Genomic DNA, 56,839 nt, shown 5'->3' on the forward strand with positions numbered 1-56,839 from the left:
CGATAGCGGTGGATCAGTCAGTAATTTTTTTGACTGATCCACCGCTATCGCGAGCAAGCCCGCTCCCACATAAGCCTGTGTTCACATTGGCTTCAAGGTGTTTTGGTCAATGCTATTCGCCGCGGATGTACTGTTCCAATTGCTGGATCAGTGCCGCCTGCTCGGCGATGGCTTCCTTGACCAGGTCACCGATGGACAGCAGGCCCAGCAGTTCTCCTTCTTCCACCACTGGCAGGTGGCGCAGGTGGCCGTCAGTCATGATGCCCATGCAATCTTCGACGCTTTTGTGGGTATCCACGGTGATTGCCGGGGAACTCATCACTTGGTGGACCTGGGTGGTCGTCGAGGACAGTCCATGGAGAATCAGTTTGCGCGCGTAGTCGCGCTCACTGATGATGCCGACGACCTTGCCGTCCTTGACTACCGGCAAGGCGCCGACGTTCTTCGCTGCCATCACCACCAACGCTTCAAACACGGTGTGATTCCACTGGATGGTATGGACTTCCTGATTCTTCTGGTCCTTGGACTTGAGCAACTGTGCGACGGTCTTCATGGTGGCCACCCCGGTTTTGTTATTCGGCAGTGCCTACAGAATCCTAGACCGCTGGCGCCAGGGCAAGACCCAAAGCGGCGTATATCCGCTTGAAAAGCGTCACTACCCGACTTTTTTTGCTATTTCAGCCCTTGTTTGCCGGTTTTGCCGCCCGTTTCGGGCTGGCGCCGGCCTTTCGCTTCGCCGGCTTGCGCTTGTTTTTCCAGGGGGTGGCACCACGGCCTGCCGGGCTGGCCGGGCCGCTGATGGTCATTTGCATGCCGTTGCAGCGCGCCACTTGCCTGCTCATCCAGGCTGCCTGTTTGGCCACGAACTCCTCTAGGCTCATCTCGCCGCTTTGCACCATGTCCAGCGCCTGCTCCCAGATGGCGGTGGTGCCGGGGTCGGCAATCGCCCTGGGCACCGCGTCGATCAGGCTGAAGGCCGCCGGTGTGGCAGACAGTGCCTTGCCGTTTTTGACCAGGTAACCACGGTCCAGCAGGCCCTGGATGATTCCGGCCCGCGTCGCCTCGGTGCCGATGCCGGTGGTGTCCTTGAGCTTTTGCTTGAGCAACGGGTCCTCCACCAGTTTGGCGACGTTCTTCATCGCCTTGATCAGGTCGCCTTCGGTGAAAGGCTTGGGCGGTTGGGTCCACAGGTCCTTGAGGTTGACCTTCGCCACTGCGTAATCCTGGCCCTGCACCAACGCTGGCAAAGGCTGTGGCGCTGGTGCCTCGCGGCCCTTGCTGGGCGCCAGGGCTTCGGGCAAGGCGCGCTTCCAGCCCGGCTCCACCACCACTTTGCCTATGGCGCGCAACGCTTGGCCGGCACAGTCGAAGTCTGCCTGGGTGCGGTCATATTCGTGGTTGGGCAGGAACTGCGCCAGGTAACGGGCGCGGACCAGGGTGTAGACGGCGCGGTGCTTGCCGGCCAGTTGCGCGAGGTCCTTGCCGGCGCCGGTGGGGATGATGCCGTGGTGGGCGCTGACCTTGGCGTCGTTCCAGGCACGGGAGCGGCGTTGTGCATCGAGGTGCGGCATCAGCGCGCTCACGGCTGGGTCGGCACGCCCGAGTGCCGCAAGAATGGTCGCCGCGTCGCCGTGCTGGCTCACGGGCAGGTAGCCGCAGTCGCTGCGCGGGTAGGTGATGACCTTGTGGGTTTCGTAGAGAGACTGGGCGATATCCAGGGTTTCCTGGGCGCCGAGGCCGAGTTTCTTCGAGCAGATCTCCTGCAGCGTGCCCAGGTCAAAGGGCAGGGGTGCCACTTCGCGCATGCGTTCGGTGCGCAACTTCACCAACTGCGCGCTGGCCGCGTTGCTCATTGCCGTCGCCGCCTGGCGTGCCCGCTCTGGGTTGAGGCAGCGACCCTGGTCGTCACACAGGTCGTCGGCAGCGCGCCATTGCGCGATAAAGCTCATCTGCTGGTGCAGCAACTCGACATCAATGGCCCAGTAAGCCACCGGGACAAAGTCGGCAATGCTGCGGTCGCGGTCCACCACCAGGCGCAGGGTCGGGGTTTGCACCCGGCCCACCGGCAACACGCCCTGATAGCCGGACTGGCGGCCGAGCAGGGTAAACAGGCGGCTCATGTTCATGCCGATCAGCCAGTCGGCGCGGGAGCGGCCCAGGGCCGAATGGTAGAGGCTGAAGGTGTCTGCGCCCGGCTTCAACGAGGCCAGGGCCTTGCGGATCGAGGCATCGTCGAGCGCCGACAACCACAGGCGCTGGATCGGCCCGCGATAGCGGCAATGCTCCACCAGCTCCCGGGCGATCATCTCGCCCTCGCGGTCGGCATCGGTGGCAATCACCAGCTCCCGGGCTTCCCCCAGCAGGCGCTTGACCGCCTTGTACTGGCTGGCGGTCTTGGGCTTGACCGTCATCTTCCATTTTTCCGGGACAATGGGCAGGTCGGCCAGCACCCAGCGCTTGTACTTGGCATCGTAGGCGTCGGGCGGGGCGGTTTCCAGCAAGTGGCCGATGCACCAGGTGACGGTGACATCGGTGCCCAGCCAGCACCCCTCGCCCCGGCGCCGGGCGCCAAGCACGGCCGCGATATCCTTGGCCTGGGAGGGTTTTTCACAGAGGAACAGCCGCATGTTCAGCCCATTGGTTACACCGTTGAATAGGCGAAGGATGGGCAAAAGAAGGGAATTGAGCAACCTTTATCTGGATGGATATACAGCAATTTGTGTGGGCAGCGGGAAACCAATCTGGGAGCGGGCAAGCTCGCTCCCACAAGGGATTTGCAGTGCTTGGGGGATATTAGTTCTTATCCAGATCCACGTTCTTGGTTTCCTTCAGGCATAGCAGCCCCACGATCAGGCTCACCCCGGTAATCACCACCGGGTACCACAGCCCGTAGAAAATATCGCCGGTGTACACCACCAGGGCAAACGACACGGTTGGCAGGAACCCGCCAAACCAGCCGTTACCGATATGGTAGGGCAGGGACATGGAGGTGTAGCGGATGCGCGTCGGGAACAGTTCCACCATCAGCGCGGCCAGCGGGCCATAGCACATTGCGGCGATCAGGATCAGGGCGACGATCAGCACCACCACCATGGTTTTGTTGACCTGGGCCACGTCCGCCGATTTCGGGTAGCCGGCCAGGGTCACGGCGCCGCGCAGGGCGTCTTCGTCGTAGCCGTCGATGCGCACATCGCCGATGCTCACTTGCACGGCGCTGCCGGCCGGTGCGGCTTCGCTGCTGTAGGGCAGGCCCTGTTTGACCAGGAAGGTCTTGACCTTGTCGCATGGGCTGTCAAAGCGCGCCTTGCCCACCGGGTCGAACTGGAAGGTGCAGGTGGCTGGGTCCGCCAGTACGGTGATCGGGGCCTGGCGGCTGGCCTGGTCCATGGCCGGGTTGGTGTAGTGGGCCAGGCCCTTGAAGATCGGGAAGTACAGCGCGGTGGCCAGCAGCAGGCCGACCATCAGCACCGGCTTGCGCCCCCATTTGTCCGACAGCCAGCCGAAGAAGATAAAGAACGGCGCGCCAATCACCACGCTGATGATCAGCAGCATATTGGCCAGGGCCGGGTCCATCTTCAGAAACTGGGTCAGGAAGAACAGCACGTAGAACTGCGCCGCGTAGAAGGTCACGGCCTGGCCGGCGTTGATGCTGAACAGCGCAATCAGCACCACCTTGAGGTTTTCCCAGTTGCCGAACGACTCGCGGATCGGCGCCTTGCTGGCCTTGCCTTCCTCTTTCATTTTCAGGAACGCGGGGGATTCGTGCAGGCTCATGCGGATCCAGGTGGAAATCCCCAGCAGCACGATCGACAGCAGGAACGGCAGGCGCCAGCCCCAGACTTCAAATTGATCGCCGGTGAAGTAACGGCAACCCAGCACCACCAGCAACGACAGCAGCAGGCCAAGGGTGGCGGTGGATTGAATCCAGCTGGTGTGGAACCCGCGCTTGCCGGCCGGGGCGTGCTCGGCGACATAGGTCGCGGCGCCGCCGTATTCGCCGCCCAAGGCCAGGCCCTGGAGCATGCGCAGCACCACGAGGATGATCGGCGCGGCGATGCCGATGCTGGCGTAGGTGGGCAACAGGCCCACACAGAAAGTCGCCACGCCCATCAGGACGATGGTGGCGAGGAAGGTGTACTTGCGTCCGATCATGTCCCCCAGGCGGCCGAACACCAGCGCGCCGAACGGCCGCACCACAAAGCCGGCGGCAAAGGCCATCAGGGCGAAGATAAAGGCCGTGGTGTCGTTGACCCCGGCAAAAAATTGCTTGCTGATCACCGCCGCGAGGGCGCCATAGAGGAAAAAGTCATACCACTCGAACACCGTCCCCAGGGACGAGGCGAAGATGACCTTTTGCGACTCCTTGCTGGTGACAGTGGCGCCCGGCAGGGCGTCCAGGGGTTGAGCACGTTCTGACATGGGGTAGTCCTCACAGTGATTATTTATTGTTGTCCCACTGTCGGCGCCAACTTCAGCGCCGCTCTTGCCCGGCCGGCGCGAGCAAACTCGCGCCGACAGGTCATGCCGGTGTTGTCAGTTCTGGTTCGGGGCTGAAGTTCCTTGTGGGAGGGGACAGGATCAGTTGCGCGGCTTTTTCCGCGATCATCAACGTGGGTGAGCAGGTATTGCCGGAGGTGATGCGCGGCATGATCGAGGCATCGGCGATGCGCAGGCCGGGTACGCCATGCACGCGCAGTTGGGCATCGACCACGGCGTCTTGACCATGGCCCATGCGGCAGGTGCCGACCGGATGAAAGATCGTGGTGCCGATCCGCGCCGCGGCTTCCTGCAATTGCTCGTCGCTTTGCAACGCCTCACCGGGCAGGTATTCCACCGGGTTGAACGGGCGCAGGGCCTGGGCGCCGACAATGCGCCGGGTCAGGCGGATGGCCGCGGCGGCCACGCGTAAATCTTCTGGATGGCTCAGGTAGTTGGGCTGGATCAGCGGCGTGGCCGCCGGATCGGCCGAGCGGATATCGATGCGTCCGCGACTCTGTGGGCGCAAGTCACAGACCGACGCGGTAAACGCCGGGAATGTGTGCAGCGGCTCGCCAAAGCGTTCCAGCGACAGTGGCTGCACGTGGTATTCGAGGTTGGCCGAAGTCTGCTCCGGCCCCGAGCGGGCGAAGGCGCCGAGTTGGCTGGGGGCCATGGACAGCGGGCCGCTGCGGTCATACAGGTATTGCAGGCCCATGCCCATCTTGCCCCACACGGAGCCGGCGATCTGGTTCAGGGTGCGGGCGTTTTCCAGCTTGTAGATCAGCCGCAGTTGCAAGTGATCCTGCAGGTTGCCACCGACCCCTGGCAGTTCGTGCCGCACCTCGATGCCCAAGGGCTTGAGCACGCTGGCAGGACCGATACCGGAGCGCTGCAGGATGCCGGGCGAACCCACCGCCCCGGCGCACAGGATGATTTCCTTGTGGGCTTGCCACGTCACCACTTGCCCTAGCTGGCGGCCCACCACGGCACTGGCGCGCCCGTGTTCCAGGAGCACGCGGTCGACTTCTACGCCCGTGAGTACCGTGAGGTTGGCGCGCTGGCGGATGGGCTTGAGAAACGCCTTGGCCGCATTCCAGCGCACGCCGCTTTTCTGGTTGACCTGGAAGTAGCCACACCCCTCGTTATCGCCCTGGTTGAAGTCGTCGATGCTGGCGATACCGCTTTGCTTGGCGGCTTCGCGGAAGGCGTCGAGGATCGGCCAGTGCAGGCGCTGTTGTTCCACGCGCCATTCGCCGTTGTCGCCGTGCAGGGGCGAGGCGCCGGCAAAGTGGTTTTCGCTGTGTTTGAACAGCGGCAATACATCGTCCCAGGCCCAGCCGGGGTTGCCTTCGGCGGCCCAGCCGTCGTAGTCGCGGGCCTGGCCGCGCATGTAGATCATGCCGTTGATCGACGAGCAACCGCCCAATACCTTGCCCCGTGGATAGCTCAGGGCACGGCCTTGCAGGCCTGGCTGGGCCTCGGTCTTGAAGCACCAGTCGGTGCGCGGGTTGCCGATGCAGAACAGGTAGCCGACGGGGATATGGATCCAGGGATAGTTGTCGCGCCCGCCCGCTTCAAGCAGCAACACGCGATGGGCAGGGTTGGCGGACAGTCGATTGGCCAGCAGGCAGCCCGCAGGGCCGGCGCCTACCACCACGTAATCGTATTGCGCAGGTGCAATAGTCATCTGGGGTCTCGCTTGTTTTTCTTATTGGCTTCATCCTAGTTGTTAGTTTTCGTCTTAAAAATGTTAGTTTTTACCCAGCTGCTGTGCGTTTTTAAACAGCGCTGCGCCCATGGCCGAGAAGGGAGGTGGCATGTTCGACTGGAATGACCTGCGGTACTTCCTGGAGTTGCAGCGCAGCGGGCGCCTGCTTACCGCCGCCCAGCGCCTGAAAACCACGCATGCCACCGTGGCCCGGCATATCGAGGCCATCGAGAAAAGCCTCGGCACGGCGCTGTTTGTGCAGCACGCCCAGGGTTATGAACTGACGCCGTCGGGCGAAGCGCTGCTCAAGCATGCCGAAGCCATGGAGAACGTTGCGCTGTTGGCCGAAGAGGAACTGACCCATTCCGCCGCGCCCCTGGGCAAGATTCGCCTGGGGGTGGCCGAAGGCTTGGGGGTGATGTTCCTCGCCAGCCGTATGGGCGGCCTGTTCGAGCGTTATCCAGGGCTGGAAGTGGAATTGGTGGCGGTGCCGCGGTTTGTCAGCATCCTCAACCGCGAGGCCGAGATCAGCATCCACCTGGAGCGCCCCAGTGTCGATCAACTGGTCACGCGCAAACTCACCGATTACCGCCTGGCCCTCTACGCCAGCCGCAGTTACCTGGCGCGCACGCCGGCCATCGAGAAACGCGAAGACCTGGCCGCCCATGCCTGGATCGATTACGTCGACGACCTGTTGTTCAGCCAGGAGTTGAAGTTTCTCAGCAGCTTTTGCCGCAACCCCCGGGTGGTATTCCACAGCACCAGCGTGATTGCCCAGCACCAGGCCGCGCGCTCGGGGTTGGGGGTTGCCGTGTTGCCGTGCTTCATGGCCGCCGGCGACCCGGACCTGGTGCCGTTGTTGCCGCAGGAAAGCATCCAGCGCAGCTACTGGATCAGCTCCCGGCGCGAATTGCACAAGTCGGTGCGGTTGCGGGTGTTGTGGGATTACGTGGTGGAGTTGTGCGCCCAGGAACAGGGGCTGTTGTTGGGCGAGTAGCGAAGGGCAAGGGGGCTTTACAGAGATCAAATGTGGGAGCTGGCTTGCCAGCGATGGCGGTGTATCAGTAGCAGATAAGTTCACTGACCCACCGTCATCGCAGCCTCGCAGGGCGAGACAGCTCCCACATGGGTGTGGGCTTAGAGTTTTACCGTCTGATGCACCTGTTCACCACACGCCCGGGCATCGTTGATCATCTTTTCAAACGGTGCACTGACGATTTCATCATGGCTCAACCAGCGCACTTTCTGGGTCAACCGGTAGTGGTAGCGCAAGCCATCCTTGAGCCGTTCGCCATCGAGTTCCAGGTCATACCAGGGCGAGTTGACCTTGCAGCCCTGGACCGGCTTGTCCATCTGCCCGCCGGTCAAGGTAACGGTGTAGTCGAGGGTGTCTGGATTGCCCAGGTACAGGTCGCCCTGTTGCCCGTTGCGGCGGTAGTTGAGCAGTTCGTCCCACTTCTCCTTCAGGGACTGGTCGGTGTAGACATAGCCTTCGTCGAGTTTTTCCAGGGCGCCCAGGTCGGTCATGCTGGCCTTGACTGTATAGGTGTCGGGTTGCACGAACCCGGTGGGCTGGCGGGAGACCTGGCAATCGCTGATCTCGCGGCCGAAGTTGTCGCAGATGTTCTGGTCGGTGGCGGTAGCCCCTTGTTCGCGGTCCGCGATGCTCAACTGCATCAGCGTCAGGCGGCTGAAGGTGATGCTGGCGCGGGTCGTGCCGTTGCCCTGTTTGTCATAGTGCACCTGCTTGTCCAGGCGGATGCTGGTGTCAGGGCGCGCCAGGGGGATGTGTTCCTCGCGCACCCGGCCCTGGGCATCGTTGACCAGCACCCAGCGGTCCTGGATATCGGGCAGGGTCTGGCCCGGGGCGAACACCGGGTTGGTCGGGTCCAGCCACCACACTTGGCCGGCCACTTCGGCACGCACGATGGCATGGTTGGGCGCGCCAGTGCCCGGCACCAGCAGCGCCTCCACCACATCCCCACGGCTGACCCAGGCAGTTTCGGCCTTGATCCCGCTGGCCTTGAGCATGGCCGCCAGGAGGATCGCCAGGTCTTTGCAGTCGCCATAACCGTGCTGTTCGATCTCCGCCAGGTTAAACGGCACATAGCCGCGATCGGTGGCCCGCCAGTCACCCAGGTAGCGGTAGTGGTCGTTGATGTGCTGCATCAGGCCGGCCACTTGCTGCGCCGGGTCCAAGCCCTTCACCGCGGCAACGGCGGCGGCACTGCCAGCCGGCAGTTTGGCGGCGAGGATCTGGTTGTAGCGCTGGGCAAAGCCGCCGAAGTGCTTTTGCACATCCAGGCTGCTGCCCACTTCGATACGTGGGATCAGGCGGATATAGGCGTGGCCCGATTCGTTGATGTAGTTGAGATAGGTCGGCGCCTTTTGCTCGATATCCAGGGTCTTGCGATTGACCGAGGGGGTAATGGTGAAGCCGTCCATCAACTCGGCGCGCCACTCGATGGGCCGTTCCGCGGTGAAACGCGCCTTGAGCCGGTCGCGCCGGGCATTGCTGGGGCCGAACTGCAGGGCGTAGTGGAACTCGGTCATCAGCGGCTTGGCCGGGTGATGTTCGCGCACGGTATAGCGGACCTGCGTGCCGACCCGCAGGTTGGGAAAAGCCAATGACGTTTGCTTGAGCCTTGAAAACCCCTGGTCGGGGTTGGGCGCGGTGCGCGTATCGATCTGCGACGCGTCCAGCGCCTGGGGCTTGCCGCCGGGTTGGGTGGACTCGGCGTGCAGCACTTCAAAACCATCGCCTTCGGCATAGTTGAAGTCGATTCGCGACAAGATCTCCCGGCCGCTGGGCTGGAGGATGGTGTAGCGGTAGGTGGTGGTGCAATCGGTGCTGGCATCGCGGTTGAAGTGGCAATGCAGCTCGGATTCATTGGCAAGTGCCGCTTCGGCCATGGGTTGCAACGCCGCATGAGCGGTGTGCGAAACAAGCCCCAGACTGGCGCAAATCAAAGGGCGGTAAAACGAGAAACGGTGCATGGGCGCCTCGGGTGGAACGTTGACACGGATACCCTGGCAGGTATCAAGAGGTTTCAGATGATAATGGATCGCAACACCAAAGGCCAGTATTGTAGGACAATAAATATCGCTGAAAGGCCCGTGATAGAGCCTTTAGCTTCGTAGGAAGGGTCAGCCGAGCAGCTCGAATCCGCTGCTGGCCAGGCGTTCGCCGTTCACCAGCACATGCACGGTGTGCTGGCCAGGGTAGTGCTTGCGCGTGCTCATGTCGCGGATGTGCTGGCCACGCAGCACGGTATGCCGTTCACCCGCGCCGAGGGTAAAGGCCTTGAGCTTGAACACCTTGGCGGCGCTATGGCCGGCGCTTTTTACATAGTCAATGGCGTAGTCCACCACCAGTTTTTGCGGGGCGCTGGCCATGGATTCCAGGGTAAACGACAGGTTGATGCGCTCACCCAGGCGAATCACCGCCGGCTCGACCTTGAACTGGTGGATCTGCACCTCGGCCCGCGCGCCTGCGCCCATGATCGTCAACGCGCGGGTATTGCCCTGCTTGATCAGGCTGCGCAGGGCGTGGCGGGCGATCCAGGCGGTGTGGGGGTTGTCCAGGGACCAGTGCTCGATCATCTCCAGCACCCAGTCGGGGTGGTCCTTGGTGATGTCGTTGAGGTGGTTGGCCACGGACTTGCGCACATACAGGCTCGTGTCAGCCTTGAGGTTATCCAGGATCGACGCGCACAGGCGCGGGTCGGCCTGTACCCGGGCCAGGCGAAACGACCACGGCAACCTCGGGCGCGAACCCTCGCTGGCGAGGCGGCGTACATGTTCATTGTCATCCAGCGACCACTGCTGCATCACCGCCAGGGTGCGCTCGAAATCCTTGAGCAGAAATGCCCGCACGGCAAACTCGGCAGAGCCAAAGGTGGTGAAGTACTTGAGCGCCGCCATCGAGCGCTGGAAGTCATCCAGGCCATAGCTGGCCACATAGTGCCCGAGGAACAGGCTGACAAAACCACTGTTCAGGCGCGGGGCCAGGGCATACAGATGCGGGAGGGTGCGCGCGTAGTCCAGGGGCATCACCGCATGCAGGCTTTCACTGACCCGGGCCATGCGCTGCATCACCGACAAACCGGCGAGGTCGCGGCTGGCGTGCTTGAGAAACCCCCTGGCATCGAATGGCGGGTACACCGCGCTCATCTCATCGGCGATGTGCTGCAGGCGTTCGAGGTTGAAGATTTCCTTGAGGGCAGGGGCGCTTTGGTCGGTCATGGGCAGTCCGCAGGAGAGGGCGATGGTCGGGCTTTTTCAAAATAACACCTTACTCAAGGCCACGAAGCTCAAAATGTGGGAGCAGGCCAGCTCCCACAAGGGCTGTGCAGGGTGCTCGGTATCTACAGATACCAGCGATATTCCCGCGCATTGATCTCCTGCTGGAAGGCCAGGTGATCCTGGCGTTTGTTTTCGCAATAGACGTCGACAAACTCCGCGCCCAAGCCTTCGCGCAGGGCCGGTTGCTGCTGCATGGCGCGCACGGCCTCAAGCATTTCCAGGGGGAAAGCCTGGCCGCTGGCGCGGTCTTCGTTCAGCGGTGCGATAGGTTCGCGCGCCGCCTCCAGGCCGTGTTCAAGCCCGACCAGGATCGCCGCCAGCACCAGGTACGGGTTGGCGTCGGCACTGGCCAGCCGATGTTCGATCCGCAGGTTGCGCGGGTCGGACTCGGGAATGCGCACGCAGGCATCCCGGTCCTCATAGCCCCAACTGGCCTGGGTGGCCGCATTGACCGTACCGCCCAGGCGGCGGAAGGCGTTGTGGTTGGGCGAGAAAATCGGCATGCAGTGCGGCAGCAGTTCCAGGCAGCCCGCCACCGCGTGGCGCAAGGGCTGTTGCTGGTGCGCCGCCAGCAGGTTGTTACCGGCGGCGTCGTACAGGCTGACATGCACATGCATGCCACTGCCCGGATGTTGCAGGTAGGGCTTGGCCATGAAGCTGGCGCGATAGCCGTGCTTGAGCGCCACGCCACGGGTGCTGCGGCAGAACAGGGCGGCCCAGTCGGCGGCGCGCAGGCCGTCGTCGAGGTGGCCGAAATTGATCTCGAACTGGCCGGGGCCCAGCTCGGCGGTGATCACCGTAATGTCGATCCCTTGGGCCTGGGCGGTCTGCACCATGTCATCGAGCACCGGGGCGAAACGCGACAGCCGCTCGATATGCAGGGTCGGTTGGTCATCGGGGTCGTCGCTCAACGGGTCGCGGGCAAATTGCGGCAGGCCGTCGGCGAGTTTGCGGTCGAACAGGTAGAACTCCAGCTCGAACGCCACCACCGGGTGAATGCCCTTGCCGTGCAAGCGCTCCAGGACCTTGGCCAACACTTCGCGGGGTTCAAATTCGATGGGGGCTTCGGTGCCGTCGGAGGTGATCAGCATCTGCCCCAGGGGTTGCGCTTCCCAGCTCACCGGCTTGAGCGTGCCGGGCACCAGGCGGCGGTTGGCGTCGGGGTCGCCGTCGTGGAAGCAATAGTCGCCGATCTTGAACAAACCGCCCTGGGCGCCCAGCAGCACCGCGTTCTGTGGCAGCTTCAGGGGGCTGCCGGCGGCGACTTTTTCCAACATTTCAACCGGGTAGCGCTTGCCGTAGAAACGCCCGGGGATGTCCAGGGCAATCAGGTCGACGTAACGTACCTCGGGATGGTTCTGGCGAAAGGTCCGCACTTCGGCCAGTAACGTGGCGCAATGGCTTTTCACGGGTGACGCTCCTTGGTGTGCCTCAGTTATAGACCCACAGCACGCGGGCCGGCAGGTCGGTCAGGTTGCCGTAGCGGCAGTGGGCGAAACTGGCCAGGTGAAAGCTGTCGCCGGGGCCGAGGGTGACCGCGTCGGCCTCGCCTTCGACCCACAGCGTCAGGTGGCCTTCAAGCACAAAGCCGGCCTGTTCGGCGCGGTCGCTCATGGTTTGCTCGCCACTGTTGGCGCCGGGTTCGAGCAGGCTGTCGAGGATCGAAAACGCCCCCTGCATGCTGGGCGAGACGAGGATGTCGGTGATGCCATTGGCGTAATACACCGTGCGCCGCTCGTTGGGGCGGGTGACCCAAGCCACCGTCTTGGGCTTGGACAGGCTGTAGAAGTAGGTGGTGGGCACGTCCAGCGCATGGCTGATGGCCGTCAGGTCCGCCACGGTCGGGCGCGACAACCCGCGCTCGACCTGGGACAGGAACCCCACGGAGCGCTCGATCTTTTGCGCCAACTGGGCCAGGGTCAGTTTTTTGTATTTACGCAGGTCGTGGATCAGGATCGCCAGGGCGTCCAGTTCTTCTTGTTTGTCCATGGGGCTTCGTGAAATTCTTTTCTAAAAATTTCATGAAAAATTACAGGATTAATTTCACGGGCGCAAGAGCCCCCCCTTGTAGGAGCGAGCTTGCTCGCGAAAAACCCACAGGCTCCCTGATAGCGCTGGGTTATCGCTGGCAAGCTGTATCAACTCACTCGCGCTCGAAGCTATCGGTCTGGTTGCCATCGGCATCGAATACATTGATTCGGTTCGGCACCTGCGTATCCCAGATGCTATAGGTCGCCTCGTTGCTGTTGGACGGGAAGCTGTAGCTGGTATACGAACCCAGTTTTTTCACCACGCGGTTGTTTTTGTCGATCAATACCAGGCCTTCAAACCCGTCCATTTGCGCTGAGGCCAGGTTTTTCTGGAAGGGGTTGAGTGTGCTGTAGGTCACCGGCACGCGCAGTTTGCCGTGCACATCGATGGCGCCATAGCGGCTGCCCTTTTGCACCACCGCCATGCCGTTGGAGAACGGGTTGACGTCATCGAAGGGCAGGCTAAAAGGCAGCGCCTTGCCCTGTTCGTTGATAAAGCTGTATTTGCGGCTGCCACGGTCCTGGATCAGCAAGGGCTGGCCCTGGATAAACTGGCCGAAGACCGTCGCGCTGGCCGGGTTGAGTTTTTTCATGCCCAGGTCGTAGACGTCGGTTTGCTGCTTGTCGGCAGAGGTGGCGTAGATAAACGCGCCTTCTGCGTTAACGCTGGAATAGCGCGGCGCCAGCAGTTCCTGGCCACTCAGGCTCCAGGCGCCGTACAGCGAGTCGGAACCATAGGTTTTCTGGCCCGGACGGGCGATGAACACATTGCCGATGACATTGGGGTTGATGTACTTCATCGGCACCACGAGCTGCAATTTCTTGACGTCGTAGATGCCATAGGGGCCGTTGGTTTCGCGCTGGACCACCACCAGCCGGTCGTTTATCTGCTTCTCGATGCTCTCGAACGGCAGTTCATTGAGGGTGTGGGTCCCCGGCACAAAGGCAAAGTACTTGAACAACAGCTGGCTCCAGCCCTCGCCCGAGGATTTTTCGCCGACCATCATCTGGTAGACATCGGGCATCTCGGTGTACTCGATACGCTCGAAGCGTGGCTTGACCACCCATTTTCCCTGGTTATCGATAAAGCCCTTTTTTTCGCTGGCACTGTCGAAGGCAATGTAGCGTTCACGGGGGGGCAGGCTGTTGCTCAGTTCCAGATCGATCGTCTGCGGTTGCGCCGGCTCCAGCAGGTAGATGACCACACTGGCAGGTGTGTCTTCAAACTGGTAAGTCACCTGGACATTGCTCAGCTCGCTGTCTGAGCTGGGCAGGCTGCTGGCGAATTTTTCCAGATGATCCTGCACGGCCGCGGCACTTTTGAAGTCGGCGAAGTTATCTGCCATGCGCAGCAGTTCGTTGTAGTACGCCTGCAGGTTGGCCTTTTGTTCGGCCGTGGGCGAGGTGTTGGTGCTGCTGCCGCCGCTGTACAGGGTCTTGCCGTCGGCGGTCAGGCCCTGGATCACATAGGACTTGTGCTTTGGCGTGGCCAGTTGCAGGGCGGCGCGTGAATCGCCCAGGGCTGTCAGCTGGTAAGCCTCGCCGTTTTCACCGGTGGCTTTCGGGTTGGCCGGGTCCAGCAGGATTTTCCTGAAGCCTGGGTAAGCCTGGTAGTGCAGGGCAACCTGGAGGCGTTCAACCGGCTTGTTGACCTTCAGCTCGGTGCTGGTGTGGTTTGGCTCTGCTTCACGATTGGCGTCCTCAAGGACCACATCGGCGAACGGCTGTTGGGTGCCATCGCGAAAATGCACGGTCTGGATCTGGTAGCTACCTTGGCTTTCCTGATCCGGCAGCGCGCCAAGCTTGAGGGTGTCGCGGATCGCTTCGACATCCAGGTTGAGCCCGGAGCCATTGTCGAAAAACACCTGTTGGAAGTGCAGCGGTGTTTGCTTGAGGGTGGTCAACGCCGCCTTCAGTTGTTGATCGGGGAAGGGCGCGAAGGGCTTTTCGTAGCTCAGTTCTTTCTGGGCCTGGGGCTCGTTGGACGCGGGGGTGGCCGGGCCGATTTCCAGGCGCATGCTTTCGATCATCGTGATGCGATTGAGGCTGTCGCGCATATCGAGGATCAGGTAATTCAGGCGTTTTTTCGCTTGCGCCAAGGGCAGGTCCCGAATGCCATCCACACCGCCCTCATCGAGCTGTGCCTCGCTGTACTCGGCGCCTTCAAGCAGGTCGGTGTCAGCATTGCGGCCCAGCAGGTAATACGTTGCGCCGCCGATCACCGCGATCACAATCAAGGCGCTGGCCAATAGTTTGGTGCGCGGCAGAGCTGTTTTCATTGTTCTTGGACTCGTCAGTAGGCTGGCGCAAAGAGAGTAGTACCGTATACACGTTATTCAGGATTGTGGATTTAAATTTTGCATAAATGCATAAAACAGCCTTTTCTGCCGCTCATCCTGCGTTAAGGTAGCGGCTTATTCCCCGCGCAACGCATGCCGCGAGGCAAAGAGAGCAGGATGCTTAAAACCATAAGAAACTACCCCCGCAGCGTAAACCTGCTGCTGTCAGCCACGCTGATTCTGACCCTGGCCAAGGCGATCACCTTTCCGTACATGGTGATCTACTTGTCCAGCCACTTTGCCCTGGGCATCAGCGAAGTGGGCCTGGTGATCGGCAGTTCGCTGATCGTCGGTTCCCTGCTGAGTGTGTATGGCGGTTTCCTCGTGGACCGGGTCAACAGCTACCGGCTGTTGCTGGGCCTGAGCCTGCTGTTCGTGCTGGGGTTTGTCGGCACGCTGCTGGCCCGCGAGCTGTGGCTTTTCTACAGTTGCCTGATCCTGATCAACCTGGCGTATGCGGTGATCGATGTCGCGGTCAAGGCCGGGTTTGCCAGCCTGTTGCCCGTCGATGCGCGCAGTGAAGTGTTTTCCATCAAGTACACCCTGACCAATATCGGCTATGCGGTAGGGCCGTTTTTGGGGGCGATGGTGGCCAAGGTCGATATGAGCCTGCCGTTTGTCTTGTCGGTGCTGCTGGGGATCGGTTTCTTCCTGCTCTACTGGCGCTGGGGCGACCGCAGCCTGGCGACGGTGGACACCGCGCAAAAGCCGGTGCCCTTCCTCGCGGTGGGCCGGGTGCTGCTGCGCGATCATCGCCTGGTGTGCTTCACCCTGGGCGGATTGCTGAGCGCGGTGGTGTTCGGGCAGTTCACTGCCTACCTGTCGCAGTACCTGGTGACCACTTCGGACGCCGAATACACCTACAGCGTAATCAGCGCCATCCTGACCACCAACGCCCTGCTGGTGATCGCTCTGCAATACGTGATTGGCCGGCAGATCAGCCACCGTCACCTGAGCCGCTGGCTGCTCCTGGGGCTGGGCATGTTCATGCTGGGGGTGATGGGCTTTGCGCTGTCCACCAGCGTGTGGTGGTGGGTGGTGTCGATGGCGATCTTTACCGTGGGGGAAATCATCGTGTTCCCCGCCGAATACATGTTTATCGACCGCATCGCCCCGGACCACCTGCGCGGCATGTACTACGGCGCGCAAAACCTCTCCAACCTTGGCGCCGCGCTGGGGCCGGTGTTATGCGGGCTGGTACTGGCCAGCCTGCCGGCGCACTACATGTTCTACATGCTGGCGGGGTTTATCGTGGCCGGGGGGTTGTTCTACTTTATCGGTGCATCGTTGAAGCCACGCTCTTTGTAGGCGTGGCAAGACTCACGCGCGGAGCTGTATCCCCTATCCCACAGGGGATAAGTGCCTACAAAGGGGTGGGGTCAGATGGAGATCGCCCCGCCCACGGTGTTGCTGTGCAACTCATAGCGCAGTTCCTCGACCATCGTCGCGACGTCCTGCGGGGTCTTGAGCTTGTTCACGCTGATCCCGGTGACGACCAGGTCCACGCGGCCGCTTTCGGCATCAAATACCTTCAGCGTCAGTGATGAGTCGCGGCACAGGGTGAATTCGCAGGTCAGCGGCAACAGGGCTTCTTCGATGCAGTTTCGCAGTTGGGCCAGGGTAAACATGCCAGCCCCCATTAACGACGACGCAACAACAGGCCCAGCAGCAGACCCACGCCAGCCACGATTGCCACGGTGGCCAGGGGCTTGCGTTGGGCAAAGTCGCCAACATTGTCCAGCACATCGCCATAGGTCTGTTGCAGTTGGCCGGCTGCCTGGCGGGCTACGCCCCGGGCCTGGAGTTGTTCGTCATCGGTCATCTCGCCGAGGAAATCCTGAGCCTTGCCCACGGCTTTTTCAACGCGGCCTTTGACCTGTTCACTTTTCATGATGCCTCCTTCAAGGGCAAAAAATCACCATGACCCAGGGCTTCACACCCTGTGCCTACCCTTCAAGGTTAAGCAGCGTATCGGCGTGCAATAAGGCGAATTTGCACTGGTAGCCCTAGTGCATTTGCACCTTATTTTGCGGTTTTTACCCGTCGCTCCCCGGCAAACAGCCCGCGTTCCCGGGCCCAGACGATGGCGGCACTGCGGCTGTGCACATTGAGCTTGGAATACACCGTGGCCACATGATTGCGCACGGTATTGGGCGCCAGCTTCAGGCGCGAGGCGATTTCCTTGTCGGCCAGGCCTTCGCAGATCAACCCCAGCACATCCCGTTCGCGGGCGGTCAGGTCGGTGAAGGCGATGTTTGGCAGGTTGGGGCTGTTGACGCTCTTGGCGTTGGCCAGTTTTTCGATCAGGGTCTGGCTGAACCAGGATGCGTCCTTCATCACTTCCTCGATGGCCGACACCAACTCCAGCTCCGAGCGTTTGCGCTCGGTGATATTCATCATCACCAGCAGGTAACAGGCGGTGTCCTGGATGCACACGGTGTCAGCCGACACCACGCAATCAATCACCTCATGGCCTTTCTTGCGGATCTTCAGGTCATGGCCGTCGAGGTTGCCGGCTTTTTCCAGGGTGGCGAACAACTGCGTGCAGGCGTCGCGGTTGTCGATAAAGTTGATCTCGCTGATGGATTTGCCGATCAGTTCTTCACTGGTATAGCCGGTGATGCTCATGAACGCATCGTTGACGTCCACCACCTGCAAGTTGTCTGCATCGCACACCAGGGTTGGCACCGGTGTCAGGCGGAAGGACTTGGCAAAGCGCTCCTCGCTCTGGCGCAGGGCGGTCTCGGCCTTGCGCCGGGGCTCAAGGTCGGTGAAGGAGAACAGCATGCATTCCTCATCGTTCATATCCAGCGGCTGGCCGGCGACAATCACCAGCTTGCTGCCGCCTTCGGGCAGCTTCAGCTCGGCTTGCATCTGCGGGATGGTTGCCCCTTCGCTCAGGCGCTGGATGGCCAGCTCCTTGCGCTCGGCCTGTTCCAGCACGTCCAGTTCGTACACCGAGCGGCCGATCACCTGGTCGCGGTTGTGGCCGGTCATTTCCAGGAAACCCTGGTTGACCTTGATATAGCGCAAATCACTCAAGCGGCAGATCACCGCCGGCGCCGGGTTGGCGTTGAAGGTCTTTTCAAAGCGCTGTTCGGCGCTGGCCCATTCGGTGGCGTCGCTCAAGATCAGCACCAGCAACTCCGGCTTGCCGGCGCTGTCGGTGAGCGCCAGGCTGCGCAGGCGATGGACCCAGGTGCGGTCGGTGTCGGCGGTGGGCGTGACTTCGACCACCACGTCACTGAATTCTTCACCGTTGGCCACCCGGCTCAGCGGATAGGCCTCCAGGGCCAGCGGGTGATTGTTGCGATAGCGCAGGCCAAAGCGCTCGGCGTATTCGGCGGTGTTGGCCCCCAGCCCGGCAATCTCGTCCAGGCCGTGCATGGTCAGCGCCGCCTCGTTGGCCCAAAGGATTGTCTGATCGATCTCGGCAAGAATCACCCCGTCGGACAGGCCGGAAATGATCTGCTGCAATTGGCGGCGATTGGTTTCTTGGGCGAGGACGGCCTGGCTCATGGTTTCTCCAAAATGGCGACATAACGACAATGGCACCTCCTGCTTCCTGTAGGAGGGCATGTCTGGCTGGTGTGGAGTACGACAACTGGCCTTGAGCATAGTGCAGACCGATTCGGCTTGGCGGGGTGCGAATGCACCAGCCCGCCTAGTGCAATTGTGCCGAGACCGTAGGCGTCGGCCTGGACACACTGACGGCCTACTCATTTGTCCAAGGAAAGATCATGACCCCTTTATATGAAACCAGCCGCTCGCCCTTTCGTGTGTCCTGGGGCTCGGTACTGGCCGGTAGTGCAATTGCCCTGGTGACCTACCTGGTGCTCAGCGTACTGGGCACCGCCATCGGCGCCAGTGCGGTCGACCCCATGGCGGCTGGCAACCCGTTGAGCGGTTTTGGCACCGGTGCTGGCATCTGGCTGTTTGTCTCCACACTGTTGGCGATTGGCGTGGGTGCTTTCGTCGCCGGCCGCACCGCCCCGGATCGCGGCGGCCTGCATGGCGTCCTGAGCTGGACCATCACCACCTTGCTCACCACCTGGCTGCTGGCGGCATTGGCCACCAGCGTGGTCGGCGCCGCAGGCAATGTGGTGGGCAAAGGCCTGTCGGCGGCCGGTAGCGGCATTGCCGCCGTGGCCCCCGGCATCAGCGACAGCGTCAAGCAGCAGATGGACGAAAAGGGCATCCGCCTGGATTGGGAGAGCCTGCAGGGCGAACTCGACACCTTGCTCAAGCAAAGCGGCAAGGCTGAACTGGATCCGGCTAACGTCGAGCAAAAAGCTAACCAGGCGGCCGCAGATGGCGAGCAAGCGGCCACTGAGGCCGCCACCAACCCGGCCCAGGCCGCGACCGAGCTCAAGCAATGGTTCGAGCGCGTCAAGGCTTCCGGTGAACCGGCGTTGAATGCCGCCGACAAAGAGGCGCTGGTCAACATCGTCGCCGCCCGCACCGGCAAGAGCCAGGCCGAGGCCAGCCAGATCGTCGAGAACTATGCCCAGGCTTATCAGCAGGCCGTGCAGAAAGTCGAAGAGCTCAAGGCCCAGGCCGAACAAAAGGCTCGCGAAGCGGGTGAAGTCGCAGCCAAGCAACTGTCCCGCGCAGCGTGGAGCACCTTGTTGATGTTGGTATTGGGGGCCGCCTTGAGCTTTGGCATCGGCCGCCTGGCCATTTCGACCCGCAAAGTACCCGTGGCTTGATCAAGGCCCGTTGATGTCTTGACCCCAACACCTGGCGTGAGCGCGTAAACTGTCGGCTTTTTACGCGCTCACGCCAAGGTATGCTTTTGACCCCGCTAAAAACCACAACCCTGTTGTTGCTCACCAGCCTGCTGGCGGCGTGCGGCACCTCACCGCCACGCACCCCTGACGACATCTGCGGCATCTTCCGCGAAAAAGACGACTGGTACGACGCAGCCAAAGTCACCCAGAAGCGCTGGGGCGTGCCGATCCAGGTGCCGTTCGCCATCATGTATCAGGAGTCGGGCTTCCGGCAAAACGCCAAGACCCCGCGCAAATACCTGCTCTGGATCATCCCCTGGGGCCGCGTCAGCACCGCCGCCGGCTACGCCCAGGCCAAGGATGAAGTGTGGGGCGACTACCAGAAAAGCACCGGCCGCAACTGGGCCAGCCGCCAGGACTTCGACGATGCCATCGACTTTGTCGGCTGGTACATGGACAAGACCGCCAGCATCAACGGCGTGTACAAATACGACGCCTATGGCCAGTACCTCAACTACCACGAAGGCTGGGGCGGCTACCGTAACCGCACCTACGCCAGCAAGGCGTGGCTGTTGCCGGTTGCCGGCAAGGTCAAGGCCCGCTCCGATCTGTATGCGCGCCAGTATGCAGGGTGCAAGGCGGATCTGGAGCGGGGGTTCTGGGGGCGGTTTTGGCGGTGGTTGTGAGGCCGGAAGCGGGTAAGGCACATGAGCCTTACCCGCTTGTTTACGCGACCAGTCTTCCCACCAGAGGCACAATCAACAAGGTGCTCAACGCCATCGAGATCACGTTGCCGATATACGGATGAAAGTGGGGGGGCAGTCGCCCTGCAATGGCACAGGCCAGAGGCGGCGCCAGCAGTGCGCCAAGCAACGCACTGGAGCCGATCACCATCCAACTCCCGCCATGGGTCAGCACCGCTGCCGGTACGACCGACACCAGCGGCACATAGGTGGGATACCAACCGCGCTTGATCCACTGGCTGCGCCAGAGTACGACGCCCAATGCCGATGTCAGTGCCTGGGCGCCTATCAGTTGCAGCACCAGCCCCGAGCCATAGGCGGCGCTCATGGGGTTCAAGGCATAGGCCAGCAGGACACCCGCCAGCAGGCCAAGGCTGGCCCATTCATTGCCAAAAAACGGCGCTTCGGTAAAGTCCGCCAGGACCCGGCGCAGGCTCCAGGCCACGCCATAAGACTGTGGCTTGACCGGCACCGGCCTGGTCGGGGCGATATAGCCGGAGCGCACCAGCGCCGGGACGCGCCGACAGACTACAAAGGCAACCACACTGCCTAGCGCCATGCCCAGTACGTTGCCAATCACCACGGGCAAACCCAGGGGGACGCACACAAAATTGACGATCAGCAAGCACAGGGGCGTGACCAGTAGGGCGCCCAGCAGCGCACCGTTGAGGGTGACCTTCCAGCCACCCCCAAACATCAGCACCATCGCCGCCGGCAGGGAAACAAACGCGGCGAAGGTGGGTTGCCAGGTGTCAGCAGTGACCGTCCACCCCCACAACAGGTTGCTCAACAGCAGGCCCAGCAGGGAGCTGCTCACCAGCCACGGCCACAGCCCACTGCCGTAGCAAATCGCAAAGCCTTGCCAGCGCTTGCCGGTGCGGCTGGCCCACCAGGCCAGGTAGGCCCCCGCCAGCAACCCGAGGGAGGCCAGTTCATGCTTGTAGAAGGCTACCTCGCTGATATCCCCCAGTACCCAGCGTAGCCAGGCGATTGGCTCGGGAAAACCCGCCACCATCTCGCCGTAGCTGGGCCAGGAGCCTTGATGGGTGAGGGTCGTCCAGAGGATCAGCAGGGCGCTGACGAGCCCCAAGGCGATGATTGCCTTATCGGCCTGAGATCGCTTGGTCCCGGGTTTCGTGAATAGATTTTCCATGGCCCACCCTCCCTTCAGCGTGGCAGGGCGGGGTGTTGGCAATACCCGAGCATCTGATCGTAGAGATCATTGCGCCGGTCACGTTGCAGGTCGTTGAGGCTGTTCCAGATCGGCGCACTGCGGGCGCTGGTCAGGTCGATATCGGCGAACAGGATTTCCTGGCGGTTGGCCGACGCTACATTGCCGATAGGCCAGCCATTGGTCCCGGCAATCAACGAACAGCCCAGGTAGCGTGCATCGCGCTCCTCACCGATCCGGCTGGCGGCGGCGATAAACACATTATTGACGTGGGCGGCGGTCATGGTCAGGTACGACGCCATGCATTTACCGGCCTCGTCGAACAGTGGCGGCGGTGTCCACACCCAGTTGTTGAGGCTGCAAATAATATCGGCGCCTTGCTGGCTGAGGATCCGTGGCACTTCCGGGAACCAGATGTCCCAGCAGATCAACAGGCCAATCCGTCCAATAGGCGTTTCAAACACTGGAAAGCCCAGGTTGCCGGGAGTGAACCAGAGTTTTTCCAGGTTCCACAAATGGGCCTTGCGGTACTTGCCGATCAACCCATCCGGGCCCAGCAACAGTGCAGTGTTGAACAACTGCCGGCCATCGATCTCATTCAGGCCCGCCACCAGATACACCTGGTGCGTGGCCGCAAACGCCATCCAGGCCTGCACACTGGCCCCGCCAGGAACAACCTCGGCATGCTCGAATGCATCCTGGCGGCTGTTGAAGAAGTAGCCGCAGTTCGATAACTCGGGCAGCACGATCAGGTTAGCTCCACCATTGACCGCCTCCGCGGCCAAGGCCAGGCTGCGATGAAGGTTGCTTTCGCGGTTACCCAGGCCGACCTGGGGGTCGAACTGCACGACAGCGACGCGGACAGGGCTTGTTGGTTGGCTCATTGGGGTGTGACCTCTTATTGTTGTGCAACCGGGGTGGTTGGTTTTTTATAAGAGGGGAAAAAATGGACGGGGTTAAGTCAGGCGCTTCTGGCTGAGGCGTAGCCTGGATCCTTTAGAGGGCGCTTGCCAAAGGCGCTTGGTTCTGGGAAAAAGCCAGCCAGTGTGAACCCTACGAGATCCTCCATGAACAACGAAGAACTGCAAATCACCGACATCCGCCCAGGCGACGGCAAGACCGTGGTCAAGGGGGCGCTGATCACCACTCAATACACCGGCACCCTGGAAGACGGTACGGTGTTTGATTCGTCCTGGGCGCGAGGCAAGCCGTTTCAGTGTGTGATCGGTAGCGGTCGGGTTATTAAAGGCTGGGACCAGGGCCTGATGGGGATGAAGGTCGGTGGGGTGCGCAAGCTGTTTGTGCCGGCGCATCTGGCGTATGGCGAGCGGGCGATGGGGGCGCATATCCAGCCCAACAGCAATCTGTGTTTCGAGATCGAGTTGCTGGAAGTGTTGACCCGTGATGATTGAAGGCCGCAAGCCCAGCTGCGCGTAGTGGCCGGCGATGCAGGACCTTTGCCGGATCGGGATCTGTGCGCCTCTCTAACTCGTATAGACCTGTCAGTTATGACAGTAGAGCCCACGGGGTATTTTTTATAGGCTGATGCTTGTCCATGGGAATCAGGCACAGGAGTCTCCTTATGAACAAGGCAGAGCTTATTGGTTACTTGAAAGAGCAAGTGCATACCAGCGCATTACGTATTTCACCCAAAGTCACCAAGTCAGACCGGATCGACGCGGCACGGATTACGCTCCTGATTTCACTCCTTAACGTGCTTTGCGGGTCAGCAAGCCCTGAGGACCTTGGGCATGTTGGCGCGATCAATGATGTTTTGCAGGCGTTGGGGGTCGTCGGTGAATCGGAAACCCTGTTAAGTGGTCTTACGCCGTAATGTCGACGTTCGGCTGTTCCCCGTAGGTTTTCAGCCTCGGGGGAATACTCGACCGTTCACCGGCCACCTCTTGAATGCGGGGCGATCCTTCTGATACTGTACAAAAATACAGTATATGGTGGCTCCCCCCATGCAGTTGATCGAAAAACTCAGCATCCTCGCGGATGCGGCCAAGTACGACGCGTCCTGCGCCAGCAGCGGGGCGCCCAGGCGCAGCTCCGAGGGCAAGGCCGGGCTGGGGTCGAGCGATGGCATGGGCATCTGCCACAGCTATACCCCCGATGGGCGCTGTGTGTCGCTGCTCAAGGTGCTGCTGACCAATTTCTGCCTCTACGACTGCCAATACTGCGTCAACCGCCGTTCCAGCGATGTGCCCCGTGCCCGGTTCAACCCGGAGGAGGTGGTGAGCCTGACCCTGGACTTCTACCGGCGCAATTGCGTCAGCGGGCTGTTTCTCAGTTCGGGGATCATCCGCTCGGCGGACTACACCATGGAGCAACTGGTGCGGGTCGCCAAGTTGTTGCGCGAGGTGCATGACTTTCGCGGTTATATCCACCTCAAGACCATTCCCGAAGCCGATCCTGCGTTGATTGCCGAGGCCGGGCGGTATGCCGATCGCTTGAGCGTGAACATTGAATTGCCCACCGATAAAAGCCTGCAGCTCCTCGCGCCCGAGAAGCAGATCGGTTCGATCAAGCAGGCGATGCAGACGATTTTTACCGGCGAGCAAACCGTGCTCAACGAGCCCCGGGCACCGCGTTTCGCCCCGGCCGGGCAAAGTACGCAGATGATTGTCGGCGCCGATGACACGGACGACAGCACTATCCTGCACGGGGCCGAGGCGCTGTATGGCAACTTCAAGTTGCGCCGGGTGTATTACTCGGCCTTCAGTCCGATTCCCAATAGCCCGAAAAGCGTACCCCTGGCGGCGCCGCCATTGATGCGCGAGCACCGGTTGTACCAGGCGGATTTCCTGCTGCGCAGTTATGGTTTCCGTGCCAATGAACTGTTCGCCGGGCCGGGGGATCTGGCGCTGGATATCGACCCCAAGCTGGCCTGGGCCCTGGAGCATCGCGAGGTGTTCCCGCTGGACCTGAACCGTGCCGAGGCGACGTTGATCGCACGTATCCCGGGGATTGGCCTGCGCACCACCGAACGCCTGGTGGCGCTGCGCCTGCAACGCAAGATCCGTTTTGAAGACCTGGCGCGCATGCGCTGCGTGCTGAGCAAGGCCAAGCCGTTTTTCATCACCAGCGACTACCACCCCCAGCAAGCGGAAAGCACCAGTGTGTTGCTGCGCGAGCAACTGCGCGACCGCCCGCTACCGCAACAGATGGGGTTGTGGGGATGATCAGCCTGGAATGCGACAACCTGTTCAGCACCTGGCGCGAGCAGGCGCGCTGGCTGCTCAGCCATCAGGTCGACCCCAGCCATGTCAGTTGGGGCGAAGCGGAAGTGGCGGACCTGTTCGCCACCGACGAGCACTACCCGGCGCACAACGGCCCGTTCCAGGCGCGCATTCCCAAGGCCCTGCTGGAGCTGTTGGAAAGTGCAGCCTGCTACCACGGCGAGCAGCGCTGGAGCCTGTTGTATGAAGTGCTGTGGCGCGTCAGCCATGGCGACCGCACGGCGATGATGGCGGGGGATCAACTGGGCAGCGAGTTGCAGCGGCGGATCAAGCAGGTGCGGCGCGAGGCCCATCACCTGCATGCGTTTGTGCGTTTTATCGCCCTGCCGGCGGCGGGCCCGGAGCTGCCGGAGTACGTGGCCTGGCACGAGCCGGCCCACGATATTTTGCACAGCGCCAGCCAGCACTTTGTCGGGCGCATGGGCCGTCATCGCTGGATGATCGCCACGCCCCTGGACGGGGTGTATTACGACGGTGAGCAGCTGATCCACCAACGCCAGTGCCCGGAGCAATGGCAGCAGTTGGCACAGAATGTCGAGGACCCACACAGTGCCATGTGGCTGACCTATTACAGCCATATCTTCAACCCGGCGCGGTTGAATCCCAAGGTCATGGAAGGGCACTTGCCGAGTCGATTCTGGAAGAATCTGCCGGAGGGTAAGTTGATACCGGGGTTGATCAGTGAGGCGCGGACGGGGAAGCAGCGGGATGGGCAGGCGAAGCTGATTGGTGAGCGCCCAGGCAAGCGGATTTCAAGCGGGCATGGTTAAAACATGTGGGGAAATATATGGGGGCTGGCTTGTGTGGGAGCTGGCTTGCCTGCGATGCAGACGCCTCGGTCTATCAGTTGTACTGAGGTGATGCTATCGCAGGCAAGCCAGCTCCCACACAAGCCAGCTTCCACATTGGATCTTCATCGCGACAGGGAATGGGGGTCAGGCCAACTCAGTCGCCGTATTTTTCACCACGGCCAACTCCGGGTGGGCCACCAGTTTATCGATGTGCAGCTCATCATTGTTCAACCAGGTTTCCGTCAGGACGCGGTAGTGCTCCATGTCCCGGCAGCGCATGCGCAGGCTGTAGTCGAAGGGGCCGCTGATCAGTTGGCACTCGAATACCTGCGGGCAGGCTTTGACGCAGGCTTCAAAAGCTTTTTGTGCCGAGCGCCCGCTCTGGTTAGACAAGGCCACCAGCACCAGCAAGGACAACCCCGGCGAGACCATCTGCACATCGATGATTGCGCCATAACCGCGGATCACCCCGCGCCGCTCCAGCTTGCGCACCCGCTCCAGGCAGGGCCTGGGCGTCAGGTGCACCAGCGAAGACAGCTTCTCGTAGGTGATGCGCCCCTGATGGCGCAGCACATCGATGATGGCTTCATCAATGCGATCCAGCGCAGGGGAGGAATGGGGTCCGTTGGCCTTGGTATCCATGGTCGGTTCTGTGTTCACTTCAAGCGGTTGGAGAGAAATTGCTGCAAGCGTTCGCTGGTGGGGTGGTCGAGGATCTCGGCGCTGCCTTGTTCTTCGACGCGGCCCTGGTGCAGGAACAGCACCTGGCTGGACACTTGCCGGGCAAAGCCCATTTCGTGGGTGACCATGAGCATGGTACGACCTTCCTCGGCCAACGTCTGTATGACTTTTAGGACTTCCCCTACAAGCTCTGGATCCAGCGCCGAGGTCGGTTCATCGAACAGGATAATCTCCGGCTCCATGGCCAGGGCCCGGGCGATGGCCACGCGCTGTTGCTGGCCACCGGAGAGAAACGCCGGGTATTGATCGGCGACCCGGCCCGGCAGGCCGACTTTATCCAGGTACATGCGCGCGCGTTTTTCTGCCTCGGCGCCACTCACACCCAGCACCCGGCGCGGCGCCATGCAGATGTTCTCCAGCACGGTCATGTGGCTCCACAGGTTGAAGTGTTGAAACACCATGGCCAGGCGCGTGCGCAGGTTCTGCAGTTGCGCCTGGTGTGGCGCTTGCACGCCTGCGCGACCCTGGCGCATTTCAATGCTGATGCCGTCCAGGGTGATCACCCCGGCGTCGGGTTGTTCGAGGAAGTTGATGCAGCGCAGCATGGTGCTCTTGCCGGAGCCGCTGGCGCCGATCAGGCTGATTACATCGCCCTTGCTGGCGTTGAGCGAAACACCCTTGAGCACTTCATGGTCGCCGTAGCTTTTATGCAGGTCTTCGACCTTGAGTTTGACGTTGGCGCCGGCCGCCACCACGCTCGGGCGGGGCGCGGCAATGTGGGTGGGATGGGCGGCCAGGGCCTGTGCGGACTGATTCATGGGTTAGCCTCGGGTCGGGACAAGAAAGCGCATCCAGCGTCGTTCGGCCAGTCGGAACAGGCCCACCAATGCAAAGGACAGCAGCATGTACAGCAGTGCGGCAATGCCGAAGGCCTGGAACGTGAGGAACGTTTCGGCGTTGGCGTCGCGGGCCACCTTGAGGATGTCGGCGATGGTGGCGGTAAATGCCAGGGATGTGGCGTGCAGCATCAGGATCATTTCGTTGCTGTAGGCCGGCAACGCGCGGCGCAGCGCGGCGGGGATCACCACGAACAGGTTCATCCGCCAGCCGTGCAAGCCATAGGCCCGTGCTGCTTCAATCTCGCCGTGGGGAATGTTGCGAATGGCCCCGGCGAAGATTTCCACGGTGTAGGCACAGGTGTTGAGCACAAAGGCCAGCAGGGTGCAGTTCAACGCATTGCGGAAAAACTGATTGAGCAGGGCATTGTCCTGCACCACTTCCAGGCTGTAGAGGCCGGTGTAGCAAATCAGCAACTGGATATACAGCGGCGTACCGCGAAACAGGTAGGTGTACACCTCCACCGGCCAGCGTAGCCAGAAGTGCTCGCTGACGCGGGCAATTGCCAACGGGATCGACAGGAAAAACCCGAGGATCACCGACACGATAAACAGCCACAAGGTCATGGCCACCCCGGAAAAGCCCGAACCATCGGTCCACAGATACGCCAGGCCATATTGCTGGATCAGTTCAATCATCGCGCCACCCCTTTGATGCCGACGTTGTAGCGCCGTTCCAGGCGTTTGAAGATGCGGTTGGAGAGGGTGGTGATCACCAGGTACACCAGGCCCGCCAGGATCAGGAAGTACAGCGGATCATTGGTGGTCTTGCCGGCGTTCTGCGCGGCCTTGACCAAGTCGGCCAGGCCAATGATCGACACCAGCGCGGTGGACTTGAGCAGCACCAGCCAGTTATTGCCCAGCCCCGGCAAGGCAAAGCGCATCAACTGCGGGAACATCACCAGCCGAAAGCGCTGCCAGCGGCTCAAGCCGTAGGCAGTTGCCGCTTCCAGTTGGCCCACCGGCACACTGAGCATCGCGCCGCGAAAGTTTTCGGTGAAATACGCACCGTAGATAAAACCCAGGGTGACGACCCCGGCGGTGAAGGGATCAATTTCAAAGTAATTCCAGCCGAGCATCTCGGTCAGGTCGTTGAGCCACAGTTGCAGGCTGTAGAAGATCAGCAGGATCAGCACCAGGTCCGGCACGCTGCGGATCAAGGTGGTGTAGAGAGTGGCGGGGATGCGCAACAGTTTATGGCTGGACAGCTTGGCACCGGCGGCGATCAGGCCCAGGCTCAGGCTCAGAACCAGCGCGAGGAACGCCAGCTTGATGGTCATCCAGGCACCCTGGGCCAACAGCGGGCCGAAGCCTTGCAGGTTGAGGAGTTCATTCACGGGAAAGTCTCGATAGAACCGGTAGGAACCTGCCGCAAATGGCGGTGTTTATCGCACCGCCAGCGCTGGCAAGCCGGCTCCTACAGGGGATAGGGCGGGGGATTACTCGTGATAGATATCTTCGTCACCGAAGTATTTCTTCTGGATCAGCGCGTAAGTGCCATCGGCCTGGATGGCCGCGATGCCCTTGTTGATCAGCGCCAGCAGTTCCTGGTCGTTCTTGCGCAGGCCCATGGCAATGTCCAGCGGCAAGGTCGGGTCCTTGAAGGCCGGGCCGGACTGGTAGTCGGCGCCTTCAGGCTTGGACAGGAAGTTGAGCTGGGCTTCGAGCTTGTCGGTCAGCGTTGCGTCGAGGCGGCCGTTTTGCAGGTCGGCGTAGTTCTGGTCCTGGGACTGGTACGCCTTGACCTGGGCACCGAGCTTGGCCAGGTGGGCGCGGGCGTAGGCTTCTTGCAGCGAGCCCTGGAGCACGCCGACCTGTTTGCCCTTGAGGGATTCCGGGGTGTCGCCGAAACCGGCGCCCTTGCGGGTGATTACCGAGGTGGGGCTGAGGAACAGGCGATCGCTGAAATCGATCTGTTTTTGCCGGGCCGGGGTCACGGCCATGGAGGACATGATGGCGTCGAACTTGCGCGCACGCAGCGCCGGGATCATGCCGTCGAATTCGTTGTGGACCCAGGTGCACTTGACTTCAAGCTTGGCGCAGATGGCGTTGCCCAGCTCAATGTCGAAACCTTGCAGGCTGCCGTCGGCGGCCACGGATTCAAAGGGTGGGTACTCGGGGAACACGCCGAAACGGATTTCTTTCCATTCCTGGGCCTGGACGGCGGTGGCGCACAAAGGCAGGAGCAGCGCGGCGACGAGTGATCGGAGCGGAGTCATGGTGTTTTCCCTATATTTTGTAATTGATGTCAGGGCAGTAGAAAGGGTGCGGCATACATTCATGTGCTGACTCTTTGGTCGCGCTCAGAATGCTTCATGGTGGTGCGTTTTTTGTGTCGTTTACCTAGGCCTTGGCACGCGGAATACGCTGTTAAAACGCAGGTGGCAGCGGAATCGGCTGCAACACCCTGTATATCGGCTTTTCAAACCAACGTTTACGGCCCGCCGCTTGCGCAAAGCGGCAGGCCAGAGCGGTTTCAGGCGCGCTTTTTATGCTGTGCGACCGGCTGCTGCGCCAAGCGCGCGAACAGGTCCTTGGGGTCGGCCAGGTCTGGCACCAGTTCCAGTTCGCTACCCACGTCCAGGGCCTTGGCCACATCCAGCACATAACGCAGGGCCGAGTAGTCTTCGAGGGCAAAACCCACCGAGTCGAACAGGGTGACCTGGCGTGCGTTTTCCCGGCCCGGCTTCTGGCCGTTGATCACTTGCCACAGCTCGGTGACCGGCGAATCCTCGGGCATATGCTGGATTTCGCCTTCGATACGGCTTTGTGGTTCGTACTCGACGATCACCCGTGCGCGCTCGACAATGCGCCGGTCCAGCTCGGTCTTGCCGGGGCAGTCGCCGCCCACGGCATTGAGGTGCATGCCGGGCTCGATCATGTCGTCGGTAAGAATGGTGGCGTAGGCCTTGTCGGCGGTCACGGTGGTGACGATATCGGCGCCTTTCACCGCCTCGGCAACGCTTGCGGCCAGGGCCACTTTGATCGCCGGGAAGGCCTTGAGGTTGTTCGCCAGCTTGTGCATGGCCTTGGAATCGATATCGAACAGGCGGATCTCATTGATGCCCAGCAAGGCATGGAACGCCAGGGCCTGGAACTCACTTTGCGAACCGTTGCCGATCAGCGCCATGCTGTGGCTGTTGTCCCGCGCCAGGTAGCGTGCGACCAGGGCCGAGGTGGCGGCGGTGCGGATCGCGGTGGTCAGGGTCATTTCGCTGAGCAGCACCGGCTTGCCGGTGTCCACATCCCCCAGGGCGCCGAACGCCATGACCGTGAGCATGCCGCTCTGGGTATTTTTCGGGTGGCCGTTGACGTATTTGAAGGCATACAACGAGGCATCCGAGACCGGCATCAGCTCGATCACGCCCTCGGGCGAGTGGTTGGCCAGGCGCGCGCATTTCTCGAAGTCATTCCAGCGCAGGTAGTCGGCGCGGATGTACTCGGCCATCTCGGTGATGCAGGTTTGCAGGCCTTTTTGCGAGACCAGGTAGCTGAGGTCGTTGACGTCGATATAACGGGTCATGGAATAACTCCTTATTGGAATGAGGCGCGGGCCGGAAGATGCACTTCGGCCAACATGCAGCGGGCACTGCCGCCGCCGATGCGTTCGATGTTGTCGATATTCACCACCACTGGGTGGGTGTGGCGTTCCACATGCTGGCGCTGCGCCGGCTTGAGCGAGTGCCAGGCGCTGGCGGACATCACCAGCAACGGCTGGCCATCGCGGTCGTGAAGTTCGAGCATGTTGCCGGCGAAGGCTTCCAACTGGTCGAAGTCCAGGGCCAGGATGTCTTTGCCGGTGTCGCGCAGGGAGCGTTCCAGGCCCTGGCGCTCGTGGGCGTGGGGCAGCGCGTCGAGGCACACCACCGACAGGTCGCGGCCGACGCTCATCATCACGTTGCTGTGGTAGATCGGTGCGTGATGGCGGTCGACGGCGTGGAAGGCGCAGACCTGATAGTCCAGGCGTTCGGCGAACTGGCGCAGGGCATCGTGGTGGGTGCGCCCGGAGTGGCAGGCGTAGCTGATGCGGTGCTGGCGGTCGAGGACCATGCTGCCGGTGCCTTCGAGGAACATGTTCTGTTGTTCCAGGTGGCTGAAGTCGATGGTGTCTTTGATTGCGAAGCGTTGCTCCAGCACTTGCAGCACACCTTTGTTGCGCTCCAGGCGGCGGTTCTGGCCTTCCATCGGGTACAGCACCAGGCTGCCGTCGGCATGGCTGCTCCACCAGTTGTTGGGGAAGATCGAATCCGGGGTATGGGGCGCGGGCGTGTCCTGCACCACCAACACTTCCACGCCATGCTGGCGCAGGGTGTCGACGTAACCGTCGAACTCTTGCAGCGCTTTATGCTGTGCGGCCACCGGGTCCACGGGGGCGCGCTGGAAGCGGTTGTTGATCGCGGTGTCCGGGTTAAAGGCAAAGTGCGCCGGGCGGATCATCAGGACGGTATTGGTGGTTTGCATGGGGGCACGGGTCCATGGGGTTGGGCATTGCGGCTATTTTGTGCGCTCTGGCCGCAGAATCCCGGCTGAAACAGGGGGGCGGCCCAGCCGGGAAAGCTGAAAAGAGGGGTATGACAGCTGAATCGGCTGTCAGGGGGGGCTAAAACCTGTAGGAGCCGGCTTGTGTGGGAGCTGGCTTGCCTGCGATGGCATCACCGCGGTGTGGCGGACACACCGAGGTGCCTGCATCGCGGGCAAGCCCGGCTCCCACACAAGCCCACACATGGGTATTGTGGTGGCTGTCGTAACGTCGTCCGTCAGGAGGAGTCATGTTTACCGCCGTCCGCCTCGCCCAACCCACCGATGCCGAAGGCATCAGCCAAGTCATCCTGGCGGCCCTGCACAGCAGCAACGCCGGCGACTACCCGGCGGACGTGATTGCCCGGGTGGCGAGCAACTTCACGCCGCAGGCGGTGCTGCACTTGCTCACCCGGCGCACGGTGTTGGTGGCAATCCGCGAGCAACTGATCGTCGCCACGGCGGCCTTGGACGCCAATGTCGTGCGTTCGGTGTTCGTCAACCCGGCGCTGCAAGGGCAGGGTATCGGCCGCCAACTGATGGTCGATATCGAACAGCGGGCCCGTGAGGCTGGGGTCACGGTATTGAGCGTACCGTCGTCCCTCACCGCCGAGCCGTTTTATACCAAGCTGGGGTTCCACACCGTGCGCGACGTGTACCACGGCAACGAGCGCACCCTGGTGATGGAGAAGGTATTGTCGTCTCGCCACCCCATCTGAGTGTGTCGTTGGTGCGCCATGGGGAACAGGTGTTGATTGGCCTGGGCTGTGTGAAGATCAACCTGCAGATCAGTTCGGGCAATGAGGCGGTCGTGGGGTTCTATGAGGCGCTGGGATATGGGGTGGAGCCGAGGATCAGCATGGGCAAGAGGATTGCACAGAACCTGCCAAAATCCTGAGGCCACCGCAAAACAAATGTGGGAGCTGGCTTGCCTGCGATAGCGGACGGTCAGTCAACGCATTGGTGACTGACATATCGCTATCGCAGGCAAGCCAGCTCCCACACAAGCCAGCGCCTACAATCAGGGTCGGCTTAGACCTTGACGATCCAGCCCGCCGGCGCTTCAACGTCGCCGGACTGCACACCGGTCAGCTCTTTGTAGAGCTTCTGGGTCACCGGGCCGACGTCTTTTTCGCTGTAGAACACATGCAGCTTGTCTTTGTACTCAATCCCGCCGATCGGCGTGATCACTGCCGCCGTCCCGCAGGCGCCGGCTTCCTTGAAGTCTGCCAGTTTGTCGATCAGCACGTCGCCTTCGACCACTTCCAGGCCCAGGCGGGTCTTGGCCAGTTCGATCAGCGACAGGCGGGTGATGCCTGGCAGCACCGACGGCGAGTTCGGGGTGACGAACTTGTTGTCGTGGGTGATCCCGAAGAAGTTGGCCGAACCGACTTCTTCGATTTTCGAGTGGGTGGCCGGGTCCAGGTAGATGCAGTCGGCGAAGTTGGCTTTTTTCGCCAGGGAGCCGGGCATCAGGCTGGCGGCGTAGTTGCCACCGACCTTGGCCGCGCCGGTGCCGTTCGGCGCGGCGCGGTCGTAACCAGAGATCAGGAAGTTGTGCGGGGTCAGGCCGCCCTTGAAGTAGGCGCCGACCGGGATGCAGAAGATCGAGAAGATGAACTCGGGCGCGGTACGCACGCCGATGTTGTCACCGGTGCCGATCACGAACGGGCGCAGGTACAGCGCGCCGCCGGTGCCGTACGGCGGGATGAAACGCTCGTTGGCGCGGACCACGGCCTTACAGGCTTCGATAAACGCTTCGGTCGGCACTTGTGGCATCAGCAAGCGGCCGCAACTGCGCTGCATGCGGGCGGCGTTCTGGTCCGGGCGGAACAGGTTGATCGAACCGTCCTTGCAGCGATAGGCCTTCAGGCCCTCAAAGCACTGCTGGCCATAGTGCAGGGCGGTGGAGCCCTCGCTGATGTGCAGCACGTTGTCTTCGGTCAGGGTGCCTTCTTGCCAGGCGCCGTCTTTCCAGGTCTGGAGGAAACGCTTGTCGGTCTTGATGTAGTCAAAACCCAATTTGTCCCAATTGATGCTTTCGTTACCCATGACACCCTCTATCTCTTCACAACCGCCTGGTCGAAGGCAGGCTTTCGGTTTATTTCTGGATGGGCGCAACAATACTTCATTCTTGGCCTGTGTGGGAGCATTGACTCAGAGGTGCAGGGCATGCCCCAACGCCCGCAGCGCCGCTTCCTGCACCGCTTCACCGAGGGTCGGGTGGGCATGAATGGTGCCCGCCACATCCTCCAGCCGCGCGCCCATTTCCAGGCTCAGGCCAAAGGCGGTGGACAGCTCGGACACGCCAACCCCCACCGCCTGCCAGCCGACAATCAGGTGATTGTCGCGGCGTGCCACCACCCGTACGAAGCCGGTCTTGGACTCCAGGGTCATGGCCCGACCATTGGCGGCAAACGGGAAGCTTGAAACGATGCAGTCCAGGCCCGCGGCCTTGGCTTCGTCCGGGGTCTTGCCGACCACCACCAGTTCCGGGTCGGTAAAGCACACCGCCGGGATCGCCGCCGGGTTGAATTCCCGGGATTTGCCGCTGATCAGCTCCGCCACCATCTCGCCCTGGGCCATGGCCCGGTGCGCCAGCATCGGCTCGCCGCTCAGGTCGCCGATCGCCCAGACATTGCGCATGCTGGTCTGGCAGCGGTTGTCGATCTGGATCGCCGCGCCGTTCATCGTCAGGTCCAGGGCTTCCAGGTTCCAGCCCTGGGTGTTGGGTTTGCGGCCGACGGCCACCAGCACCTGGTCAGTGTCCAGGGCCAGGGTCTCGCCATTGGGCTCGCGCACTTGCAGGCTGCCACCTTCAAAACCGGTGACGCTGTGCTTGAGGTACAGCTTGACCCCCAATTGCTTGAGGGATTCGGCCACCGGCTGCGTCAGCTCGGCGTCGTAGGCGGGCAGGATGCGGTCCTGGGCTTCGACCACGCTGACCTCGGCCCCGAGCTTGCGATAGGCAATCCCCAGTTCCAGGCCGATGTAACCGCCACCGACCACGATCAAGCGTTTTGGCACACGGGTCGGCGCCAGGGCTTCGGTGGACGAGATGATCGGCCCGCCAATCGGCAGCATCGGCAGGTTGACGCTTTTTGATCCGGTGGCCAGCAGCAGGTGCTCGCACTGGATGCGTTGGTCGCCCACCTCCACGGTCTTGCCGTCGACGATCTTGGCCCAGCCGTGGATCACTTGCACTTTGTGCTTTTTCAGCAGCGCGGCAACCCCGGTGGTCAGGCGATCGACGATGCCGTCTTTCCACTCGACGCTCTTGCGGATATCCAGGGTCGGCACATCCACGTCGATGCCCAGGGCCGAACCCTGGCTCAGGTGTACGGTTTGCTGGAACTGCTCGGCCACATGGATCAGCGCCTTGGACGGAATGCAGCCGATGTTCAGGCAGGTGCCGCCCAACGCCTGGCCTTCTACCAGGATCGTCGGGATGCCCAGTTGGCCGGCGCGAATCGCCGCCACATAACCGCCAGGGCCGCCGCCGATAATCAGCAGGGTGGTCTGTAATGTCTGAGTCATGCCCTTACTCCAGGAACAGGCTGGCGGGTTGTTCGAGCAGGCCACGGATGGCCTGGATGAATTGCGCCGCGTCCATGCCATCGACCACCCGGTGATCGAAGGAGCTGGAGAGGTTCATCATCTTGCGGATCACGATCTGCCCCTTGATCACCATTGGCCGCTCGACGATGCGGTTGACACCCACAATCGCCACTTCCGGCAGGTTCAGCACCGGGGTGCTGACAATCCCGCCCAACGCGCCGAGGCTGGTCAGGGTGATGGTCGAGCCCGACAGTTCGTCACGGCTGGCCTTGCCCGTGCGCGCGGCGTTGGCCAGGCGGGTGATTTCTTCGGCGGTGCCCCACAGGCTGCGCGCCTCGGCGTGGCGCACCACCGGCACCATCAGCCCCACATCGCTCTGGGTGGCGACGCCCACATGCACCGCGCCGAGACGGGTGATGACCTGGGCTTCGTCGTCATAACGCGCATTGATCTGCGGGAAATCGCGCAAGGCCACAACCATGGCGCGCACCAGGAATGGCAACAACGTCAGCTTGCCGCGGCTGGCGCCGTGTTTTTCATTGAGGTGGACGCGCAAGTCGTCCAGGGCCGTCACGTCGATCTCTTCGACGTAGCTGAAATGCGCAGCACGGCGCGTGGCCTCCTGCATGCGCTGGGCGATCTTGCGGCGCATGCCGATCACCGGGATCTGCTCTTCGTCGTTGCGCTCGGCATACGGGTTGGCGCCGGCCGAGGCGCGGGGGCTGCCCTGTTGCAGATACGCCTCGAGGTCTTCATGCAGAATACGCCCGGCCGGGCCCGAGCCCTGCACCAGGCGTAGTTGGATCCCGGCATCCAGCGCATGCTTGCGCACGGCCGGGGAGGCCAGCGGGCGCTCATTGGCCTCGCGAGCTACCGGGGCCTGGGCCGCTACCTGCGGCTTGGTGGCCGGTTTGCTTTCAACCACCGGCGCCTTGATTTCGGCCTTAGGCGACGGCGCGGCTTGCTCAACCACTGCCGACAGCGCCGACTCTTTGGTATTGCCCGCGCCTTCGACTTCAATGCTGATCAGGATACTGCCCACGGCCATGACCTCACCTGGCTCGCCGCCCAGCGATATCACCTTGCCATGGACCGGCGAGGGAATATCCACCATCGCCTTGTCGGTCATCACATCCGCCAGCACCTGGTCTTCGACGACCATATCGCCGACCTTGACGTGCCATACCGACAACTCAACTTCTGCGATGCCTTCGCCAATGTCCGGCATCTTGATAACGTGCGTGCCCATTCAGACCTCCATGACCCGTTGCAAAGCCGCGCCCACACGGGTCGGGCCAGGGAAATACGCCCACTCTTGCGCGTGGGGGTAGGGGGTGTCCCAACCGGTCACACGCTCGATAGGCGCTTCCAGGTAGTGGAAGCAGTGTTCCTGCACCAACGACACCAGCTCAGCACCAAAACCGCAGGTACGCGTGGCTTCATGCACCACCACGCAACGGCCGGTCTTTTTCACCGACTTGACGATGGTTTCCAGGTCCAGCGGCCACAGGCTGCGCAGGTCGATGACTTCGGCGTCGATCCCGGTTTCTTCGGCGGCCACTTGTGACACATAAACAGTGGTGCCATAGGTCAGCACCGTGACCGCCGAGCCTGGGCGCACGATGGCGGCTACATCCAGCGGTACGGTGTAGTAGCCGTCCGGCACCTGGGCTTGCGGGTGCTTGGACCACGGCGTTACCGGGCGGTCGTGGTGACCGTCGAACGGGCCGTTGTACAGGCGCTTGGGCTCAAGGAAGATCACCGGGTCATCGTTTTCGATGGAGGCGATCAGCAGGCCCTTGGCGTCATAGGGGTTGGACGGCATCACCGTGCGCAGGCCGCAGACCTGGGTGAACACCGCTTCGATACTCTGGCTGTGGGTCTGCCCGCCGTAGATGCCGCCGCCGCAGGGCATGCGCATGGTCAACGGCGCGGTGAACTGGCCGGCCGAGCGGTAACGCAGGCGCGCCGCTTCCGAGATGATCTGGTCAGTGGCCGGGTACACGTAGTCGGCGAACTGGATCTCGGCCACCGGGCGCAGGCCATAGGCGCCCATGCCCACGGCCACGCCGACGATGCCGCTTTCGGAGATCGGCGCGTCAAACACCCGCGAGGTGCCGTACTTGCTCTGCAAGCCTTCGGTGCAACGGAACACGCCGCCGAAGTAACCAACGTCCTGGCCGAACACCACCACATTGTCGTTGCGTTCAAGCATCACATCCATGGCCGAGCGCAGGGCCTGGATCATGGTCATGGTGGTCGTGGTCATGGCGGTTTCCAGCTCGATTTTATTGTTGTGATCGTTCATGTCAGATCCCCAACGCTTGACGCTGGCGCTTCAAGTGCTCCGGCATCTCTTTATAGACGTCCTCGAACATGCTCGCGGCGCTCGGGATCTGGCCACCGGCCAGGGTGCCGTACTGTTCGGCTTCTTTCTGCGCGCCGAGTACTTGGGCTTCAAGCTCGGCAGTGACCGTGGCGTGTTCCTCTTCGGACCACTGGCCAATCTTGATCAGGTGCTGTTTGAGGCGGGCAATCGGGTCGCCCAGGGGGAAGTGGCTCCAGTCATCGGCAGGCCGGTACTTGGACGGGTCATCGGAGGTGGAGTGTGGGCCGGCGCGGTAGGTCACCCATTCGATCAGGGTCGGCCCCAGGTTACGGCGCGCGCGTTCGGCGGCCCAGGCAGAGGCGGCGTATACCGCGATAAAGTCGTTGCCGTCCACCCGCAGGGAGGCGATGCCGCACCCTACGCCGCGTCCGGCGAAGGTGGTGGCTTCACCGCCGGCGATGGCCTGGAAGGTGGAAATCGCCCACTGGTTGTTGACCACGTTGAGGATCACCGGCGCGCGGTACACGTGGGCGAAGGTCAAGGCCGTGTGGAAGTCCGATTCGGCGGTGGCGCCATCGCCGATCCACGCCGAGGCGATCTTGGTATCGCCCTTGATCGCCGAGGCCATGCCCCAGCCCACGCCCTGTACGAATTGGGTGGCGAGGTTGCCGGAAATGGTGAAGAAGCCATAGTCCTTGACCGAATACATGATCGGCAACTGGCGGCCCTTGAGCGGATCGCGCTCGTTGGACAGCAGTTGGCAGATCAGGTCCACCAGCGGCACTTCGCGGGCCATCAGGATGCTTTGCTGGCGGTAGGTGGGGAAGCACATGTCGTCGATGTTCAAGGCCAGGGCCTGGGCGCTGCCGATGGCTTCTTCGCCAAGGCTTTGCATATAGAACGACATCTTTTTCTGACGCTGGGCGACCACCATGCGGTTGTCGAAGATCCGCGTCTTGAGCATGGCACGCATGCCACGGCGCAAAATCTCTACCGGCACACCTTCAGCCCATGGGCCCAGGGCCTGGCCCTGGTCGTCGAGCACGCGGATCAGGCCCTTGGCCAGGTCGGCGGTGTCGGCGGGTTCTACGTCAACGGCGGGTTTGCGCACCGTACCGGCGTCGGTCAGGCGCAGGTAGGTAAAGTCGGTCTTGCAACCTGGGCGGCCCGAGGGTTCGGGAACGTGCAGGCGCAGCGGTTCGTAATGCTGGGTCATGGCTTTCTACGCTCGATCTTGTGAATTTCTTGTAGTGGGCGCGCTTAGCTGACAGTCAGTCCCCGGGTAGGGGAAATCTTGTCCTACAACAATCATAGGCCGGGCCGGGGAGAATATTTATCTCTGTTTGGTTGCGCCTGAGATCATTTGCGGATAAAAAATCTGCATAAACATAATAAACAGGTGGTTTTGTCTCATGCGCAAACTGGACCGTATCGATATCGGGATTCTCAACAGCCTTCAGGAGAATGCCCGCATCACCAACGCCGACCTCGCACGCTCGGTCAACCTGTCGCCCACGCCGTGTTTCAATCGGGTCAAGGCCATGGAAGAACTGGGCCTGATCCGTGACCAGGTCACGCTGCTGGACGCCGATTTGCTGGGGTTGCACGTCAATGTGTTTATCCACGTCAGCCTGGAAAAACAGAATGAACTGGCGTTGCAACAGTTCGAGGGGGCGATTTCCGACCGGCCGGAGGTGATGGAGTGTTACCTGATGGCCGGCGACCCGGACTACCTGATCCGGGTGCTGGTGCCGACTATCCAGTCCCTGGAGCGCTTTATGATGGATTTTCTGACCAAGGTCCCGGGGGTGGCGAATATCCGCTCCAGCTTTGCCCTCAAGCAGGTGCGCTACAAGACGGCGCTGCCATTGCCGGCCAATGGCTTGAGCCTGGGGTAAGGCGCAAGAGGCGCGGGCGGCGGGGTTGCCGGTGATCAGACGCTACTCATTTGAGTGTTAAGTTGAAGAAAATCAATCAAATGGCAACGCCTGGCAAACGAGGCTTTATTTAAAGTTTGCTTATCCCTACGGGCAGCAATGGACCTGCTAAGCTCAGATTTTAATCGGGAGGCTGAGTCATGGAGAATGAAGAGTTAGTCTATCGTGCCCTTTATGACTTCAACCTTACCCAACTGTCCATCATTGCGGCGCTGGAAGATATGGCAGCGCTGATAGAGAGCATGGGGCAACTTGCACCACAAACCAGCGAGTCCCTCAGGCGCCACCTGGAGACGGTGGGGAATAACTGTGACCGCTCCTGTAATGCGGTGTATGCCCTCGCCAACTTGAACTATGCACCTTGATAACATCGGGCGGGTTGTTGCGTTGCATGGTTAGTTAGCTAAGCAGTAGGTATAGTGATTTTTTATTTGCCGAGGCTATAAAAAACAATGGGCCTACATTTTTTTCACAGTACGGTCCACACACTGATGTCGCTGGGGCTGTGTAGAGGTCCTTGAGCCAGAGAAGCCTAGGGGAATTGCCATGTCAATGAGATCGATAAGGTTGAACTCACGTACCACCCTGTGTTTTGGCGTGGTATGCCTGTTGCTCTTGATACAGGGAGGAATGACGCTGGTAAAGGTCGATAAAGTCTATTCGTCCACTGTCGAGATAGAAACCAACTGGCTGCCCAGCATTCGTCAGGCTGGGAAGATGGAAAGTAGTCTGTTGAAACTGCGCCTGGAGTTACGCAGGTTTGCACTGGATGACAATCGGCTTAGTTCCACTTCGGTTGGTGCGGTCAAAGAGGCCGAAACAACATTGGTTAAAATGACAGATGATTATGCTCAATACATCTCCAGCCCTGAAGAGAAAAACAAATACGATGAGGTTGTGCGGGGGATAGAAGAATATAACGTAAAGGTTGATGAGTTGCTGGCCATGGACAGTTCACGTTCGATAGCGGACCTGAATGTGTTTTTCCGTGACTACACCAGCCCCCTGGCACTTAAACTCCAGTCTTTGATGGGGGAGTTAGTGGCCATCAATGAGCGGGGCGCCCAAGTGGCGGTGGCTGTCGCCGCCCACGAATATGATGCTGCCCGATTGTTTACCGTAATACTGATGGTGGCTTCGGTGCTGTTGGCCATCGTGGTCGGGCGGCTGTTCGCCAAAAGTATCATCGTGCCGGTTGGCGAACTGTTGGCCTCGACGGCCAAGATTGCCCAGGGCGACTTGCGTGTCGCTATCCAGATCAGCGGCAAGGACGAACTGACAGACTTGCAACAGTCCACCGCGGCGATGCAGATGAGTTTGAAAAGTACTCTGCAACATATATCTGAAGCGTCCGGCCAACTGGCCTCGGCCGCCGAAGAGATGAGTTCGATCACCAAGGAGTCCACTGCCGGTATTGAACGGCAAAGTATGGAAACGGACCAGGCCGCCACAGCCGTCAATCAGATGACCGCCGCAGTCGAGGAAGTGGCCCGCAATGCCGTCTCCGCCTCCCAGTCGACCCAGGACTCCCAGCGTTCGGCGCAAGTCGGCCAGGAGCGTGTGACCCAGACCATTGCCTCGATTGAGAAGTTGAGCGCCACGGTCCAGCACACCGGGGTCGAAGTCGAGGGCCTGGCCAAACAGGCGCAGGACATTGCCCGGGTCGTGGAAGTTATCCGCTCCATTGCCGAACAAACCAACCTGCTGGCGCTGAATGCGGCCATCGAAGCAGCCCGGGCCGGCGAGCAGGGGCGAGGCTTTGCGGTGGTGGCCGACGAAGTCAGGGCGCTGGCCCACAGAACGCAGACCTCGACCCAGGAAATCGAGCAGATGATCGCGAAAATCCAGAGCTGTTCCAGCGAGGCCGTGCTCTCGATGGGGATGAACCGCACTGAAGCAGTGGATTCGTTGAGGATCGCCCATGAAGCGGGGGCGGCGATTACCCAAATCACCCAGGCGATCGAGGATATCAATGAAAGAAACCTGCTGATCGCCACCGCATCGGAAGAACAGGCCCATGTTGCACGCTCTGTCGATCAGAACCTGATCAGCATCCGTGACCTGTCCATCCAGAGCTCGTCGGCCGCGGGCCAGACGTCTATCGCCAGTAATGAACTATCGAAGCTGGCGGTTGATCTCAGGCAAATAGTCTCGAAGTTTTCTGTGAGCTGAGTCGAGGCCAGCGGGTTGTTTGCTTCTGATCGGTGGTGGAAGGCTTATGTTGAAACGCATTCCTGCTTCGCAAGTCAGGCTGGGCATGTATGTCCATAAAATGGAGGGCGCCTGGACCGACCATGGTTTTTGGAAAAGCAGTTTTTTGCTGACCCGACCGCAAGACCTGCAGCGTTTGCGGCAGTCACGGGTCCAGAACGTCTGGATCAATACCGCGAAGGGGGCTGACGTACCGTCGGGCGAACAGCCGGATTCGCCTGCGGTTGTGCCTAAAACCGCTATGCCAACACGCTCTGCGGTGCCCCCGCGTGCCGACATGAAGGCTGAGGTGGTGCGCGCTGCCAAGGTGTGTGCCGTGGCCAAGGGGGCCGTGGTTGAAATGTTCAGTGACTTGCGTATGGGCGGGGCGATCGAACCGACTCGCGTGGCCAGCGTGGTCGAGGAAATCTCCCAATCGATCATGCGCCACCCCCATGCCCTGATCAGCCTGGCCCGCTTGAAGCAGGCCGATGAATACACCTACATGCATTCGGTGGCGGTCAGTGGCTTGATGATCGCACTGGCCCGGCAGTTGGGGCTGACGCCAGAGTTGGTCCAGGAAGCAGGGCTAGCAGGGTTGTTCCACGATGTCGGGAAAATGGTCATCCCGGAGAGCATTTTAAGTAAAACCGGCAAACTCACGGAGGCCGAGTTCGACATTGTGCGCAGCCACCCGCAGGAGGGGGTGAACCTGTTGCGCAACAGTGCGCATATCAGCGACATGGTGCTGGATGTGTGCCTGCATCATCATGAAAAGTGCAACGGCGAGGGCTATCCCCACGGCCTGCGCCAGGACCAGATCAGCCTGTTTGCAAAAATGGGCGCGGTGTGTGATGTGTACGACGCGGTGACTTCAGAGCGCCCCTATAAACAGGGCTGGGGGCCGGCCGATGCCATCCAGAAAATGGCCGAGTGGAAAGGTCATTTTGATGAGCGGGTGTTCCAGGCGTTTGTCCGGTGCGTTGGGATCTACCCGGTTGGCGCCCTGGTGCGCCTGGAGAGCGGGCGTATCGGTGTGGTGATCGAGCAAAACCAGAAATCGTTGCTCACCCCGGTGGTCAAAGTGTTCTTTTCGGCGCGTTCCCGGTTGCCCATTGTTCAGGCCGTGGTGAACCTGGCCGACCGGCGCGACAAGATTGTCGGCCGCGAGAATGTCGAGGATTGGGGCTTCAAGCAGATCGACGAACTGTGGTCGGGCTTGCCCGAGCCCAAGGGCTCCTACTTCAGTTGAAGCCCGGCGTAGCAGGTCATAGTTGGTTGAGCGGTATCTTCAAATACACCACGCCATTGTCTTCTGCCGGGGGCAGATGCCCGGCCCGCACATTCACCTGGATCGCCGGCAGCAACAGCGTCGGCATTCCCAGCCCGGCGTCCCGCTTCGTGCGCATCTGCACAAACGCAGCCTCATCCACCCCGTCATGCACATGGATATTGCCTGCGCGTTGTTCCGCGACACTGGTCAGGCATTTGGCCTCGCGGCCTTCGGGCGGATAGTCGTGGCATACATACAGCCGGGTGTCGGCGGGGAAGGCCAGCAACTTGCGCATCGAGGCATACAACTGCCGCGCATCGCCGCCGGGGAAGTCACAGCGGGCGGTGCCGACGTCGGGCATGAACAGGGTGTCGCCTACCAGGATCAACTGGTCGTCGACCAGGTAGGCCATGTCCGCCGGCGTGTGGCCGGGCACGTGCAGGGCCTGGGCCTTGAGCTGGCCGATATGGAACACCTCGTTGGGGGCGAACAGGTGGTCGAACTGCGAGCCGTCGGCGCGGAACGCCGGCTCCAGGTTGAACAGGTTCTTGAACACGTCCTGCACCTGGCTGATGGACTGGCCGATGGCGATCTTGCCGCCCAACGTGCGGCGCAGATAGGGCGCGGCGGACAGGTGATCGGCGTGGGCGTGGGTTTCCAGCAGCCATTGCACCTGCAGGTCGTGCTCACGGACGAAGGCAATCACCTGGTCGGCCTGGGCCGTGTCGGTACGCCCCGAGGCCGGGTCATAGTTGAGCACTGAATCCACGATGGCACAGGGGCTGCCGTCCGTTTCATAGACGACGTAGGTGTAGGTTGACGACGCCTCGTCCAGAAAAGATTGAATCAACGCGGGCATGACAGTGTCCTGGGTAGCTAATAGCAGCTTACATTCAAAGTGATTTCCACATAGGCTTGCGAGCTTAAGTGAAACGAGCGATCCGAGGCAAAGAATCGCTTACGAACGGGGCGTGACGCCACGCGGCAACGACCCTTGTGTGCATTGTCAACCTAAGAAAGGCCCGGACTATGAACGACCAACACTGGGGACCGACCATCAGTGGCGACATCGTGGTCATCGGCGGCGGCTCGGCAGGCATCGGCCTGCTGGCCAGCCTGCTCAAGCGCGACCCGCACCTGAATATCACCCTGATCGAACCCAACGCCGAACACTACTACCAACCCGCCTGGACCCTGGTGGGCGGCGGCGCCCATGACATTCGCAAGACCATGCGGCCCATGGCCCAGGTGCTGCCCGATGGCGTGACCTGGGTGCAGGCGGCGGTCAGCCAGTTGCTGCCCGACGAACAGACCCTGGTGCTCGACAGCGGCCAGCGCGTGACCTGGAACAACCTTATCGTGTGCCCCGGCCTGCGCCTGGCCTGGGAAAAAATCGAAGGCCTGGAGCAGACCCTGGGCCACAACGGCGTCACCTCCAACTACAGCTACCAGCACGCGCCCTACACTTGGCAACTGGTGCAACAGCTCAAGGGCGGCAAGGCGATTTTCACCCAGCCGGCCATGCCGATCAAATGCGCGGGGGCGCCGCAAAAGGCCCTGTACCTGTCTTGCGATCATTGGCTCAGGCAGGGTGACCTGAACAGTATCGACGTCGAATTCAACCTGGCCGGTGCCGCGCTGTTTGGCGTGGCGACCTTTGTGCCGCCGCTGATGAACTATGTCGAGAAATACGGCGCGCAGTTGGCCTTCAATTCCAACCTGATCAAGGTCGATGGCCCGGCGCGCAAGGCCTGGTTCGAGGTCAAGGACGCCGAGGGCACGGTCCGCATCGAGGAAAAATCCTTTGACCTGCTGCACGTCGTGCCGCCGCAAGTGGCCCCGGACTTTATCCGCCACAGCCCGCTGGCCGATGCAGCCGGCTGGTGCGAGATCGACCCCCATAGCCTGCAACACGTGCGCTACCCGCAGATCTTCGCCCTGGGCGATGTGTGTTCCACCAGTAATGCCAAGACAGCGGCGGCGGTGCGCAAGCAAATCGTGGTGGTGGCCGAGAACCTGCTGGCCCTGCGCAAACAGGCGCCGCTGCCGCTCAAGTACGACGGCTATGGCTCCTGCCCGCTGACCGTGGAGCGCGGCAAGGTGGTGCTGGCCGAGTTCGGTTATGGCGGCCGGCTGTTGCCGACTTTCCCCCTGGACCCCACCGTGGCGCGGCGTTCGGCATGGTTTTTGAAGGCGACCCTGCTGCCATGGTTCTACTGGAACGGCATGCTCAAGGGCCGCGAATGGCTGACCCGCCTGGCCAAGGTGGAGTGAGAGACCCCTATGCTGCTGGCTAGTTTCTTGGGTGTGATGATGGGGTTGGTCATGGGCCTGACTGGGGCCGGGGGCGGGATTCTGGGGGTGCCGGCGTTGGTGCTGGGGCTGGGCTTGACCATGACCGAAGCGGCGCCGGTGTCACTGTTTGCGGTGGGGGCGGCGGCGGCGGTGGGGGCGTTGGATGGTTTGCGCCATGGCCTGGTGCGGTATCGTGCGGCCTTGCTGATTGCCTTGCTCGGCGCGCTGTTTTCGCCCCTGGGGGTGTTTTTTGCCCATCAGTTGCCGGACAAGATCCTGATGGGCCTGTTCAGCGCGCTGATGGTGCTGGTGGCCTGGCGCATGCTGCGGCGCGAGAAGGTCGAGGCCGGCCCCAGCGACCACGGTGCCGCGTCCTGGGGGCAGAAGAACTGCATGCTCGATCAGCAGACCGGGCGTTTTTCCTGGACCGCCAAATGCACCGCGACCCTGGCTGCCCTGGGCGCGGTGACCGGCGCGGTCTCGGGCCTGCTGGGCGTGGGCGGCGGCTTTCTGATCGTGCCGGCGTTCAAGCAACTGACCGATGTGCAGATGCGCGGGATCGTCGCCACCTCATTGATGGTGATCAGCCTGATCTCGCTGATTGGCGTGGTCGGCGCGTTCCATGCCGGGGTGGTGATCGACACCCTGGGCTGGGTGTTTATCGGCGCCAGTATCGTCGGCATGCTGGCCGGGCGGCGCCTGGGCTCGCGGGTCCCGGCGCGGGCCTTGCAAATCGGCTTTGCCAGCCTGTGTCTCGTGGTGGCCGGGGGGATGTTGTTCAACGCCTTCTAGCCCCTAGGCAGCGTTTAATACGCTCCAAATGTGGGCAGGCTTGCCGGCAGGGCAAAACTGCCCACGCCTTGATACCTGTCAAGACCCGCCGCGACGCTTTGCCTCATGCTCCAGGCCTTGATTGTCATGGCCGCCGGAGATTTCCATGAGTGCCCCCGCAACACCTGCTGTTTCCTTCAAGTTGCCCATGGGCCTGGTGATCGCCGTGCTGGTGATGGTCGGCGTGCTGCTGTTGCCGCTGCCCGCCGATTTGCCGGTGGCCGGCCAGCGGATGCTGGCGATCCTCGCGTTTGCCGTGGTGGTGTGGATCACCGAAGCGGTGTCCTACGAAGCCAGTGCGATCATGATTACCTCGTTGATGGCCTTTTTGCTGGGCACCGCGCCGTCCTTGCAGGACCCGACGCACCTGATCGGCTCCAGCCCGGCCATCAGCATGGCGCTCACCGGGTTTGCCAACCCGGCCCTGGCCCTGGTGGCCGGTGCGTTGTTTATCGCCGCCGCCATGACCCACACCGGCCTGGACCGGCGCATTGCCTTGGTCACTCTGACCCGGGTTGGCACCAGCACCCGCGGGATCCTGGTGGGGGCAATTGCGGTGACCATCCTGCTCAGCCTGGTAGTGCCCAGCGCCACCGCGCGCAGTGCTTGCGTAGTGCCGATCATGATGGGGGTGATTGCCGCGTTTGGCGTGGACAAACGCTCCAATATCGCTGCCGGGATCATGATCGTCGTTGCCCAGGGCACCAGTATCTGGAACGTCGGGATCCAGACCGCTGCGGCGCAGAACCTGCTGACGGTCGGCTTTATGGACAAGATGCTCGGCCAGCGCGTGTCGTGGATCGACTGGTTGATCGCCGGAGCGCCGTGGGCGTTGATCATGTCGGCGGTATTGCTGTTGCTGGTGCTCAAATTGTTGCCCCCGGAAAGCAATAGCATTCCCGGTGGCAAGGAGGCGGTGGCGCAGTCCCTGGTGGAGATCGGCCCCATGACCGGGCCGCAGAAGCGCTTGCTGACGGTCTCGGTATTGCTGCTGCTGGCCTGGGCCACGGAAGGGCGCCTGCACAGCTTCGATACCACCTCCACCACCTATGCCGGCCTGGTGTTCCTGCTGCTGCCGGGCATCGGCGTGATGACTTGGAAGGACGTGCAGTCGCGCATCCCCTGGGGCACGGTGATTGTGTTCGGCGTGGGCATCAGCCTCGGTACGGCACTGCTCACCACCCAGGCCGGGCAATGGCTGGGCGCGCAGGTGGTGGCGCATACCGGCCTGGATCAACTGGGGCCGCTGGGGGTGTTTGCGATCCTGGGTGCATTCCTGATTGTGATCCACCTGGGTTTTGCCAGTGCCACCGCGTTGACCTCGGCGTTGCTGCCGATCCTGATTGCCGTACTGCAAACCCTGCCGGGGGACTTCAGCCGGCTCGGCATGACCATGTTGCTCGGGTTTGTGGTCAGCTATGGCTTTATCCTGCCGATCAACGCCCCGCAAAACATGGTGTGCCTGGGCACCGGCACCTTTACCGCGCGCCAGTTTGCCAAGGTGGGCTTGTTGGTGACCTTGATTGGCTACCTGTTGATGCTGGTATTTGCCGCCACCTACTGGAGCTGGCTGGGCTGGATCTAAAGCCCCCACAAAGATGACAAGATGAACCCTGCTCAGGTTTACTAAGCTCTGAGTCAGGGTTTTACCGGCCTCGTGCGTCGGTCATCAAGGTCACGAATGGATAAATACACCCCGCACACCTGGCAACCCCACGAGCGTCCGAGCTTGCCGGGGTCGCCCTCGACGCCCCATCACCCCACGCTCAAACGCTGGGCCTTTGCCCTGGTTGGTGTGCTGGTGGCTATTACCGGGGGCCTGGGCAATGCGCTGGTGATCGCCAACTTGCCGTACCTGCAAGGGGCGTTGGGTGCGACCACCGCTGAAATGGCCTGGCTGCCCGCCGCCTATGTTATGACCAACGTGTCGATGAACCTGCTGCTGGTGAAGTTCCGCCAGCAGTTCGGCCTGCGCGCGTTTACCGAAGTGTTCCTGGTGCTCTATGCCCTGGTGACTTTCGGCCATCTGTTCGTCAATGACCTCAGCTCGGCGATTGCCGTGCGTGCGGCCCACGGCATGGTGGGCGCGGCCCTCAGTTCCCTGGGTTTGTACTACATGGTCCAGGCGTTCCCGGCAAAGTGGCGGCTCAAGGCCCTGGTACTGGGCCTGGGCACCGCGCAACTGGCCCTGCCGATGGCGCGGCTGTTTTCCGAGGACCTGCTGCAAATTGCCGAGTGGCGCGGCCTGTACCTGTTCGAGCTGGGCATGGCGCTGACCTGCCTGGGCTGTGTGTGCCTGCTCAAGTTGCCACCGGGCGACCGCTTCAGGACCTTTGAAAAACTCGACTTCCTGACCTTCGCCCTGCTTGCCTCGGGCGTGGCGTTGCTCTGCGCGGTGCTGTCCCTGGGGCGCATCGACTGGTGGCTGGAAGCACCGTGGATTGGCGTGGCCTCGGCCTGCTCCCTGGTGCTGATCATGGCCGGGCTGGCCATCGAGCATAACCGCAGCAACCCGTTGTTGATGACCCGCTGGCTGGGCGGCGGGGTGATGATTCGCCTGGCCCTGGCGGTGATCCTGATCCGCATGGTGCTGTCCGAGCAGTCCACCGGCGCGGTGGGTTTTCTGCAGGCGCTGAATATGAGCAGCGAGCAGATGCGCACCCTGTACCTGGTGATGCTGCTGGGGGCGATCAGCGGCCTGGTCACCAGCGCCTTGACCATCAACCCGGCGCACTTGCTGATGCCCCTGGTGATTTCCCTGGCCTTGATGGCCACAGGCTCGGTGATGGACAGTTTCTCCAGCAACCTGACGCGGCCGCAGAACATGTACCTGAGCCAGTTTCTGCTGGGGTTTGGCGGGACCTTCTTCCTCGGCCCGACCATGGTGCTGGGCATGCGCAATGTGCTGAGCAACCCCCGCAACCTGGTGAGTTTTTCGGTGTTGTTCGGGATCTGCCAGAGCCTCGGCGGGCTGCTGGGTTCGGCCTTGCTCGGCACCTTCCAGGTGGTGCGGGAGAAATTCCATTCGAGCATGATCGTCGAACACCTGACCCTGCTTGATCCGCGTGTCGCCGCCCGGGTACAAAGCGGTGGCTCGGCCTATGGCTCGGTGATCGCCGACCCGCAGTTGCACAACCTGATGGGCATTCGCAGCCTGGCCACGGCGGCCACCCGCGAAGCCAATGTCATGGCCTATAACGACGTGTTCATGCTGATCGCGATCATCGCGATATTGACCATGCTGTGGATTTTTACCCGGAGCCTGTGGCTGATGAGCACCACCCAGAAAGCTGCCGCCCGTGCAGCGCCTTCCGTTCAACCTAGCGGCGCACTTCCTTCATGACAGAACCTGCGGTTAGCACCACGACCACCAACGCCATTGCCGCCACCCCGGAAGGCAGCACGCCGCCCGGGGCCATGGCCACCGAGCCGCGCTCCCTGGGGGTGCGCATCATCTCGTCCCTGGGCTTTGCCGCCATTGCCATCGTCGGCGTATTGATCGTGTTGTATGCCTGGCAATTGCCGCCGTTCAGCAGCGCTGTGGAAACCACCGAGAACGCCCTGGTGCGCGGGCAGGTGACGATCATCAGCCCGCAACTGGGCGGTTATGTGTTCGAGGTGCCGGTGCAGGACTTCCAGCACGTCAAGGCCGGGGATTTGCTGGTGCGCCTCGATGACCGCATCTACAAACAGCGCCTGGACCAGGCCCTGGCGCAACGGGCGGTACAGCAGGCCGCCCTGGCCAACGTGGTGCAACAACGCAACAGCGCCGAGGCGACCATCAAGCTGCGCCAGGCCGCCCTGCTCGATAGCCAGGCCCAGGCGCGCAAAAGCACCGCCGACCTGCGCCGCAATGAAGAACTGATCAGCGACGGCTCGGTGTCGCGCCGCGAATTGGACGTGACCCGTGCTGCCAATGCGCAGACCCTCGCCGCCGTGGCCCAGGCCCAGGCCAGCCTGGAGATCGCGCGCCAGGACCTGCAGACGGTGATCGTCAATCGCGGTTCCCTGGAAGCCGCGGTCGCCAGCGCCGAGGCGGCGGTGGAGCTGGCGCGGATCGACCTGTCGAACACCCGCGTCCTGGCTCCCCGGGACGGCCAGTTGGGGCAGATCGGCGTGCGCCTGGGGGCTTATGTCAACTCCGGTGCACAGTTGATGGCGTTGGTGCCGAACCAGCTGTGGGTGATCGCCAATATGAAAGAAACCCAGATGGACCATGTGCAGGTGGGCCAGCCGGTGACCTTTACCGTCGATGCCCTGGACCACCGCCAGTTTCATGGCACGGTGCAGCGTATTTCGCCGGCTACCGGTTCTGAGTTCAGCCTGTTGCAGGCGGACAACGCCACCGGCAACTTCGTCAAGATCGCCCAGCGGGTGCCGGTGCGGATCACGGTGGACCCGGATCAGGAACAGGGCGAACGTTTGCGCCCGGGGCTGTCGGTGGTGGTGAGTATCGACACGGCGGGGCGCCTGAAAAACAGCCCGCCCTGAGAGGGATCGCGCCCCTTGTAGGAGGGCGCAAGCGCTCCTACAGCATCGGTGGCAGGGTGCCCAACAGGGAAACGGCCGCCACGGCCGCCGCGCCCAACAGCCATTCCAGCAACACGCTGGCCTGCAACTGGCCTACTCGCTGCTGGCAACCCTTGATCCGTAGCCGGTTGAGCAATGCCAGGCCCAACATCCCCGCCACCAGCAGCACCTTGATCAACAGGATCAAGGCAAACCCGCTGAACAGTGGGGTCGGCCAGAATTGCCCGGTCAGCACACGGATATTGATCAGCCCGCTGACCAGCAAACCGGCGACCAGCCCGTAGCCGACGCCGCTGAAGCGTCGCAGCATGTCTTCCAGGGGCACCTGTTGCGCATGGCGCAGGATCAAGATCAACAGCAGCAGCCCGCCGAGCCACGCACCGACGCAGAGCAGGTGTACGGCCTGGTTGAGGATCAGCAATTGCCCGCCCAGGCCATCAAGCATGGCGCCGTGGCCCACGGGGGCGAGGGTCGCCAGGAGCAGCGCCGTCAGGGGCAGGCGCGCACGGTTCCAGCGCATCAGCAGGCCCAGCACCAACACGCTATTGACGAGCAAGTGCGCGCTCCAGACCTGGCCGAAGAAGGTCTTGCCCAGTACCAATTGCACGGTTGCCAGGTCCAGCGCCAGCAGTTCGCCGCCGGCCATGGCGGCACTGACCAGCAGCAACCACACCACACCGGTTCCCAGGGCCAGCCAGGCCAGTACCCCGGTGAGGCGCGCTAGTCGCCGGTCCAGTGTCGGCTGGGGTTTGCGGCCCAGGAGCAAGGGGCGCAACACACAGGCCCCGAACATCAGCAGCACTGCCATGAAGTGCAGGAAACGGCACAGCACCAGCAGGGTGGCCATGGATTATTGGCCGACCTTGAAGCTATAGCTGCCTGCGCTCTTGTGGGTATCGACCGAAACGGCGTGCCACTCGACCTTATAGGTGCCGGCAGCCAACGGCGCGGCGGGGGTCACCACCAGGGTTTTCTTGTCTTTGTCCGGGGTTTCCAGGCCCTTGATCGCCACTTCAGTGCCGTCCTTGCTCAGGGACACCTTGGTGAAGGTAGCTTCGACGCCTTCGGAGAACACCAGGCGCAGATCCGCGGGAGCGGCGACGGTGCTGTCGGCCGCCGGTGTGGTGGTTTTCAGGTGGGTGTGGGCAAAGGCTGCCGAAGCGCCCAGCAGCGAGGCCAGCAAGGTCACTGTCGTCAGCGTCTTCTTGATCAACATCGTGCACTACCTCTTAATGGGAAGAGCGGGCAGTGTACGAAGTTTCTACTTAGGCTGTCGCCCCGATCTAGAGCGGATGGTAGTCTTCCAGGCATGTCGTTGTCAGGGAGCCCCTATGGGCAATCACAAGATCGGTATCCGTCGGGTCAACGTCGAAAAAATTCTGCTGGCGGCTGAAAAGGTCTTCGCCGAAAAGGGCTATGGCAGCACCGCCATGGCTGACATTGCCGAACAGGCGCAACTGCCGCGCTCCAACCTGCATTACTACTTCAGCACCAAGAGCGAGTTGTACAGCGCAGTGTTGTTCGACCTGCTGGAAGTATGGAAGCAGGACGCCCTGTGCTTCGAGATGTTCGATGACCCGCGGGTGGTCCTCAGCAGCTATATCCGGGCGAAGATGCAGCACTCGCGCAGCCGCCCCTATGGCTCGAAAGTCTGGGCCAATGAAATCATCCACGGCGCGCCCACCCTTGGCGAAGCGCTGGATGCGAGCCTGTACGACTGGGCCAAGATGAAGGAAGCGAAGATCCGCCAGTGGGTGGAAGACAAACGCATCCTGGCGGTGGAGCCGTCGAGCCTGCTGTATATGATCTGGGCCTCGACCCAGCACTATGCCGACTTCGATCACCAGGTGATGATCCTCAATGACCATCAGGCCCTGTCGGACATGCAGTTCGAGCGGGCGGTGCAGACGGTGACTAGTGTGATTTTGCGGGGGATCGGGTTGGAGCCCTGAGATTGTGGTGCGGTTGAGGGCTTCATCGCAGGCAAGCCAGCTCCCACATTTTGATTGTGTGAACCCGATCAAATGTGGGAGCTGGCTTGCCTGCGATAGCGATTTAAAAGGCTACACCGCCTCTCGGTAGGGGTTGCGTGGATCCTGGGTCCAGTTCAAAAACGGCTTGCCGGTGTCCATCGGCACCATCTCGATGCAGTCCGCCACCGGGCAGGTGATCTGGCACAGGTTGCAGCCCACGCATTCGTCGTCGATCACTTGATACACGTGGGTCCCATCGGCCTGCTTGAGGCTGGCAATGGCCTGGTGCGAGGTGTCTTCGCAGGCAATATGGCAGCGCCCGCAGCCGATGCACGCCGCCTGGTCAATCTTGGCGATCACCTGGTAGTTGATGTCCAGGTATTTCCAGTCTGTGGTGTTGCCCACCGCGCGCCCGGAAAAGTCCTGCAGGCTCTTGTAGCCCTGGCTGTCCATCCACCGTGACAAACCATCCTTCATCTCGTCGACGATACGAAAACCATGCAACATCGCCGCCGTGCACACCTGCACCGCGCCGCAGCCCAGGGCGACGAACTCTGCGGCATCGCGCCAGTTGCCGATGCCGCCGATCCCGCAGATCGGCAGGCCCTGGGTCTGGGGATCGCGGGCGATTTCAGCCACCATGTTCAAGGCAATCGGCTTGACCGCCGAGCCGCAGTAGCCGCCGTGGGTGCTCTGGGTGCCGACGATCGGCAGGGCGACCATGCGCTCCAGATCGACGCTGGTGATGGAGTTGATGGTGTTGATCAGCGACACCGCGTCAGCCCCGCCGCGATAGGCGGCACGGGCGGCCACGCGGATATCGGTGATATTGGGCGTGAGCTTGACGATCACCGGCAGCGAGCAATAGGTCTTGCACCAGCGCGTCACCTGTTCGACGTATTCCGGCACCTGGCCCACCGCCGCGCCCATGCCCCGTTCCGGCATGCCGTGGGGGCAACCGAAGTTCAGTTCGATGCCGTCGCAACCGGTGGCTTCCACCCGTGGCAGGATGTTTTTCCAGGACTCTTCGACGCACGGCACCATCAGCGACACGATCAGGGCGCGGTCCGGCCAGTCCTTTTTCACCTGGGTGATTTCTTGCAGGTTGATTTCCAGGGAGCGGTCGGTGATCAGTTCGATATTGTTGATACCCAGTACTTCGCGGTTGGCGCCAAAGTGCGCCGAATAGCGGGACGAGACGTTGACTGCCGCCGGGTCCTCGCCCAGGGTTTTCCAGACCACGCCGCCCCAGCCGGCTTCAAAGGCGCGCACCACGTTGTAGGCCTTGTCGGTAGGGGGCGCGGAGGCCAGCCAGAACGGATTGGGGGCTTTGATGCCGGCGAACACAATCGATAGATCGGCCATTTACGCAGCCTCCACAGTGAGCATGAGTTGAGCGTGCATGGCCTCGGCGGCCAGCTTGCCGTGCTGCACGGCCTGGACGGTGAGGTCTTGCCCGAGGCTGACGCAATCGCCACCGGCATACACACCGGGGATGCTGGTTTGCAGCTGTGCATCGACAAAGATCCGCTCGCCCTGGCGTTGCAGTTGCTGGGCCAGGGGGTCGTGCAAGGCCTGCTCGTCGAAGCCTTGGCCGATGGCCTTGAAGATCGCATCCGCCGCCAGCTCGAAGGTGTCGCCGGTGGTGTGTAGGCGGCCATTTTCCAGGCGTGTGCGGGCAAAGCGCATGCCGCGTACCTGGCCCAGGTCGTCCAGCAGCACAGTGTCGGGTTGGGCCCAGGTCAGCAGGCGGACCTGGTTGGCTTTGGCGATATCTTGCTCATGGCCAGTGGCGCCCATGTCGGCAAGCCCGCGGCGGTAGACCAGGTTGACATCGCGTGCGCCCAGGCGCGCCATTTGCACGGCCATGTCGATGGCGGTGTTGCCAGCACCGAGCACGATGCAGCGGTCGGCCAGGGGCAGTTGGCTGAGGTCGTCGGCCTGGCGCAGTTCGCGGATGTAGTCGGTGGCGGCGAGCAGGCCGGGCGCGTCCTCGTGGGGCAGGCCCAGGTGTTTGCTGGCGGCCAGGCCCAGGCCGAGGAACACCGCGTCGAATTGCTGGTGCAGGTCGCTCAGGCTCAGGTTGTCGCCCAGGCGCTGGCCGTGGCGGATTTCGATGCCGCCGATCTGCAGCAGGAAGTCCAACTCCTGCTGGGCGAAGTCATCCACCAGTTTGTATTTGGCGATCCCGTATTCATTGAGGCCGCCGGCCTTTTCCCGGGCCTCGAAAATCACCACGTCATGCCCATGCAAGGCACTGCGATGGGCGCAGGACAAACCCGCAGGCCCGGCGCCGACCACCGCGATACGCTTGCCGGTCGCGGCGGCGCGCTGGAACGGGTGTTGCTCGAAGTGCGCGTTGTCGATGGCATAGCGTTGCAACAGGCCGATCAGCACCGGGGCGCATTCTTCGCTGTGGTTGCGTACACAGGCCTGCTGGCAGAGGATTTCGGTCGGACAGACCCGGGCACAGCTGCCGCCGAGGATATTGGCCGAGAGGATTTTCTGCGCCGCGCCCTGGACGTTGTCGGTGTGGATATTGCGGATAAACGACGGGATGTCGATTTCGCTGGGGCACGCGTTGACGCACGGCGCGTCGTAGCAATACAGGCAGCGCGAGGCTTCCAGGTGGGCCTGGCGGGCATTGAGGGGCGGTGCCAGGTCGGTGAAATGGCTGGCGAGGGTCGCCCCGTCTTCGTCGGGGTGGGGGAGGTGGTTCAGGGTCTGGATCACGGTAATGGCCTCACGGTTTTTTTGCCTCTGGCGGGCATTGGTTTTTTGTTGCCTGTGCGGGCTTCATCGCGGGCAAGCCCGCTCCCACATTTGATCGGGTTCACATCTCAATGGGTGGGAGCTGGCTTGCCTGCGATTGGCTATGTCAGCGGTTTACCGCGACTGGCCTGGAATGCTCGGCCCGCTTGCGCAACTGCTCGAACACCGGCGGATACGCCGGCCGCTCGACATAGCGCCCGGCACCGCGCTCGGCGCGCAAATCGCCATCGACCCACACCAGCCGGCCCTGGCTGATGGTATGGCTGGGCACGCCGCGTACGGTCTTGCCTTCAAAGATGTTGAAGTCCACCTGCTGGTGGTGGGTCTTGGCCGAGATGGTCCGCGTACCCTGGGGATCCCACAGCACCAGGTCGGCATCGGCACCGACGCGGATCGCACCCTTGCGCGGGTAGAGGTTGAAGATCTTCGCGGTGTTGGTGGAGGTCAGTGCGACAAATTCCTGCATCGACAGGCGCCCGGTGTTGACCCCTTCGTCCCACAGCAACGCCATGCGGTCTTCGATGCCGGCGGTGCCGTTGGGGATCTTGCTGAAGTCGTCACGCCCGGCAGCCTTTTGGTCGGCACAGAAGCAGCAGTGGTCGGTGGCGGTGGTGTGCAGGTTGCCCGCTTGCAGGCCACGCCACAGTGCGTCTTGATGCCCGCGGGGGCGGAAGGGCGGGCTCATCACGTAGCCCGCTGCGGTTTGCCAGTCGGGGTGCTGGTACACGCTGTCGTCCAGCAGCAGGTGCCCGGCCAGGACTTCGCCATAGACCGCCTGGCCCTTGGCGCGGGCATAGGTGATTTCGTCGAGGGCTTCCTGGGTCGAAACGTGCACCAGGTACAGCGGCGTGCCGAGGGTTTCGGCGATGCGGATTGCACGGCTGGCGGCTTCGCCTTCCACTTGCGAAGGCCGGGACAGCGGGTGGGCCTCGGGCCCGGTGATGCCCTGGGCCATCAGCTTGCGTTGCAGGTGATACACCAGCTCGCCATTCTCCGCATGCACGGTGGGCACCGCGCCCAGTTCCAGGCAGCGCTCGAAGCTGGCGACCAGGGTGTCGTCGGCGGCCATGATCGCGTTCTTGTAGGCCATGAAATGCTTGAAGCTGTTGATGCCGTGGTGGCTCACCAGCTCGGCCATTTCCTCGCGCACCTGTTCGCTCCACCAGGTAATCGCCACATGAAACCCATAGTCGGCCGCCGACTTCTCGGCCCAGCCGCGCCACTGGTGGAAGGCCTCCAGCAACGACTGCTGCGGGTTGGGAATCACGAAGTCGATGATCGACGTGGTCCCGCCCGCCAGGCCTGCTGCCGTACCGCTGAAAAAGTCCTCGCTGGCCACGGTGCCCATGAAGGGCAGTTGCATATGGGTATGGGGGTCGATGCCGCCGGGCATCAGGTATTGGCCGCTGCCATCGAGTATCTCGGTGCCGGCGGGAATATCCAGGCCAGTGCCAATGGCGCGGATTAGACCGTCTGCGCACACTACATCGGCGGTATAACTTTCATCATGGGTAACAA

The 56,839-nt window shown here is 62.0% G+C and carries 50 protein-coding genes and 1 pseudogene (1 of these 51 cut by a window edge); 19 read left to right on the forward strand and 32 right to left on the reverse strand.

The window, feature by feature from the left end; all coding sequences use genetic code 11:
- Positions 1–112 precede the first annotated feature (112 nt).
- The 4 genes from AC07W7_RS11945 to AC07W7_RS11960 all read right to left on the reverse strand — a co-directional run bounded on the left by AC07W7_RS11945 (position 113) and on the right by AC07W7_RS11960 (position 6,166).
- Positions 113–553: a CBS domain-containing protein gene (locus AC07W7_RS11945; RefSeq protein WP_057959116.1), complete on the reverse strand. Its 441-nt coding sequence runs from the start codon at positions 551–553 to the stop codon at positions 113–115.
- Between the two features lie 124 nt (positions 554–677).
- A complete protein-coding gene (locus tag AC07W7_RS11950; protein ID WP_495039364.1) occupies positions 678–2,627 on the reverse strand; it encodes a DNA topoisomerase III in 1,950 nt (649 codons plus the stop codon).
- 166 nt (positions 2,628–2,793) lie between these two features.
- Complete coding sequence (locus AC07W7_RS11955) at positions 2,794–4,419, reverse strand: MFS transporter (RefSeq protein ID WP_099168147.1); 1,626 nt, start codon at positions 4,417–4,419, stop codon at positions 2,794–2,796.
- A gap of 100 nt (positions 4,420–4,519) precedes the next feature.
- Positions 4,520–6,166: a GMC family oxidoreductase gene (locus tag AC07W7_RS11960; protein WP_495039365.1), complete on the reverse strand. Its 1,647-nt coding sequence runs from the start codon at positions 6,164–6,166 to the stop codon at positions 4,520–4,522.
- A 130-nt stretch (positions 6,167–6,296) separates the two neighbouring features.
- Between AC07W7_RS11960 and AC07W7_RS11965 the strand changes: the two genes are divergently transcribed.
- On the forward strand, positions 6,297–7,184 hold the full coding sequence (locus AC07W7_RS11965) for a LysR family transcriptional regulator (RefSeq protein WP_099168149.1): 888 nt from the start codon (positions 6,297–6,299) through the stop codon (positions 7,182–7,184).
- 140 nt (positions 7,185–7,324) lie between these two features.
- On the opposite strand, the gene AC07W7_RS11970 is transcribed toward AC07W7_RS11965, so the two are convergent.
- The 5 genes from AC07W7_RS11970 to AC07W7_RS11990 all read right to left on the reverse strand — a co-directional run bounded on the left by AC07W7_RS11970 (position 7,325) and on the right by AC07W7_RS11990 (position 14,801).
- A complete protein-coding gene (locus AC07W7_RS11970) occupies positions 7,325–9,184 on the reverse strand; it encodes a DUF3857 domain-containing transglutaminase family protein (protein WP_495039366.1) in 1,860 nt (619 codons plus the stop codon).
- A 150-nt stretch (positions 9,185–9,334) separates the two neighbouring features.
- Complete coding sequence (locus tag AC07W7_RS11975) at positions 9,335–10,432, reverse strand: DNA alkylation repair protein (protein WP_495039367.1); 1,098 nt, start codon at positions 10,430–10,432, stop codon at positions 9,335–9,337.
- Between the two features lie 122 nt (positions 10,433–10,554).
- Entirely contained in the window at positions 10,555–11,901 is a 1,347-nt protein-coding gene (locus AC07W7_RS11980) for a glutamine synthetase family protein (RefSeq protein WP_236309898.1), read from the reverse strand.
- Between the two features lie 22 nt (positions 11,902–11,923).
- On the reverse strand, positions 11,924–12,481 hold the full coding sequence (locus tag AC07W7_RS11985; RefSeq protein ID WP_076962583.1) for a helix-turn-helix domain-containing protein: 558 nt from the start codon (positions 12,479–12,481) through the stop codon (positions 11,924–11,926).
- A gap of 154 nt (positions 12,482–12,635) precedes the next feature.
- Entirely contained in the window at positions 12,636–14,801 is a 2,166-nt protein-coding gene (locus AC07W7_RS11990; protein WP_495039368.1) for a WG repeat-containing protein, read from the reverse strand.
- A 177-nt stretch (positions 14,802–14,978) separates the two neighbouring features.
- Here AC07W7_RS11990 and AC07W7_RS11995 point away from each other — a divergent pair, with 177 nt between their 5' ends.
- Positions 14,979–16,169: an MFS transporter gene (locus tag AC07W7_RS11995; RefSeq protein ID WP_076962585.1), complete on the forward strand. Its 1,191-nt coding sequence runs from the start codon at positions 14,979–14,981 to the stop codon at positions 16,167–16,169.
- Positions 16,170–16,240: 71 nt separating this feature from the next.
- Here the strand turns inward: AC07W7_RS11995 and AC07W7_RS12000 are convergent, their stop codons facing one another.
- The 3 genes from AC07W7_RS12000 to AC07W7_RS12010 all read right to left on the reverse strand — a co-directional run bounded on the left by AC07W7_RS12000 (position 16,241) and on the right by AC07W7_RS12010 (position 18,380).
- The gene (locus AC07W7_RS12000) at positions 16,241–16,489 is read right to left on the reverse strand and encodes a DUF1652 domain-containing protein (protein ID WP_076962586.1); all 249 of its coding nucleotides are present in this window, start codon (positions 16,487–16,489) and stop codon (positions 16,241–16,243) included.
- 11 nt (positions 16,490–16,500) lie between these two features.
- On the reverse strand, positions 16,501–16,752 hold the full coding sequence (locus tag AC07W7_RS12005) for a CsbD family protein (protein ID WP_076962587.1): 252 nt from the start codon (positions 16,750–16,752) through the stop codon (positions 16,501–16,503).
- Between the two features lie 131 nt (positions 16,753–16,883).
- Complete coding sequence (locus AC07W7_RS12010; protein WP_099168154.1) at positions 16,884–18,380, reverse strand: PAS domain S-box protein; 1,497 nt, start codon at positions 18,378–18,380, stop codon at positions 16,884–16,886.
- 221 nt (positions 18,381–18,601) lie between these two features.
- Between AC07W7_RS12010 and AC07W7_RS12015 the strand changes: the two genes are divergently transcribed.
- Positions 18,602–19,570, forward strand: coding sequence for a hypothetical protein (locus AC07W7_RS12015; RefSeq protein ID WP_495039369.1), 969 nt, complete (start codon positions 18,602–18,604; stop codon positions 19,568–19,570).
- Positions 19,571–19,650: 80 nt separating this feature from the next.
- Positions 19,651–20,277, forward strand: coding sequence for a transglycosylase SLT domain-containing protein (locus tag AC07W7_RS12020; protein ID WP_076962590.1), 627 nt, complete (start codon positions 19,651–19,653; stop codon positions 20,275–20,277).
- Between the two features lie 40 nt (positions 20,278–20,317).
- Here the strand turns inward: AC07W7_RS12020 and AC07W7_RS12025 are convergent, their stop codons facing one another.
- Both AC07W7_RS12025 and AC07W7_RS12030 read right to left on the reverse strand, forming a co-directional pair.
- Positions 20,318–21,487 carry a hypothetical protein gene (locus AC07W7_RS12025; protein WP_495039370.1) on the reverse strand — a complete coding sequence of 390 codons (1,170 nt, stop codon included), beginning with the start codon at positions 21,485–21,487 and terminating at the stop codon, positions 20,318–20,320.
- 14 nt (positions 21,488–21,501) lie between these two features.
- Entirely contained in the window at positions 21,502–22,389 is an 888-nt protein-coding gene (locus AC07W7_RS12030; RefSeq protein ID WP_495039371.1) for a nitrilase family protein, read from the reverse strand.
- Positions 22,390–22,572: 183 nt separating this feature from the next.
- Here AC07W7_RS12030 and AC07W7_RS12035 point away from each other — a divergent pair, with 183 nt between their 5' ends.
- The 4 genes from AC07W7_RS12035 to AC07W7_RS12050 all read left to right on the forward strand — a co-directional run bounded on the left by AC07W7_RS12035 (position 22,573) and on the right by AC07W7_RS12050 (position 25,517).
- Positions 22,573–22,917 carry an FKBP-type peptidyl-prolyl cis-trans isomerase gene (locus AC07W7_RS12035; protein WP_076962593.1) on the forward strand — a complete coding sequence of 115 codons (345 nt, stop codon included), beginning with the start codon at positions 22,573–22,575 and terminating at the stop codon, positions 22,915–22,917.
- A 170-nt stretch (positions 22,918–23,087) separates the two neighbouring features.
- Positions 23,088–23,339, forward strand: a complete 252-nt coding sequence (locus tag AC07W7_RS12040; RefSeq protein WP_495039372.1) for a hypothetical protein — start codon at positions 23,088–23,090, stop codon at positions 23,337–23,339.
- 130 nt (positions 23,340–23,469) lie between these two features.
- Positions 23,470–24,690: a putative DNA modification/repair radical SAM protein gene (locus AC07W7_RS12045; RefSeq protein WP_099168156.1), complete on the forward strand. Its 1,221-nt coding sequence runs from the start codon at positions 23,470–23,472 to the stop codon at positions 24,688–24,690.
- Positions 24,687–25,517 (forward strand): TIGR03915 family putative DNA repair protein, encoded by an 831-nt coding sequence (locus AC07W7_RS12050; RefSeq protein ID WP_495039373.1) that lies wholly within the window; start codon positions 24,687–24,689, stop codon positions 25,515–25,517. Before AC07W7_RS12045 ends, AC07W7_RS12050 begins: the two co-directional genes overlap by 4 nt.
- A gap of 165 nt (positions 25,518–25,682) precedes the next feature.
- Here AC07W7_RS12050 and AC07W7_RS12055 read toward each other — a convergent pair whose 3' ends face one another.
- From AC07W7_RS12055 to ctlX, 7 genes are all read right to left on the reverse strand, one after another.
- Positions 25,683–26,180 carry an Lrp/AsnC family transcriptional regulator gene (locus AC07W7_RS12055; RefSeq protein WP_029296543.1) on the reverse strand — a complete coding sequence of 166 codons (498 nt, stop codon included), beginning with the start codon at positions 26,178–26,180 and terminating at the stop codon, positions 25,683–25,685.
- Positions 26,181–26,194: 14 nt separating this feature from the next.
- Complete coding sequence (locus AC07W7_RS12060) at positions 26,195–27,037, reverse strand: ABC transporter ATP-binding protein (protein WP_232243979.1); 843 nt, start codon at positions 27,035–27,037, stop codon at positions 26,195–26,197.
- A gap of 3 nt (positions 27,038–27,040) precedes the next feature.
- The gene (locus AC07W7_RS12065) at positions 27,041–27,754 is read right to left on the reverse strand and encodes an ABC transporter permease (RefSeq protein WP_057439424.1); all 714 of its coding nucleotides are present in this window, start codon (positions 27,752–27,754) and stop codon (positions 27,041–27,043) included.
- Positions 27,751–28,452: an ABC transporter permease gene (locus AC07W7_RS12070; protein ID WP_076962597.1), complete on the reverse strand. Its 702-nt coding sequence runs from the start codon at positions 28,450–28,452 to the stop codon at positions 27,751–27,753. Before AC07W7_RS12070 ends, AC07W7_RS12065 begins: the two co-directional genes overlap by 4 nt.
- A 102-nt stretch (positions 28,453–28,554) precedes the next feature.
- Positions 28,555–29,334 (reverse strand): ABC transporter substrate-binding protein, encoded by a 780-nt coding sequence (locus AC07W7_RS12075; protein WP_057439422.1) that lies wholly within the window; start codon positions 29,332–29,334, stop codon positions 28,555–28,557.
- 257 nt (positions 29,335–29,591) lie between these two features.
- The gene (gene ocd, locus AC07W7_RS12080; protein WP_495039374.1) at positions 29,592–30,638 is read right to left on the reverse strand and encodes an ornithine cyclodeaminase; all 1,047 of its coding nucleotides are present in this window, start codon (positions 30,636–30,638) and stop codon (positions 29,592–29,594) included.
- Positions 30,639–30,649: 11 nt separating this feature from the next.
- On the reverse strand, positions 30,650–31,576 hold the full coding sequence (ctlX, locus tag AC07W7_RS12085; protein ID WP_495039375.1) for a citrulline utilization hydrolase CtlX: 927 nt from the start codon (positions 31,574–31,576) through the stop codon (positions 30,650–30,652).
- Positions 31,577–31,884: 308 nt separating this feature from the next.
- On the opposite strand from ctlX, the pseudogene AC07W7_RS12090 reads away from it, so the two are divergent.
- Positions 31,885–32,531: pseudogene (locus AC07W7_RS12090) on the forward strand (GNAT family N-acetyltransferase).
- Positions 32,532–32,665: 134 nt separating this feature from the next.
- Here the strand turns inward: AC07W7_RS12090 and AC07W7_RS12095 are convergent.
- From AC07W7_RS12095 to AC07W7_RS12115, 5 genes are all read right to left on the reverse strand, one after another.
- The gene (locus tag AC07W7_RS12095; protein WP_076962601.1) at positions 32,666–33,685 is read right to left on the reverse strand and encodes a branched-chain amino acid aminotransferase; all 1,020 of its coding nucleotides are present in this window, start codon (positions 33,683–33,685) and stop codon (positions 32,666–32,668) included.
- A gap of 105 nt (positions 33,686–33,790) precedes the next feature.
- Positions 33,791–35,170 carry a dihydrolipoyl dehydrogenase gene (lpdA, locus tag AC07W7_RS12100; protein WP_495039376.1) on the reverse strand — a complete coding sequence of 460 codons (1,380 nt, stop codon included), beginning with the start codon at positions 35,168–35,170 and terminating at the stop codon, positions 33,791–33,793.
- Between the two features lie 4 nt (positions 35,171–35,174).
- Positions 35,175–36,440 carry a dihydrolipoamide acetyltransferase family protein gene (locus tag AC07W7_RS12105; RefSeq protein WP_236310059.1) on the reverse strand — a complete coding sequence of 422 codons (1,266 nt, stop codon included), beginning with the start codon at positions 36,438–36,440 and terminating at the stop codon, positions 35,175–35,177.
- A complete protein-coding gene (locus tag AC07W7_RS12110; protein WP_495039377.1) occupies positions 36,441–37,499 on the reverse strand; it encodes an alpha-ketoacid dehydrogenase subunit beta in 1,059 nt (352 codons plus the stop codon).
- Between the two features lies 1 nt (position 37,500).
- On the reverse strand, positions 37,501–38,736 hold the full coding sequence (locus AC07W7_RS12115; protein ID WP_099168162.1) for a 3-methyl-2-oxobutanoate dehydrogenase (2-methylpropanoyl-transferring) subunit alpha: 1,236 nt from the start codon (positions 38,734–38,736) through the stop codon (positions 37,501–37,503).
- A gap of 196 nt (positions 38,737–38,932) precedes the next feature.
- Here AC07W7_RS12115 and bkdR point away from each other — a divergent pair, with 196 nt between their 5' ends.
- The 4 genes from bkdR (at position 38,933) to AC07W7_RS12135 (ending at position 42,899) form a co-directional block, all read left to right on the forward strand.
- Entirely contained in the window at positions 38,933–39,418 is a 486-nt protein-coding gene (bkdR, locus tag AC07W7_RS12120; RefSeq protein WP_076962605.1) for a Bkd operon transcriptional regulator BkdR, read from the forward strand.
- 179 nt (positions 39,419–39,597) lie between these two features.
- Positions 39,598–39,822, forward strand: a complete 225-nt coding sequence (locus tag AC07W7_RS12125) for a hypothetical protein (RefSeq protein WP_099168163.1) — start codon at positions 39,598–39,600, stop codon at positions 39,820–39,822.
- 181 nt (positions 39,823–40,003) lie between these two features.
- Positions 40,004–41,629, forward strand: coding sequence for a methyl-accepting chemotaxis protein (locus tag AC07W7_RS12130; RefSeq protein WP_495039378.1), 1,626 nt, complete (start codon positions 40,004–40,006; stop codon positions 41,627–41,629).
- Between the two features lie 46 nt (positions 41,630–41,675).
- Complete coding sequence (locus tag AC07W7_RS12135) at positions 41,676–42,899, forward strand: cyclic di-GMP phosphodiesterase (protein ID WP_495039379.1); 1,224 nt, start codon at positions 41,676–41,678, stop codon at positions 42,897–42,899.
- A 16-nt stretch (positions 42,900–42,915) separates the two neighbouring features.
- Here AC07W7_RS12135 and AC07W7_RS12140 read toward each other — a convergent pair whose 3' ends face one another.
- Positions 42,916–43,779: an MBL fold metallo-hydrolase gene (locus AC07W7_RS12140; protein ID WP_495039380.1), complete on the reverse strand. Its 864-nt coding sequence runs from the start codon at positions 43,777–43,779 to the stop codon at positions 42,916–42,918.
- A gap of 170 nt (positions 43,780–43,949) precedes the next feature.
- Between AC07W7_RS12140 and AC07W7_RS12145 the strand changes: the two genes are divergently transcribed.
- The 5 genes from AC07W7_RS12145 to AC07W7_RS12165 all read left to right on the forward strand — a co-directional run bounded on the left by AC07W7_RS12145 (position 43,950) and on the right by AC07W7_RS12165 (position 50,537).
- A complete protein-coding gene (locus AC07W7_RS12145) occupies positions 43,950–45,194 on the forward strand; it encodes an NAD(P)/FAD-dependent oxidoreductase (protein WP_076962610.1) in 1,245 nt (414 codons plus the stop codon).
- A gap of 9 nt (positions 45,195–45,203) precedes the next feature.
- A complete protein-coding gene (locus AC07W7_RS12150) occupies positions 45,204–46,007 on the forward strand; it encodes a sulfite exporter TauE/SafE family protein (protein ID WP_495039381.1) in 804 nt (267 codons plus the stop codon).
- Positions 46,008–46,152: 145 nt separating this feature from the next.
- Positions 46,153–47,631: a DASS family sodium-coupled anion symporter gene (locus tag AC07W7_RS12155; RefSeq protein WP_099168167.1), complete on the forward strand. Its 1,479-nt coding sequence runs from the start codon at positions 46,153–46,155 to the stop codon at positions 47,629–47,631.
- A 96-nt stretch (positions 47,632–47,727) separates the two neighbouring features.
- Positions 47,728–49,389 (forward strand): MFS transporter, encoded by a 1,662-nt coding sequence (locus tag AC07W7_RS12160; protein ID WP_076962613.1) that lies wholly within the window; start codon positions 47,728–47,730, stop codon positions 49,387–49,389.
- Positions 49,386–50,537: an HlyD family secretion protein gene (locus AC07W7_RS12165; RefSeq protein ID WP_169901312.1), complete on the forward strand. Its 1,152-nt coding sequence runs from the start codon at positions 49,386–49,388 to the stop codon at positions 50,535–50,537. Before AC07W7_RS12160 ends, AC07W7_RS12165 begins: the two co-directional genes overlap by 4 nt.
- Before the next feature lie 37 nt (positions 50,538–50,574).
- On the opposite strand, the gene copD is transcribed toward AC07W7_RS12165, so the two are convergent.
- Together copD and copC are read right to left on the reverse strand one after the other, a co-directional pair.
- The gene (gene copD, locus AC07W7_RS12170) at positions 50,575–51,423 is read right to left on the reverse strand and encodes a copper homeostasis membrane protein CopD (RefSeq protein ID WP_495039382.1); all 849 of its coding nucleotides are present in this window, start codon (positions 51,421–51,423) and stop codon (positions 50,575–50,577) included.
- Between the two features lie 3 nt (positions 51,424–51,426).
- Entirely contained in the window at positions 51,427–51,792 is a 366-nt protein-coding gene (gene copC / locus AC07W7_RS12175) for a copper homeostasis periplasmic binding protein CopC (RefSeq protein ID WP_076962616.1), read from the reverse strand.
- A gap of 115 nt (positions 51,793–51,907) precedes the next feature.
- Here copC and AC07W7_RS12180 point away from each other — a divergent pair, with 115 nt between their 5' ends.
- Positions 51,908–52,528 (forward strand): TetR/AcrR family transcriptional regulator, encoded by a 621-nt coding sequence (locus AC07W7_RS12180; RefSeq protein ID WP_029298440.1) that lies wholly within the window; start codon positions 51,908–51,910, stop codon positions 52,526–52,528.
- Between the two features lie 111 nt (positions 52,529–52,639).
- Here AC07W7_RS12180 and preA read toward each other — a convergent pair whose 3' ends face one another.
- The 3 genes from preA to hydA form a co-directional block, all read right to left on the reverse strand.
- Positions 52,640–53,914, reverse strand: coding sequence for an NAD-dependent dihydropyrimidine dehydrogenase subunit PreA (preA, locus tag AC07W7_RS12185; RefSeq protein WP_169867258.1), 1,275 nt, complete (start codon positions 53,912–53,914; stop codon positions 52,640–52,642).
- The gene (locus AC07W7_RS12190) at positions 53,915–55,282 is read right to left on the reverse strand and encodes an NAD(P)-dependent oxidoreductase (RefSeq protein ID WP_495039383.1); all 1,368 of its coding nucleotides are present in this window, start codon (positions 55,280–55,282) and stop codon (positions 53,915–53,917) included.
- Positions 55,283–55,427: 145 nt separating this feature from the next.
- On the reverse strand, positions 55,428–56,839 hold the 3' portion of the coding sequence (gene hydA, locus AC07W7_RS12195; protein ID WP_076962619.1) for a dihydropyrimidinase. The gene runs 28 nt beyond the window's last position; 1,412 of the gene's 1,440 nt are visible here — the last part of the coding sequence; its start codon lies beyond the right edge, outside the window; the stop codon is at positions 55,428–55,430.

The sequence above is a fragment of the Pseudomonas sp. GW821-FHT01D09 genome, assembly GCF_059422465.1.

Coding starts and splice junctions, on each gene's coding strand:
- AC07W7_RS11995 (WP_076962585.1), top strand. CDS start 14,979: ATGCTTAAAACCATAAGAAACTACCCCCGCAGCGTAAACCTGCTGCTG.
- AC07W7_RS12020 (WP_076962590.1), top strand. CDS start 19,651: ATGCTTTTGACCCCGCTAAAAACCACAACCCTGTTGTTGCTCACCAGC.
- AC07W7_RS12025 (WP_495039370.1), bottom strand. CDS start 21,487: ATGGAAAATCTATTCACGAAACCCGGGACCAAGCGATCTCAGGCCGAT.
- AC07W7_RS11985 (WP_076962583.1), bottom strand. CDS start 12,481: ATGGACAAACAAGAAGAACTGGACGCCCTGGCGATCCTGATCCACGAC.
- AC07W7_RS12045 (WP_099168156.1), top strand. CDS start 23,470: ATGCAGTTGATCGAAAAACTCAGCATCCTCGCGGATGCGGCCAAGTAC.
- AC07W7_RS12110 (WP_495039377.1), bottom strand. CDS start 37,499: ATGAACGATCACAACAATAAAATCGAGCTGGAAACCGCCATGACCACG.
- AC07W7_RS12030 (WP_495039371.1), bottom strand. CDS start 22,389: ATGAGCCAACCAACAAGCCCTGTCCGCGTCGCTGTCGTGCAGTTCGAC.
- AC07W7_RS12000 (WP_076962586.1), bottom strand. CDS start 16,489: ATGTTTACCCTGGCCCAACTGCGAAACTGCATCGAAGAAGCCCTGTTG.
- AC07W7_RS12160 (WP_076962613.1), top strand. CDS start 47,728: ATGGATAAATACACCCCGCACACCTGGCAACCCCACGAGCGTCCGAGC.
- AC07W7_RS12075 (WP_057439422.1), bottom strand. CDS start 29,334: ATGACTCCGCTCCGATCACTCGTCGCCGCGCTGCTCCTGCCTTTGTGC.
- AC07W7_RS11955 (WP_099168147.1), bottom strand. CDS start 4,419: ATGTCAGAACGTGCTCAACCCCTGGACGCCCTGCCGGGCGCCACTGTC.
- AC07W7_RS12145 (WP_076962610.1), top strand. CDS start 43,950: ATGAACGACCAACACTGGGGACCGACCATCAGTGGCGACATCGTGGTC.
- preA (WP_169867258.1), bottom strand. CDS start 53,914: ATGGCCGATCTATCGATTGTGTTCGCCGGCATCAAAGCCCCCAATCCG.
- AC07W7_RS12010 (WP_099168154.1), bottom strand. CDS start 18,380: ATGAGCCAGGCCGTCCTCGCCCAAGAAACCAATCGCCGCCAATTGCAG.
- AC07W7_RS11945 (WP_057959116.1), bottom strand. CDS start 553: ATGAAGACCGTCGCACAGTTGCTCAAGTCCAAGGACCAGAAGAATCAG.
- AC07W7_RS12035 (WP_076962593.1), top strand. CDS start 22,573: ATGAACAACGAAGAACTGCAAATCACCGACATCCGCCCAGGCGACGGC.
- AC07W7_RS11970 (WP_495039366.1), bottom strand. CDS start 9,184: ATGCACCGTTTCTCGTTTTACCGCCCTTTGATTTGCGCCAGTCTGGGG.
- AC07W7_RS11975 (WP_495039367.1), bottom strand. CDS start 10,432: ATGACCGACCAAAGCGCCCCTGCCCTCAAGGAAATCTTCAACCTCGAA.
- ctlX (WP_495039375.1), bottom strand. CDS start 31,576: ATGCAAACCACCAATACCGTCCTGATGATCCGCCCGGCGCACTTTGCC.
- ocd (WP_495039374.1), bottom strand. CDS start 30,638: ATGACCCGTTATATCGACGTCAACGACCTCAGCTACCTGGTCTCGCAA.
- AC07W7_RS12065 (WP_057439424.1), bottom strand. CDS start 27,754: ATGATTGAACTGATCCAGCAATATGGCCTGGCGTATCTGTGGACCGAT.
- AC07W7_RS12050 (WP_495039373.1), top strand. CDS start 24,687: ATGATCAGCCTGGAATGCGACAACCTGTTCAGCACCTGGCGCGAGCAG.
- AC07W7_RS12005 (WP_076962587.1), bottom strand. CDS start 16,752: ATGAAAAGTGAACAGGTCAAAGGCCGCGTTGAAAAAGCCGTGGGCAAG.
- AC07W7_RS12150 (WP_495039381.1), top strand. CDS start 45,204: ATGCTGCTGGCTAGTTTCTTGGGTGTGATGATGGGGTTGGTCATGGGC.
- AC07W7_RS12095 (WP_076962601.1), bottom strand. CDS start 33,685: ATGGGTAACGAAAGCATCAATTGGGACAAATTGGGTTTTGACTACATC.
- AC07W7_RS12125 (WP_099168163.1), top strand. CDS start 39,598: ATGGAGAATGAAGAGTTAGTCTATCGTGCCCTTTATGACTTCAACCTT.
- copC (WP_076962616.1), bottom strand. CDS start 51,792: ATGTTGATCAAGAAGACGCTGACGACAGTGACCTTGCTGGCCTCGCTG.
- copD (WP_495039382.1), bottom strand. CDS start 51,423: ATGGCCACCCTGCTGGTGCTGTGCCGTTTCCTGCACTTCATGGCAGTG.
- AC07W7_RS11965 (WP_099168149.1), top strand. CDS start 6,297: ATGTTCGACTGGAATGACCTGCGGTACTTCCTGGAGTTGCAGCGCAGC.
- AC07W7_RS11960 (WP_495039365.1), bottom strand. CDS start 6,166: ATGACTATTGCACCTGCGCAATACGATTACGTGGTGGTAGGCGCCGGC.
- AC07W7_RS11990 (WP_495039368.1), bottom strand. CDS start 14,801: ATGAAAACAGCTCTGCCGCGCACCAAACTATTGGCCAGCGCCTTGATT.
- AC07W7_RS12165 (WP_169901312.1), top strand. CDS start 49,386: ATGACAGAACCTGCGGTTAGCACCACGACCACCAACGCCATTGCCGCC.
- AC07W7_RS12130 (WP_495039378.1), top strand. CDS start 40,004: ATGTCAATGAGATCGATAAGGTTGAACTCACGTACCACCCTGTGTTTT.
- AC07W7_RS12015 (WP_495039369.1), top strand. CDS start 18,602: ATGACCCCTTTATATGAAACCAGCCGCTCGCCCTTTCGTGTGTCCTGG.
- AC07W7_RS12115 (WP_099168162.1), bottom strand. CDS start 38,736: ATGACCCAGCATTACGAACCGCTGCGCCTGCACGTTCCCGAACCCTCG.
- AC07W7_RS12040 (WP_495039372.1), top strand. CDS start 23,088: ATGAACAAGGCAGAGCTTATTGGTTACTTGAAAGAGCAAGTGCATACC.
- AC07W7_RS12135 (WP_495039379.1), top strand. CDS start 41,676: ATGTTGAAACGCATTCCTGCTTCGCAAGTCAGGCTGGGCATGTATGTC.
- AC07W7_RS11950 (WP_495039364.1), bottom strand. CDS start 2,627: ATGCGGCTGTTCCTCTGTGAAAAACCCTCCCAGGCCAAGGATATCGCG.
- AC07W7_RS12055 (WP_029296543.1), bottom strand. CDS start 26,180: ATGGATACCAAGGCCAACGGACCCCATTCCTCCCCTGCGCTGGATCGC.
- lpdA (WP_495039376.1), bottom strand. CDS start 35,170: ATGACTCAGACATTACAGACCACCCTGCTGATTATCGGCGGCGGCCCT.
- AC07W7_RS12155 (WP_099168167.1), top strand. CDS start 46,153: ATGAGTGCCCCCGCAACACCTGCTGTTTCCTTCAAGTTGCCCATGGGC.
- AC07W7_RS12180 (WP_029298440.1), top strand. CDS start 51,908: ATGGGCAATCACAAGATCGGTATCCGTCGGGTCAACGTCGAAAAAATT.
- AC07W7_RS12140 (WP_495039380.1), bottom strand. CDS start 43,779: ATGCCCGCGTTGATTCAATCTTTTCTGGACGAGGCGTCGTCAACCTAC.
- AC07W7_RS12060 (WP_232243979.1), bottom strand. CDS start 27,037: ATGAATCAGTCCGCACAGGCCCTGGCCGCCCATCCCACCCACATTGCC.
- bkdR (WP_076962605.1), top strand. CDS start 38,933: ATGCGCAAACTGGACCGTATCGATATCGGGATTCTCAACAGCCTTCAG.
- AC07W7_RS12105 (WP_236310059.1), bottom strand. CDS start 36,440: ATGGGCACGCACGTTATCAAGATGCCGGACATTGGCGAAGGCATCGCA.